This is a genomic window from Pseudorhodoferax sp. Leaf274, assembly GCF_001422445.1.
Lineage (GTDB): Bacteria > Pseudomonadota > Gammaproteobacteria > Burkholderiales > Burkholderiaceae_C > Pseudorhodoferax.
Window position 1 is genome coordinate 1 of sequence record NZ_LMNA01000006.1, and the last position, 56832, is coordinate 56832.

The 56832-nt window shown below is 67.6% G+C and carries 50 protein-coding genes, 2 tRNA genes and 3 rRNA genes (1 of these 55 only partly in view); 12 read left to right on the plus strand and 43 right to left on the minus strand.

All coding sequences use genetic code 11. The annotated features are described in order from the left end of the window. Positions 1-95: 95 nt before the first annotated feature. The 8 genes from ASF44_RS32820 to ASF44_RS10280 form a co-directional block, all read right to left on the minus strand. Entirely contained in the window at positions 96-398 is a 303-nt protein-coding gene (locus tag ASF44_RS32820) for a hypothetical protein (protein WP_056899130.1), read from the minus strand. Between the two features lie 63 nt (positions 399-461). After that, positions 462-812 carry an IS66 family insertion sequence element accessory protein TnpB gene (gene tnpB, locus ASF44_RS10250; protein WP_369820914.1) on the minus strand — a complete coding sequence of 117 codons (351 nt, stop codon included), beginning with the start codon at positions 810-812 and terminating at the stop codon, positions 462-464. Continuing rightward, positions 788-1138, minus strand: coding sequence for a transposase (locus ASF44_RS10255; protein WP_056899132.1), 351 nt, complete (start codon positions 1136-1138; stop codon positions 788-790). The genes tnpB and ASF44_RS10255 overlap by 25 nt, the downstream gene beginning before the upstream one ends. A gap of 251 nt (positions 1139-1389) precedes the next feature. Beyond that, positions 1390-1497 (minus strand): 5S ribosomal RNA (rrf, locus tag ASF44_RS10260). Between the two features lie 125 nt (positions 1498-1622). Then, positions 1623-4496, minus strand: a 23S ribosomal RNA gene (locus ASF44_RS10265). A gap of 326 nt (positions 4497-4822) precedes the next feature. Next, positions 4823-4898, minus strand: a tRNA-Ala gene (locus ASF44_RS10270). A 24-nt stretch (positions 4899-4922) separates the two neighbouring features. Beyond that, positions 4923-4999 (minus strand) — tRNA-Ile (locus ASF44_RS10275). A gap of 97 nt (positions 5000-5096) precedes the next feature. Beyond that, positions 5097-6627, minus strand: a 16S ribosomal RNA gene (locus ASF44_RS10280). Together the 16S, 23S and 5S rRNA genes with 2 tRNA genes alongside form the textbook arrangement of a ribosomal RNA operon. Positions 6628-7059: 432 nt before the next feature. Between ASF44_RS10280 and ASF44_RS10285 the strand changes: the two genes are divergently transcribed. Both ASF44_RS10285 and ASF44_RS10290 read left to right on the plus strand, forming a co-directional pair. Then, positions 7060-8952: an ABC-F family ATP-binding cassette domain-containing protein gene (locus tag ASF44_RS10285; RefSeq protein ID WP_056899133.1), complete on the plus strand. Its 1893-nt coding sequence runs from the start codon at positions 7060-7062 to the stop codon at positions 8950-8952. A 67-nt stretch (positions 8953-9019) separates the two neighbouring features. After that, on the plus strand, positions 9020-10636 hold the full coding sequence (locus tag ASF44_RS10290; RefSeq protein ID WP_056899134.1) for a phospholipase D family protein: 1617 nt from the start codon (positions 9020-9022) through the stop codon (positions 10634-10636). Positions 10637-10638: 2 nt separating this feature from the next. On the opposite strand, the gene ASF44_RS10295 is transcribed toward ASF44_RS10290, so the two are convergent. Genes ASF44_RS10295 through ASF44_RS10325 form a run of 7 tightly spaced genes read right to left on the minus strand, consistent with a single transcriptional unit; the run spans position 10639 to position 16839 of the window. Continuing rightward, a complete protein-coding gene (locus ASF44_RS10295; protein WP_056899135.1) occupies positions 10639-11730 on the minus strand; it encodes a chemotaxis response regulator protein-glutamate methylesterase in 1092 nt (363 codons plus the stop codon). A 3-nt stretch (positions 11731-11733) separates the two neighbouring features. Beyond that, positions 11734-12438 carry a chemoreceptor glutamine deamidase CheD gene (gene cheD, locus ASF44_RS10300; protein ID WP_082524664.1) on the minus strand — a complete coding sequence of 235 codons (705 nt, stop codon included), beginning with the start codon at positions 12436-12438 and terminating at the stop codon, positions 11734-11736. Beyond that, positions 12425-13261, minus strand: coding sequence for a CheR family methyltransferase (locus ASF44_RS10305; protein ID WP_235579183.1), 837 nt, complete (start codon positions 13259-13261; stop codon positions 12425-12427). Before ASF44_RS10305 ends, cheD begins: the two co-directional genes overlap by 14 nt. 29 nt (positions 13262-13290) lie before the next feature. Beyond that, positions 13291-13776, minus strand: coding sequence for a chemotaxis protein CheW (locus ASF44_RS10310; RefSeq protein ID WP_056899137.1), 486 nt, complete (start codon positions 13774-13776; stop codon positions 13291-13293). Between the two features lie 11 nt (positions 13777-13787). After that, positions 13788-15971, minus strand: coding sequence for a chemotaxis protein CheW (locus tag ASF44_RS10315; protein ID WP_056899138.1), 2184 nt, complete (start codon positions 15969-15971; stop codon positions 13788-13790). 18 nt (positions 15972-15989) lie between these two features. Then, on the minus strand, positions 15990-16352 hold the full coding sequence (locus tag ASF44_RS10320; RefSeq protein WP_056899139.1) for a response regulator: 363 nt from the start codon (positions 16350-16352) through the stop codon (positions 15990-15992). A 43-nt stretch (positions 16353-16395) separates the two neighbouring features. Beyond that, positions 16396-16839 carry a hypothetical protein gene (locus ASF44_RS10325; RefSeq protein ID WP_056899293.1) on the minus strand — a complete coding sequence of 148 codons (444 nt, stop codon included), beginning with the start codon at positions 16837-16839 and terminating at the stop codon, positions 16396-16398. Positions 16840-17010: 171 nt separating this feature from the next. Between ASF44_RS10325 and ASF44_RS10330 the strand changes: the two genes are divergently transcribed. From ASF44_RS10330 to ASF44_RS10340, 3 genes are read left to right on the plus strand one after another with little or no spacing between them, the layout of a single operon-like run. Then, positions 17011-18129: an ATP-binding protein gene (locus ASF44_RS10330; protein ID WP_056899140.1), complete on the plus strand. Its 1119-nt coding sequence runs from the start codon at positions 17011-17013 to the stop codon at positions 18127-18129. Then, entirely contained in the window at positions 18126-18755 is a 630-nt protein-coding gene (locus tag ASF44_RS10335; RefSeq protein ID WP_056899141.1) for a response regulator transcription factor, read from the plus strand. The genes ASF44_RS10330 and ASF44_RS10335 overlap by 4 nt, the downstream gene beginning before the upstream one ends. A gap of 12 nt (positions 18756-18767) precedes the next feature. Further along, positions 18768-19730: an aldo/keto reductase gene (locus tag ASF44_RS10340; RefSeq protein WP_056899142.1), complete on the plus strand. Its 963-nt coding sequence runs from the start codon at positions 18768-18770 to the stop codon at positions 19728-19730. On the opposite strand, the gene alkB is transcribed toward ASF44_RS10340, so the two are convergent. The 14 genes from alkB to fliF form a co-directional block, all read right to left on the minus strand. Next, positions 19718-20368, minus strand: a complete 651-nt coding sequence (alkB, locus tag ASF44_RS10345) for a DNA oxidative demethylase AlkB (protein ID WP_056899143.1) — start codon at positions 20366-20368, stop codon at positions 19718-19720. The two genes, ASF44_RS10340 and alkB, sit on opposite strands and share 13 nt — an antisense overlap. Further along, positions 20368-21135: a flagellar biosynthetic protein FliR gene (gene fliR / locus ASF44_RS10350; protein WP_056899144.1), complete on the minus strand. Its 768-nt coding sequence runs from the start codon at positions 21133-21135 to the stop codon at positions 20368-20370. Before fliR ends, alkB begins: the two co-directional genes overlap by 1 nt. Next, positions 21132-21401, minus strand: coding sequence for a flagellar biosynthesis protein FliQ (gene fliQ, locus ASF44_RS10355; protein WP_056899145.1), 270 nt, complete (start codon positions 21399-21401; stop codon positions 21132-21134). The genes fliR and fliQ overlap by 4 nt, the downstream gene beginning before the upstream one ends. After that, positions 21398-22138: a flagellar type III secretion system pore protein FliP gene (fliP, locus tag ASF44_RS10360; protein WP_056899146.1), complete on the minus strand. Its 741-nt coding sequence runs from the start codon at positions 22136-22138 to the stop codon at positions 21398-21400. The genes fliQ and fliP overlap by 4 nt, the downstream gene beginning before the upstream one ends. Beyond that, a complete protein-coding gene (locus tag ASF44_RS10365; protein ID WP_056899147.1) occupies positions 22135-22476 on the minus strand; it encodes a flagellar biosynthetic protein FliO in 342 nt (113 codons plus the stop codon). The genes fliP and ASF44_RS10365 overlap by 4 nt, the downstream gene beginning before the upstream one ends. Positions 22477-22482: 6 nt before the next feature. After that, on the minus strand, positions 22483-22914 hold the full coding sequence (gene fliN / locus ASF44_RS10370) for a flagellar motor switch protein FliN (protein WP_056899148.1): 432 nt from the start codon (positions 22912-22914) through the stop codon (positions 22483-22485). Then, positions 22904-23905, minus strand: a complete 1002-nt coding sequence (gene fliM, locus ASF44_RS10375; RefSeq protein WP_056899149.1) for a flagellar motor switch protein FliM — start codon at positions 23903-23905, stop codon at positions 22904-22906. The genes fliN and fliM overlap by 11 nt, the downstream gene beginning before the upstream one ends. A gap of 9 nt (positions 23906-23914) precedes the next feature. Next, the gene (gene fliL, locus ASF44_RS10380) at positions 23915-24490 is read right to left on the minus strand and encodes a flagellar basal body-associated protein FliL (RefSeq protein WP_056899150.1); all 576 of its coding nucleotides are present in this window, start codon (positions 24488-24490) and stop codon (positions 23915-23917) included. Between the two features lie 109 nt (positions 24491-24599). Next, on the minus strand, positions 24600-25859 hold the full coding sequence (locus ASF44_RS10385; protein ID WP_056899151.1) for a flagellar hook-length control protein FliK: 1260 nt from the start codon (positions 25857-25859) through the stop codon (positions 24600-24602). Further along, positions 25849-26331, minus strand: coding sequence for a flagellar export protein FliJ (gene fliJ, locus ASF44_RS10390; RefSeq protein WP_056899152.1), 483 nt, complete (start codon positions 26329-26331; stop codon positions 25849-25851). The genes ASF44_RS10385 and fliJ overlap by 11 nt, the downstream gene beginning before the upstream one ends. A 5-nt stretch (positions 26332-26336) precedes the next feature. After that, entirely contained in the window at positions 26337-27749 is a 1413-nt protein-coding gene (gene fliI, locus ASF44_RS10395) for a flagellar protein export ATPase FliI (RefSeq protein WP_082524665.1), read from the minus strand. After that, positions 27742-28464, minus strand: coding sequence for a flagellar assembly protein FliH (locus tag ASF44_RS10400; RefSeq protein ID WP_056899154.1), 723 nt, complete (start codon positions 28462-28464; stop codon positions 27742-27744). The genes fliI and ASF44_RS10400 overlap by 8 nt, the downstream gene beginning before the upstream one ends. Further along, positions 28464-29459, minus strand: a complete 996-nt coding sequence (gene fliG, locus ASF44_RS10405) for a flagellar motor switch protein FliG (protein WP_056899155.1) — start codon at positions 29457-29459, stop codon at positions 28464-28466. The genes ASF44_RS10400 and fliG overlap by 1 nt, the downstream gene beginning before the upstream one ends. 15 nt (positions 29460-29474) lie before the next feature. Then, positions 29475-31244, minus strand: a complete 1770-nt coding sequence (gene fliF, locus ASF44_RS10410) for a flagellar basal-body MS-ring/collar protein FliF (RefSeq protein ID WP_056899156.1) — start codon at positions 31242-31244, stop codon at positions 29475-29477. A 175-nt stretch (positions 31245-31419) separates the two neighbouring features. Here fliF and fliE point away from each other — a divergent pair, with 175 nt between their 5' ends. Beyond that, a complete protein-coding gene (gene fliE, locus ASF44_RS10415) occupies positions 31420-31743 on the plus strand; it encodes a flagellar hook-basal body complex protein FliE (protein WP_056899157.1) in 324 nt (107 codons plus the stop codon). A 102-nt stretch (positions 31744-31845) separates the two neighbouring features. Here fliE and ASF44_RS10420 read toward each other — a convergent pair whose 3' ends face one another. The 6 genes from ASF44_RS10420 to ASF44_RS10440 all read right to left on the minus strand — a co-directional run bounded on the left by ASF44_RS10420 (position 31846) and on the right by ASF44_RS10440 (position 37632). Next, a complete protein-coding gene (locus ASF44_RS10420; protein ID WP_156374438.1) occupies positions 31846-32904 on the minus strand; it encodes a hypothetical protein in 1059 nt (352 codons plus the stop codon). After that, complete coding sequence (locus ASF44_RS30930) at positions 32904-33941, minus strand: DNA methyltransferase (RefSeq protein WP_082524666.1); 1038 nt, start codon at positions 33939-33941, stop codon at positions 32904-32906. The genes ASF44_RS10420 and ASF44_RS30930 overlap by 1 nt, the downstream gene beginning before the upstream one ends. 84 nt (positions 33942-34025) lie before the next feature. After that, on the minus strand, positions 34026-34325 hold the full coding sequence (locus ASF44_RS10425; protein ID WP_056899159.1) for a flagellar protein FliT: 300 nt from the start codon (positions 34323-34325) through the stop codon (positions 34026-34028). 10 nt (positions 34326-34335) lie between these two features. After that, positions 34336-34764 (minus strand): flagellar export chaperone FliS, encoded by a 429-nt coding sequence (gene fliS, locus ASF44_RS10430; RefSeq protein ID WP_369820915.1) that lies wholly within the window; start codon positions 34762-34764, stop codon positions 34336-34338. Positions 34765-34835: 71 nt separating this feature from the next. Further along, entirely contained in the window at positions 34836-36281 is a 1446-nt protein-coding gene (gene fliD / locus ASF44_RS10435; protein WP_056899161.1) for a flagellar filament capping protein FliD, read from the minus strand. Between the two features lie 115 nt (positions 36282-36396). Next, entirely contained in the window at positions 36397-37632 is a 1236-nt protein-coding gene (locus tag ASF44_RS10440) for a flagellin (protein ID WP_056899162.1), read from the minus strand. A 357-nt stretch (positions 37633-37989) separates the two neighbouring features. Here ASF44_RS10440 and ASF44_RS10445 point away from each other — a divergent pair, with 357 nt between their 5' ends. Further along, positions 37990-39216 carry a flagellin gene (locus ASF44_RS10445; RefSeq protein WP_056899163.1) on the plus strand — a complete coding sequence of 409 codons (1227 nt, stop codon included), beginning with the start codon at positions 37990-37992 and terminating at the stop codon, positions 39214-39216. 54 nt (positions 39217-39270) lie between these two features. Here the strand turns inward: ASF44_RS10445 and ASF44_RS10450 are convergent, their stop codons facing one another. Genes ASF44_RS10450 through ASF44_RS32530 form a run of 8 tightly spaced genes read right to left on the minus strand, consistent with a single transcriptional unit; the run spans position 39271 to position 52920 of the window. Then, a complete protein-coding gene (locus tag ASF44_RS10450; RefSeq protein ID WP_056899164.1) occupies positions 39271-40020 on the minus strand; it encodes a cephalosporin hydroxylase family protein in 750 nt (249 codons plus the stop codon). A gap of 11 nt (positions 40021-40031) precedes the next feature. Then, the gene (locus ASF44_RS10455) at positions 40032-40691 is read right to left on the minus strand and encodes a NeuD/PglB/VioB family sugar acetyltransferase (protein ID WP_056899165.1); all 660 of its coding nucleotides are present in this window, start codon (positions 40689-40691) and stop codon (positions 40032-40034) included. Then, positions 40684-41793 (minus strand): DegT/DnrJ/EryC1/StrS aminotransferase family protein, encoded by a 1110-nt coding sequence (locus ASF44_RS10460; RefSeq protein WP_056899166.1) that lies wholly within the window; start codon positions 41791-41793, stop codon positions 40684-40686. Before ASF44_RS10460 ends, ASF44_RS10455 begins: the two co-directional genes overlap by 8 nt. Continuing rightward, complete coding sequence (locus ASF44_RS10465) at positions 41790-43016, minus strand: class I SAM-dependent methyltransferase (protein WP_056899167.1); 1227 nt, start codon at positions 43014-43016, stop codon at positions 41790-41792. Before ASF44_RS10465 ends, ASF44_RS10460 begins: the two co-directional genes overlap by 4 nt. Then, positions 43013-43573, minus strand: coding sequence for a dTDP-4-dehydrorhamnose 3,5-epimerase (gene rfbC, locus ASF44_RS10470; protein ID WP_056899168.1), 561 nt, complete (start codon positions 43571-43573; stop codon positions 43013-43015). Before rfbC ends, ASF44_RS10465 begins: the two co-directional genes overlap by 4 nt. Continuing rightward, positions 43560-44633 (minus strand): CDP-glucose 4,6-dehydratase, encoded by a 1074-nt coding sequence (rfbG, locus tag ASF44_RS10475; RefSeq protein WP_056899169.1) that lies wholly within the window; start codon positions 44631-44633, stop codon positions 43560-43562. The genes rfbC and rfbG overlap by 14 nt, the downstream gene beginning before the upstream one ends. After that, positions 44618-45388 carry a glucose-1-phosphate cytidylyltransferase gene (gene rfbF / locus ASF44_RS10480; RefSeq protein WP_056899170.1) on the minus strand — a complete coding sequence of 257 codons (771 nt, stop codon included), beginning with the start codon at positions 45386-45388 and terminating at the stop codon, positions 44618-44620. Before rfbF ends, rfbG begins: the two co-directional genes overlap by 16 nt. Next, entirely contained in the window at positions 45385-52920 is a 7536-nt protein-coding gene (locus tag ASF44_RS32530) for a tetratricopeptide repeat protein (RefSeq protein ID WP_200930589.1), read from the minus strand. Before ASF44_RS32530 ends, rfbF begins: the two co-directional genes overlap by 4 nt. Positions 52921-53193: 273 nt before the next feature. Between ASF44_RS32530 and motA the strand changes: the two genes are divergently transcribed. The 5 genes from motA to ASF44_RS10510 form a co-directional block, all read left to right on the plus strand. Continuing rightward, positions 53194-54051, plus strand: a complete 858-nt coding sequence (gene motA, locus ASF44_RS10490; protein WP_056899172.1) for a flagellar motor stator protein MotA — start codon at positions 53194-53196, stop codon at positions 54049-54051. A 12-nt stretch (positions 54052-54063) separates the two neighbouring features. Then, positions 54064-55047, plus strand: a complete 984-nt coding sequence (motB, locus tag ASF44_RS10495) for a flagellar motor protein MotB (protein WP_056899173.1) — start codon at positions 54064-54066, stop codon at positions 55045-55047. A 61-nt stretch (positions 55048-55108) separates the two neighbouring features. Continuing rightward, a complete protein-coding gene (cheY, locus tag ASF44_RS10500) occupies positions 55109-55492 on the plus strand; it encodes a chemotaxis response regulator CheY (RefSeq protein ID WP_255358195.1) in 384 nt (127 codons plus the stop codon). Between the two features lie 8 nt (positions 55493-55500). Further along, the gene (locus tag ASF44_RS10505; RefSeq protein WP_082524668.1) at positions 55501-56145 is read left to right on the plus strand and encodes a protein phosphatase CheZ; all 645 of its coding nucleotides are present in this window, start codon (positions 55501-55503) and stop codon (positions 56143-56145) included. Between the two features lie 39 nt (positions 56146-56184). Continuing rightward, positions 56185-56832, plus strand: partial view of a hypothetical protein gene (locus ASF44_RS10510; RefSeq protein ID WP_056899174.1) — the start only. 2373 nt of this gene lie beyond the right edge of the window; the window shows 648 of its 3021 coding nt (coding positions 1-648); it begins with the start codon at positions 56185-56187; the stop codon falls past the right edge of the window.

Below are 56832 nucleotides of genomic sequence, written 5' to 3' on the forward strand. Positions count from 1 at the left end.
TCAGCCCGATGCAGTTCGAACAACGCTGGTTGGCGGCGCAGCGCAAATCTGCCGCTTGAAGATCGGGCTACGCACTCCGGTTTTCAGGGGCAACCTCAGGGCTTGTGCTTGTCGCCCGGCTTGTTGGCCGGCCGCTGGAGCTTGCCGATCTCCCGGTCCAGCGCCTCCAAGTCCTCGTCGACGGCTTCCTCCAGTAGGCTCTTTTGCTCAGGGCCGAAGCGTTCCGACGTGGCGGCGAACTTCAGCCGCTTGAGCACGGCCATCTCGTGGGCCATCTTGGCGTTCAGGGCGCTGATGTGCTTGATCTGCGCTTGCTGCCTCTGCGCCAGCGCGCATACGTCAGCGAAGCTCATGCCCGCGAAGGCTGGATCGATGACGTGGTTGTTGCTGCTGTCCATTACGGCGGTGATGCTGCCAGCACCACCTGCAGGGCGCCATCAGCACTGTCCGCAATGGACGGCTCACACCAGCGTGATCACCCCGGCCTCGCCAATGCGCTGCCAAGGCAAACCCAGCACCAGCGCGTCCATCTGCGCCCGTGTCAGGGCCAGCGTGTTGCCCTCCTTGGGCCAGACGAAGCGGCCCACGTTCAGCTGTCTGGCCGCCAGCCACATGCCAATGCCGTCGTGCACCAACGCCTTCATGCGGTTGGCCCGCCGGTTGGCAAACAGGTAGGCGTGGTGGGGCCGCGCCTGGCCAAAGACCTTGACCACACGGCCAAGGGCGGTCTGGGTACCGGCACGCATGTCCATGGGCTCACAGGCGAGCCAGATCGCGTCCACCCGGATCACCGCAGCAGCTCGCGGGTCCACACGGCGAAGTCTGCCGCTGCGCTGGCAGGCCAGGTGACGTTCATCGTGACCGCGCCGCGGCGCAGCTCGACGCGGATGTCTGCTGGTGTCACTGCGGGAACTGCCGGCATGGCAAGCGGCAACGCGATGAACTCGACTGTCGTGGCAGGTACCTGCAACTTGCCCTCACGGGCCAGTTGCCGCCAACGGTGCACGACGTTGGCATTGATGCCATGCGTCATCGCGACCTTGGCCACTGACGCACCGGCCTTGCCGCACTCGGCCACGACCTGGGCCTTCATTGCCGCGCTGTACCGCCGCCGTGTCTCTGTCTTCTCGCTTGTCATCGCGTCCACCTAAGTTACGTGGACGCGATCCGTGCCGCTGCACGCGAGCGATTCAAGATGACTTGGCCGAACGGATACGAAGGTACTACATCCCGGACGAGTCAACCGACAAGATCAACCAGACTTGGTAGTGCCGTCAACCTGGTCAAGGTGGTCCAACTAACGCTCAGGCTGGAGAACTATCCCGCCAGAACAATCGCCCGCCAAAATAAAAACGCCCAACCATGAGGTTGGGCGTTTTGGCTGTAGGAGCCTGACGATGACCTACTTTCACACGGGAACCCGCACTATCATCGGCGCAAAGGCGTTGTCCTGTTCGGGATGGGAAGGAGTGGGACCACCTTGCTATGGTCATCAGGCATAACTTGTTGCTGTGCTGATCGTTGTGATCAACACGGCGAATTCATAGAGTTTCAATCAGCTTGTATTTTGATTGCGTCACTTGGCATAACAACCTTGATGCTGTTCAAGCGATCAAAGTTATAGGGTCAAGCCGCACGAGCAATTAGTACGAGTTAGCTTAACGCATTGCTGCGCTTCCACACCTCGCCTATCAACGTCCTGGTCTAGAACGACTCTTCAGGGGGCTCAAGGCCCCGGCAGATCTCATCTTGGAACGAGTTTCCCGCTTAGATGCTTTCAGCGGTTATCTCTTCCGCACATAGCTACTCGGCAATGCCACTGGCGTGACAACCGATACACCAGAGGTGCGTCCACTCCGGTCCTCTCGTACTAGGAGCAGGCTTCCTCAAATCTGCAGCGCCCACGGAAGATAGGGACCAAACTGTCTCACGACGTTTTAAACCCAGCTCACGTACCTCTTTAAATGGCGAACAGCCATACCCTTGGGACCGGCTACAGCCCCAGGATGAGATGAGCCGACATCGAGGTGCCAAACACCGCCGTCGATATGAACTCTTGGGCGGTATCAGCCTGTTATCCCCAGAGTACCTTTTATCCGTTGAGCGATGGCCCTTCCATACAGAACCACCGGATCACTATGTCCTGCTTTCGCATCTGCTCGACTTGTCAGTCTCGCAGTTAAGCACGCTTATGCCATTGCACTATCGTCACGATGTCCGACCGTAACTAGCGTACCTTCGAACTCCTCCGTTACGCTTTGGGAGGAGACCGCCCCAGTCAAACTGCCTACCATGCACTGTCCCCGATCCAGATAATGGACCTAGGTTAGAACCTCAAACACACCAGGGTGGTATTTCAACGTTGGCTCCACAAGATCTAGCGACCCTGCTTCAAAGCCTCCCACCTATCCTACACAGATCTGTTCAAAGTCCAATACAAAGCTACAGTAAAGGTTCATGGGGTCTTTCCGTCTTTCCGCGGGGAGATTGCATCATCACAAACATTTCAACTTCGCTGAGTCTCGGGAGGAGACAGTGTGGCCATCGTTACGCCATTCGTGCAGGTCGGAACTTACCCGACAAGGAATTTCGCTACCTTAGGACCGTTATAGTTACGGCCGCCGTTTACTGGGACTTCAATCAAGAGCTTGCACCCCATCATTTAATCTTCCAGCACCGGGCAGGCGTCACACCCTATACGTCCACTTTCGTGTTTGCAGAGTGCTGTGTTTTTAATAAACAGTCGCAGCCACCGATTTTTTGCAACCCATTCATGCTCCGTTGTTCACTTCACACTACTAGGGCACACCTTCTTCCGAAGTTACGGTGTCAATTTGCCGAGTTCCTTCTCCCGAGTTCTCTCAAGCGCCTTAGAATACTCATCTCGCGCACCAGTGTCGGTTTGCGGTACGGTCGTGTGCAGCTGAAGCTTAGTGGCTTTTCCTGGAACCTCGTTCAATCACTTCGCGAGCAAGCTCGCTCGATCGGCAGCCTCGGTATATGTCAGGCGGATTTGCCTACCTGACGCCTACATCTGCCTAAACCGGGATATCCAACACCCGGATGACCTATTAAGATCCGTCCCCACATCGCACTACACATCGGTACAGGAATATTGACCTGTTTCCCATCAGCTACGCATCTCTGCCTCACCTTAGGGGCCGACTCACTCTACGCCGATGAACGTTGCGTAGAAAACCTTGCGCTTACGGCGAGGGGGCTTTTCACCCCCTTTAACGCTACTCATGTCAGCATTCGCACTTCTGATACCTCCAGCAGCCTTTACAAGCCACCTTCACAGGCTTACAGAACGCTCTCCTACCACTTGCAATAAATTGCAAATCCGCAGCTTCGGTAACTGGCTTAGCCCCGTTACATCTTCCGCGCAGGACGACTCGATCAGTGAGCTATTACGCTTTCTTTAAATGATGGCTGCTTCTAAGCCAACATCCTGACTGTTTTAGCCTTCCCACTTCGTTTCCCACTTAGCCAATTTTAGGGACCTTAGCTGGCGGTCTGGGTTGTTTCCCTCTTGAGTCCGGACGTTAGCACCCGGTGCTCTGTCTCCCAAGCTGTACTCTGCGGTATTCGGAGTTTGCATAGGTTTGGTAAGTCGCCATGACCCCCTAGCCTAAACAGTGCTCTACCCCCGCAGGTAATACTTGAGGCACTACCTAAATAGTTTTCGGAGAGAACCAGCTATTTCCAAGTTTGTTTAGCCTTTCACCCCTATCCACAGCTCATCCGCTAGTTTTGCAACACTAGTCGGTTCGGACCTCCAGTACCTGTTACGGCACCTTCATCCTGGCCATGGATAGATCACTTGGTTTCGGGTCTACACCCAGCGACTAAGACGCCCTGTTCGGACTCGGTTTCCCTACGCCTTCCCTATTCGGTTAAGCTTGCCACTGAATGTAAGTCGCTGACCCATTATACAAAAGGTACGCAGTCACCCTTTCGGGCTCCTACTTTTTGTAAGCACGCGGTTTCAGGATCTATTTCACTCCCCTCCCGGGGTTCTTTTCGCCTTTCCCTCACGGTACTAGTTCACTATCGGTCAATGATGAGTATTTAGCCTTGGAGGATGGTCCCCCCATATTCAGACAGGATTACACGTGTCCCGCCCTACTTTTCGTTAGCTCAGTACCACACGTCTCTTTTCACGTACAGGGCTATCACCTGCTATGGCCAGCCTTTCCAGACTGTTCCGTTAAGAGTCGCGCTATCACTAACAGGCTCTTCCGATTTCGCTCGCCACTACTTTCGGAATCTCGGTTGATGTCTTTTCCTCGAGCTACTGAGATGTTTCAGTTCACCCGGTTCGCCTCGCATGACTATGTATTCATCATGCGATACCTTTGCAGGTGGGTTTCCCCATTCGGAAATCTCCGGATCAAAGCTAATTTGCCAGCTCCCCGAAGCTTATCGCAGGCTATCACGTCCTTCGTCGCCTATCATTGCCAAGGCATCCACCACGTGCTCTTATTCACTTGACCCTATAACTTTGATGCCTCTCTCGAAGCACAAGCTGTCAAGGAATTGCCAGGTCTTTCACCTGGCGCGTTATGCCGTAATTGAACTTTCGTTCAGATTACTTAAATTTCAAACGTGAAGTTTGATATTCGTTTGACGCAATCAAATTTTTGTCACTGGTGGCACGGTCTGCACTAAACCTTTACGAATGTGCAGTTTCCACCAGCAACGCTGATTCGAACTCTATGAATTTTTTAAAGAACAGCCGATTGATCAAGAGATCTTGACCAACAACAAAGAGGCCTTTTTCAAAGCCACTTTGGTGTTGATATTCTTGGATAAGCGAAGTTGGTGGAGGTGACAGGACTCGAACCCGCTACCTACTGCTTGCAAAGCAGCCGCTCTCCCAGCTGAGCTACACCCCCAAACACGATTGGACATTGGAGGGATGGTGGGTCTGGTTGGTCTCGAACCAACGACCCCCGCCTTATCAAGACGGTGCTCTAACCAACTGAGCTACAGACCCAAGCCGGTCGCTTCAGCAGGCATTACTGCCCAGCAGTTGGCGACAACCTTCCAACAACCGATAAGTGTGAGCGTTTGAGCTTCGTTGCAGTTTCCAGAAAGGAGGTGATCCAGCCGCACCTTCCGATACGGCTACCTTGTTACGACTTCACCCCAGTCACGAACCCTGCCGTGGTAATCGCCCTCCTTGCGGTTAGGCTAACTACTTCTGGCAGAACCCGCTCCCATGGTGTGACGGGCGGTGTGTACAAGACCCGGGAACGTATTCACCGTGACATTCTGATCCACGATTACTAGCGATTCCGACTTCACGCAGTCGAGTTGCAGACTGCGATCCGGACTACGACTGGTTTTATGGGATTAGCTCCCCCTCGCGGGTTGGCAACCCTTTGTACCAGCCATTGTATGACGTGTGTAGCCCCACCTATAAGGGCCATGAGGACTTGACGTCATCCCCACCTTCCTCCGGTTTATCACCGGCAGTCCCATTAGAGTGCCCTTTCGTAGCAACTAATGGCAAGGGTTGCGCTCGTTGCGGGACTTAACCCAACATCTCACGACACGAGCTGACGACAGCCATGCAGCACCTGTGTTATGGCTCTCTTTCGAGCACTCCTTCATCTCTAAAGGATTCCATACATGTCAAAGGTGGGTAAGGTTTTTCGCGTTGCATCGAATTAAACCACATCATCCACCGCTTGTGCGGGTCCCCGTCAATTCCTTTGAGTTTCAACCTTGCGGCCGTACTCCCCAGGCGGTCAACTTCACGCGTTAGCTTCGTTACTGAGTCAGTTAAGACCCAACAACCAGTTGACATCGTTTAGGGCGTGGACTACCAGGGTATCTAATCCTGTTTGCTCCCCACGCTTTCGTGCATGAGCGTCAGTGCAGGCCCAGGGGATTGCCTTCGCCATCGGTGTTCCTCCGCATATCTACGCATTTCACTGCTACACGCGGAATTCCATCCCCCTCTGCCGCACTCCAGCAATGCAGTCACAAATGCAGTTCCCAGGTTAAGCCCGGGGATTTCACATCTGTCTTGCATTACCGCCTGCGCACGCTTTACGCCCAGTAATTCCGATTAACGCTCGCACCCTACGTATTACCGCGGCTGCTGGCACGTAGTTAGCCGGTGCTTATTCTTACGGTACCGTCATGAGCCCCAGGTATTAACCAGAGCCTTTTCGTTCCGTACAAAAGCAGTTTACAACCCGAAGGCCTTCATCCTGCACGCGGCATTGCTGGATCAGGCTTGCGCCCATTGTCCAAAATTCCCCACTGCTGCCTCCCGTAGGAGTCTGGACCGTGTCTCAGTTCCAGTGTGGCTGGTCGTCCTCTCAGACCAGCTACAGATCGTCGGCTTGGTGAGCCTTTACCCCACCAACTACCTAATCTGATATCGGCCGCTCCAATCGCGCGAGGTCTTGCGATCCCCCGCTTTCATCCATAGATCGTATGCGGTATTAGCACAGCTTTCGCTGCGTTATCCCCCACGACTGGGCACGTTCCGATATATTACTCACCCGTTCGCCACTCGCCACCAGGATTGCTCCCGTGCTGCCGTTCGACTTGCATGTGTAAGGCATGCCGCCAGCGTTCAATCTGAGCCAGGATCAAACTCTATAGTTCGATCTTGATTACTTCGCTCAATCTCTTGAGCAACTCATAAAAACGGAATTGAAGTGACTTCACTTCTATTCTCATGAGCGTTTGAGTGCAGTGCACTCGTTCCGAAGAACTTGGCAACTGAGCACCAAACGCCCACGCTTATCGGCTGTATATTTTTAAAGACCTAAACTCGCCAACCATCAGGCCAACTCGTCTTGCCTCAGCGAAGCCTTGCATTATGACACGTTTTTTAAAGGCCGGTCAACTTTTTCGTTTTTTCTTTCAGCCCGCCGAGCTTGAGCTCAACTGGTGAAGACCTGATCACTGCGCTTGGCGCCGTGATCAGCGAAGCCCACGACTATACAACACTCTTTTCAAGTCGGGCAAACTTTTTTCGACGATCTTGCGCTGCAACGCGCCTGCAGGCAGCGATGCCGGGATAATTTTGAGCCTATGGCTTTGATCACTCTGTTGGACGCACATCTCGCGTTCGGTCACGTTGCGTTGCTCGACGGCGCTCAGTTCTCCCTCGAAAGCGCGGAGCGTGTGGGCCTCATCGGGCGCAACGGCGCAGGCAAGTCTTCCCTGCTGAAGATTCTGGCTGGCATCGAGAAGCCGGACGACGGCACCATGCACGTGCAGCAAGGGCTGCGGCTGGCCTTCGTCGCGCAGGAACCCGTGTTGCAGGCAGACGCAACCGTGTTCGAGGCGGCCAGCGCCGGGCTTGCCACGGCGATCGCCGCGCGCGATGCCTATCTCTCCGGTGAGGATGGGATCGATCTGGACGCACTGCAGACGCAGGTGGAGGCGTTCGACGCCTGGAACTGGGAGCAGCGCGTGACAGAGACGCTGCAGCGCCTGCACCTGGACGCCAACGCCCGCGTGGGCAACCTGTCGGGCGGTACCCGCAAGCGTGTTGCGTTGGCACAGGCGCTGGTGGCGCGCCCGGACGTCCTGTTCCTCGACGAGCCGACCAACCACCTCGACCTCGACTCCATCGCCTGGCTGGAAGATCTGCTGATCGATTTCAAGGGCAGCATCGTGACGATCACGCACGACCGCAGCTTCCTGGACCGGGTCGCCACGCGCATCGTCGAACTGGACCGCGGCCAGCTGATGTCCTACCCGGGCAACTTCGCCACCTACCAGCGCGACAAGGCGGAGCAGGCCGCGCAGGAAGCTGTCATCAACGCCAAGGCCGACAAGCTGCTCGCGCAGGAAGAGATCTGGGTGCGCAAGGGCGTCGAGGCGCGGCGCACGCGCAGCCAGAGCCGCATCGGCCGGCTCGAGGCCCTGCGCGCCTCCCGCGCAGCGCGGCGCGACGCCGTGGGCCGGGTGCGCATGGACCTCGCGACGGGCCAGAGCAGCGGCAAGATCGTCGCCGAGCTGACCGAAGTCGGGCTGTCGTTCGGCGAGCGCCCCATCGTGCAGGATTTCACCGCCACCATCCTGCGCGGCGACAAGGTCGGCCTGCTGGGCGCCAACGGTGCCGGCAAGACGACGCTGCTCAAGCTGATCCTGGGCGAGCTCGAACCCGACCGCGGCAGCGTGCGCCGCGGCAGCAACCTGGAGGTGGCCTACTTCGACCAGATGCGCAACGCGATCGACCTGGACGCCACGCTGGAGGACTTCATCAGCCCGGGCAGCGAGTGGATCGAGATCGGCAACCAGCGCAAGCACGTGAAGAGCTACCTGGGTGACTTCCTGTTCTCGCCGGCCCGCGCCAATTCGCCCGTGCGCTCGCTCTCGGGCGGCGAGCGCAACCGCCTGCTGCTGGCCCGGCTGTTCGCGCGGCCGGCCAATGTGCTGGTGTTGGACGAGCCGACCAACGACCTGGACATCGATACGCTGGAACTGCTCGAGGAACTGCTGCAGGACTACCCCGGCACCGTGTTCCTGGTGAGCCACGACCGCGCCTTCGTCGACAACGTGGTCACCAGCATCATCGCCCACGAGCCGACGCCGCAGCAGCCGGCGCGCTGGCGCGAATACGAAGGCTCGGTGCAGGATTGGCTCGACCAGTCGCGCCGGGTGCGGGCCCACGAGGCCGCCAGCGCCGCAGCGCCGGCCCCCGCCGTGGCGGCCCAGCCCAGCGCACCCGCTGCAGCGGCACCGGCCGCACGCCGCAAGCTGAGCTACAAGGAGCAGCGCGAACTGGAAACGCTGCCCGCCCGCATCGCCGCACTGGAAGCCGAGCAGAAGCAGATCGATGCCGAGCTCGACGGCGGCGCCCTGTACGCCACCAACGGCGCGCGCGCCGCCGAACTGGCGCAGCGCCACAGCACGCTGGACGACGAACTGCTGCAGGCCATGGAGCGCTGGGAAGCGCTCGAACAGGCGGGCTGACGCCCACACCGGCGCAGCGGCTGCGCCTACAGACGCCGTACGCACACATGGTTACCGTCGGTGCGCCATGCTGCAGCCCAGCCTCCCCCAGCCCGCCCACCGCCGCTCGCCGGTCCTGCAGCTGCTGATCGCGCTCATTGCCTCGTGGCTGGSGGGCTGCGCCAGCCTTCCCGCCGAGGTGCAGCGCCCCGTCTCCCAGGCCCTGCAGCAGCCCGAAGACACCCGGCTCGGGCGCTGCGTGGCCGAGTACGTCGCCCGGACCGGCCAGCGCCACGCCTCGGGCTTTCGCCTGATCGGCGCGACGGAAGCGGCCTATACCAGCCGGCTCAGCCTGATCGACGCGGCCGACAAGACGCTGGACCTGCAGTACTACGCCATCCTGGCCGACCCCAGCACCGGCCTGCTGGCGCAGCGCCTGCGCGATGCCGCCGCCCGCGGCGTGCGCGTGCGCATCCTGCTGGACGACTTCAACACCACCGGCGCGAACGCGCAGGTGCTGCGGCTGGCCTTCGTGCCCAACATCGAGGTCCGGCTGTACAACCCGCTGCCCGGCTCGCGCCGCTCGCTGGTCGGCCGCGTGCTCGGCTCGCTGGGCAACATCGAGCAGGCCCAGAGGCGCATGCACAACAAGGCCTTCATCGCCGACAACACGCTGGGCATCACGGGTGGGCGCAACCTGGGCGACGCCTACTTCGGCCAGGGGCAGGAGAGCAACTTCATCGACCTCGACGTGCTGGCCGCCGGCCGCGTCGTGCGCGCGATGTCGGCCAGCTTCGACGCCTACTGGAACAACGAACTCGCCTACCCCGTGCAGTCGCTGCTGACGCCCGACGAGCTCGACGCACTCAAGAAGCCCGACGACCCGCTGGACCAGCCCGATGCCGACCCCGGCGCCTCACCGCTGGACCTGTCGCCAGCACGGCTGACCTGGGCCCCCGCGCTGCTACTGGTCGACAAGGCCGACAAGATCGCGTCCGAGCAGGAGGGCCAGGACGACACCGTGGTCGACGGCCTGCTGCGCCTGATGGCCGCCACGCGCGAAGACCTCTTCATCGTCTCGCCCTACTTCGTGCCCGGCGAACCCATGATGCAAGTCTTCGCACAGCTGCGCCGCGCTGGCGTGCGGGTGCGCGTGCTGACCAACTCGCTGGCCTCCAACGATGCGCCGCTGGCCCATGTGGGCTATGCCCGCTACCGCAAGCGGCTGCTGGAGATGGGCGTGGAGCTGTACGAAATGCGCGCCGAACTGGGCGCCACGGGCTCCGCGCTGGGCAGCGGATCGGGTGGCATGGCGCGGGTGGTGCGCCGCGGCTCGGAAAGCAGTTCGCCGCGCCAGCCGGGCGGCAGCGTCGGCGCCTCGCGCGCCAGCCTGCATGCCAAGACGCTGGTGCTCGACCACAGCCTGCTGGTGGTCGGCTCGATGAACCTGGACCTGCGCTCGCAGCTGCAGAACAGTGAGATCGCGCTGCTGATCCGCAGCGGCACGCTGGCACGCCAGGCCGAAGCAATGGCCAAGCCCGTGCTGGAGCAGGACGCCTACCGCATGGCGCTGGACGATGGCGAGCTGGTCTGGAACACGCCGGACGGCCCGCCCATCCGCACCCGCTTCGAGCCCGATGCGGGGCTGGGCATGCAGTGGCTGCTCAAGCTCATCGGCCCGCTCGCGCCCGACGAAATGCTCTGAGCCTAGATGCGGTGGTGCAACCGGTCGGTGGCGCTGCCCAGCTTGGCCAGCAGGGCCGGCGCGATCTGGTTAAGGGGCAGCACCTCGTCCACCGCGCCGTGGGCGATGGCCTCCTTGGGCATGCCGAACACGACGCAGCTGGCTTCGTCCTGCGCGTAGTTGTAGCTGCCCTTGTCGCGCATCTCGCGCATGGCGCGCGCGCCGTCGTTGCCCATTCCGGTCAGCATGATGCCGTAGGCATTGCGCCCCACCAGCGCGGCCGCGGAGAGGAACAGCACCTCCACCGATGGCTTGTGCCGGTTCACGGGTGGCGCATCGTCCACCACCGCCATGTAGTTGGCGCCACTGCGCTCGATGCGGAACTGCCGCCCGCCCGGCGCGATGTAGGCATGGCCCGGCAGGATGCGCTCGCCGTGCTGCGCTTCCTTCACGGTGATGCGGCACAGCCCGTCCAGCCTTGCCGCGAAGCTCGTCGTGAAGCCCGGCGGCATGTGCTGCGTGATGACGATGGCCGGCGCATCGGCCGGCATGGCCACCAGGATCTCGCGGATCGCCTCAGTGCCGCCCGTGGAGGCGCCGATGCAGATCAGCTTCTCGGTCGAGACGCGGCCCAGCAAGCTGCTGCGCGGTGCCGGGGTGGCGGGCGCCGCGGTGCCCGCCGGCGCCGGCACCACGGGCACCGGCTTGCGGAACTTGGCGACCGAGGCCACCCGCACCTTCTCGACGATCTCGCCCGCCAGCTCCTTCAGCCCGGTGGCCAGGCCGATGCGCGGCTTGGCCACGAAGTCGACCGCGCCCAGCTCCAGCGCGCGCAGCGTCACCTCGGCGCCTTGCGCCGTCAGCGTGGACACCATCACCACCGGCATCGGCCGCAGGCGCATCAGCCGGCCCAGGAAGTCGATGCCGTCCATGCGCGGCATCTCGATGTCCAGCGTCACCACGTCGGGGTTGAGCTCGCGGATCATCTCGCGCGCCACCAGCGGATCGTTGGCCGCGCCCACGCAGGTCATGTCGCTCTGCCGGTTGATGATCTCCGACAGCAGGCTGCGCACCAGCGCCGAATCGTCCACCACCAGCACACGGATCTTGGCCATCGGTCAGAACAGGTCCACGGACCCGCCGGCGTTGGACTTGGCCACGGTGGCGGCGTTGCCGTTCTTCTCGTGGATCTCGATCTGTTCCGGATGCGCATGGGCCAGCCGTTTCACCATGGCCTTGCCCGTCGACGGGAAGAAGCAGACCTTGCGCGGGTAGATGTCCAGCACATCCTGCGAGAGCAGCGGAATGCGCTCGGTCTGCAGGTAGTCCACCACGAACTTGGTGTTGCGCTCGCCCACGTTCATGGTCGTGAAGTTGGCCATCACCTGGGCGCCGCCGAAGATCTTGGCCTGCAGCGACTCGCGCCGCGCGCCGCTCTTGAGCAGCTCGTTGATCAGCAGCTCCATCGCGTACGAGCCGTAGCGTCCGAACCCCTCCTCGCCGCCGCCATCGGGCAGCATGAAGTGGTTCATGCCGCCGATGCGCGCGCGCGAATCCCACAGGCAGGCCGAGATGCACGAGCCCAGCACCGTCATCATCACGATGTCGTCGCTCGAGACGAAGTACTCGCCCGGCAGCACCTTCACCGCGTTGTACTGGAAGTGGTGGTCCAAATAGAAGAAGGAGGCCTCGCCCGGCTTGCGCGGCGCGCTCTTGAGCTGCTGCAGCGACACCGCCGGCGCCGCGGCGCCACGGGCCACGGGCTGCGCCGCCTGGGGTGCCACACGGCGACCACCGAGGAAGCCTGGCTCAGCGACGCTCATACGCGGTCTTTCCCTTGAGCGTGAACAGGTCACGCGACTCGCTGAAATTCTCGGCATGGCCCACGAACAGCAGGCCGCCCGGCTTCATCACGCGGTGGATGCGCTCCAGCACGGCGCGCTGCGTCGGCGCGTCGAAATAGATCATCACGTTGCGGCAGAACACCACGTCGAAAGGCTCGCGGAACGGCCAGTCGTTGCGGATCAGGTTCACGGGCAGGAACTCCACCGCCTTGCACAGCTCGGGCCGCACGCGCACCAGGCCCGCATTGCTGCCCTTGCCACGCAGGAAGAAGCGCTGCAGCCGCTCCTGGCTCACGCCCTTGAGCGATTCGAGCCGGTACACGCCGCGCTGCGCCGTGGCCAGCACCTTCGAATCGATATCGCTGGCCCACAAGCCGAAGCCGGTGGACCCGCCCAACGCCTCCATCGCCGTCATGACGATGGAATACGGCTCCTCGCCGGTGGAGGCCGCGCTGCACCAGATGCGCCAGTTGCCCCCGGCCGGCTTGTGCTGGCGCAGGTGCTGGTCCAGCAGCACGAAATGGTGCTGCTCGCGGAAGAAGGCCGTGAGGTTGGTGGTCAGCGCGTTGACGAACTCCTGCCACTCGGCGCCGTCGTCGCGCTCCAGCCAGCTCAGGTACTCGTCGAAGCTGTCGTGCCCGGTGTCGCGCAGCCGGCGCGAGAGCCGGCTGTAGACCATGGCGTGCTTGCCGTCGTGCAGGGAGATGCCGGCGCGCTGGTAGATCAGGCGCTGCACGCGCGTGAAGTCCGCCTGCGTCCAGGCGAACTCACGGCCCACCGAGGGGTCCTGGCCGGTTGCCATGACAGCTGCCATGGTTCGCGTGGCGCGGCTCAGGCCGCCACCAGCCCCATGTCCACGCCGGACATCAGGCGCTCGATGTCCAGCAGGATCAGCATGCGCTCGCTCAGTGCGCCCAGGCCGACGATGCAGTTCGCATCGACCGAGGTCTCGACCTCCGGCGCCGGCCGGATCTGGTCGGCCTGCAGCTGCAGCACGTCGCTGACCGAGTCCACCACGATGCCCACGATGCGGGCGCGCAGGTGCAGGATGATCACCACCGTGAAGCTGTTGTACTCGGCCTGCGCGCAGTTGAACTTCAGGCGCATGTCGACGATGGGCACGATGGTGCCGCGCAGGTTCACCACGCCCTTCAGGAACACCGGCGCGTGGGCGATGCGCGTGGGCTGCTCGTAGCCGCGAATCTCCTGCACCTTGAGGATGTCGATGCCGTATTCCTCCTGCCCAAGCCGGAAGGTCAGGTACTCGCCCGCCACCGATGCGTTGGCACCCTCGGTGCTGTCCAGAACTGCTGCCATGCGTATCCCCGTCAATGCCGCGTGCGGCGCACCAGCGCGCCAATGTCAAGAATGAGGGCGACCTTGCCGTCGCCCAGGATGGTGGCGCCCGACACGTTGGACACCTTGCGGTAGTTCGATTCCAGGTTCTTCACCACCACCTGGTGCTGGCCCAGCAGCTCGGAGACCAGCAGCGCCGCGCGGCTGCCTTCGGACTCCACCACCACCATGATGCCGCTGCCGCCGTTGTCGGCCGATGGCGGCACCTGGAACAGGCGCTCCAGCTCGATCACCGGCATGAACTCGTCGCGCACCTTGACCAGCTGGGCACCCTGCGCCACCGTGCTCACGGCGTCGTCCTGCACCTGGAAGGACTCGACCACCGCCGACAGCGGCAGGATGTAGACCTCGTCGCCCACGCGCACCGACATGCCGTCCATGATGGCCAGCGTCAGCGGCAGCCGCACCGAGACCTTCATGCCGCGGCCGAAGTCCGAATCGATGTCCACCGTGCCGCCCAGGGCCGCGATGTTGCGCTTGACCACGTCCATGCCCACGCCGCGGCCGGACACGTCGGTCACCACCTCGGCGGTGGAGAAGCCGGGCGCGAAGATCAGCTGCCAGACCTCGCTGTCGGGCACGCTGTCGGAGACGTTCAGGCCGCGCTCGCGGGCCTTGGCCAGGATCTTCTCGCGCGACATGCCGCGGCCGTCGTCGCGCACCTCGATCACGATGGAGCCGCCCTGGTGCGAAGCCGCCAGCGTGATCGTGCCGTGCTCGGGCTTGCCGGCGGCCACGCGGTCGGCCGGCATCTCGATGCCGTGGTCGCAGCTGTTGCGCACCAGGTGGGTCAGCGGGTCGGTGATCTTCTCCACCAGGCCCTTGTCCAGTTCGGTCGCCTCGCCCTGCGTGACGAAGTCCACCTTCTTGCCCAGCTTGTTGGCCAGGTCGCGCAGCATGCGCGGGAAGCGGTTGAACACGAAGGACATCGGGATCATGCGGATCGACATGACCGATTCCTGCAGGTCGCGCGTGTTGCGGTCCAGGTCGGCCAGGCCGGCGAACAGCTGCTGGTGCAGCGCCGGGTCGATGGCGCGGCTGTTCTGCGCCAGCATGGCCTGGGTGATCACCAGCTCGCCGACCAGGTTGATGATCTGGTCGACCTTGCTGACAGCCACGCGGATCGACGTCGCCTCGAGCGAAGACTGGCTGGCCGCCCCCGCCGCCCCCGCCGCCGCAGCGGGTGCCGCGCCCGCACCCGCCGCACGGGCCGGCGCTGCGGCCGACGGCGCCGGTGCGGGAGGCTCCTGGAAGAAGCCGAAGCTCTCGCTCTCGGCCACCGGCGCACCCGCCGGGCGCCCCTGCGCCGCCGCCTGGTCCAGCGCGGCGGCCCGGGCTTCCTCGGCCGCCAGCGGGTCTTCGGCCGGCGCCGCGCCTTCCTCGCGGATGTCCACCAGCTCCTTGGCCACGTGGAACACGAACAGGTCGAGCAGGTCGTCGTTGGACGAGCTCGTGGTCACGGCATAGACGCGCCGGTCGGGCTGCGCGCTCTCCAGCGGCGTCATCGTGCCCAGGCCGGGAATGTCACGGAACAGGTCCTGCAGCGCATCGGCCAGTTCGGGCTGCGGCAGCGGACCGATGTGGATCTTCAGGCTGCGCACGCCGGCCGGCAACGGCTGGGCCGGCGCCGCCGCGGCCACCACGGGCGCGGGCGCGGGCGCTGGGGCAGGCGCCACGACGGGTGCGGGTGCGGGTGCCGCAGCCGGTGCAGGCGCCGCCGCCGCGGGCACGTTGCCCGCCGCGAGTTCGCTGATGCGGTGCACCAGGCCCGCCGTGGGCGGCACCTCGCCCTGGCCGCCGTTCTGGTGCCGCGCCAGCAGGCTGCGCGAGGCATCGGCCGATTCCAGCAGCACGTCCACCATCTGCGGCACCGGCGTGATCTCGTGGCGGCGCAGCTTGTCCAGCAGCGATTCCATGTGGTGCGTCAGTTCCGTCACGTCGCGGAAACCGAAGGTCGCCGCGCCGCCCTTGATCGAGTGCGCGCAGCGGAAGATGCCGTTCAGCGCCTCGTCGTCGGCCTGCGACAGGTCCAGCCCGACCAGCATCTGCTCCATCTGGTCCAGGTTCTCGCCAGCCTCCTCGAAGAAGATCTCGTAGAACTGGCTCAGGTCGAAGTCGGCGCCGCCGCCGGCGGCTTCCTGTGTGTGTTCAGCCATGCAATTTCCTAGCGGCGGTCAGCGGATGACCTTCTGGATGACCTCGATCAGGCGCGCCGGATCGAAGGGCTTGACCAACCAGCCGGTGGCGCCGGCCGAGCGGCCAGCCTGCTTCATCTGGTCGCTGGACTCGGTGGTCAGGATCAGGATGGGCACGGTCTTGAATTTGGGGTCGTCGCGCAGCTTGCGCGTCAGACCGAGGCCGTCCAGCCGCGGCATGTTCTGGTCGGCCAGCACCAGGTCGATGGGATGGGCCTGCGCCTTCTCGTAGGCGTCCTGGCCGTCCACGGCCTCCACCACGTTGTAGCCGGCCCCGGTCAGGGTGAACGACACCATCTTGCGCATCGAAGGCGAGTCGTCTACGGCGAGGATCGAATGCATTGGAAGAACTCCGGGCGAGGTAGGCAGTGCGGGCAACGAGGGGTCAGAACAGCTCGATCGAGCCAGCGTCCATCTCGCTCTGGGTGACGGGGTTGGGGCGGCCGTTGGTCTGCTCGCCGAACGGCGCGGCAGGCTCTTCCTCGGGCCCGCGGCCCATGGATTCGGCGGCCAGCTTGAAGGCGCAGCCCTGCAGCACCTTGGTGGTGTGGGCGATCAGCTGCGAGGCCATGTCCTGGAACTGCAGCTCCGTCACGGCGTCGCGCAGCGTCCCGCGCACCTGGCCCAGGGCCTCGTGGTGCTGCGGTTCGGCCAGTGCGCTGTGCACCTTGTCGAAGCGCTGCATCAGGTTGTCCATGGTGTGGGCCAGCAGGCTGTCCAGCCGCTGCAGGTCGTGCATCACGACCATCAGCGAATCCTGCAGGTCGGCCACGACCATCACCGGCAGCTGCACTGCCGGTGTCTTGGGCTGGTCTGACTCTGCCGACATGTGGGTCTCCATAGCACGGGAGAAGCTGCATTACTGAGCGAATGTATGCCTGATATTAGTGCGGTTTGGGTACAGGCCCATCAAATGTGTAGGATGGGGCGACGAAGTGCAGCGCCAGGGAGACAGGCGTTGCGCGCCGTACAGCTCCCATACCCCCGCCACCCCCCCTCCATGGCCGACAACGCCACACCCGCTCCGATCCGCATCCTGCACCTGGAAGACTCCGAGATCGACCACCAGCTCGTGGCCCTGACGCTGCGCAAGCACGGCCTGGCCTTCGACATGGAGCGCGTGGAGACGCTGGAGGACTTCGCGCTGCGCCTGGACCAGGCCCCGTTCGACCTGGTCCTGGCCGACTACCACCTGGCCGGTTTCACGGCGCTGGACGCCTGGGCGCTGCTGCGCGCGCGGGCCGGGCGCCCGCCGTTCGTGCTGCTGTCCGGCGCCATCGGCGAGGCCGCGGCGGTGGAGGCGATCCGCATCGGGCTGTCCGACTACGTGCTCAAGGACCACATCGGCAAGCTGCCGCACGTGATCACGCGCGCCATCGAGGTCTGGCAGGCGCGCCAGGACCAGGCCCGCGCCGACGCCGACCTGGCCGCCTCCGAGCGCCGCCTGGCCGCACTGACCGAGCACCTGCAGACCTCCATCGAGCAGGAGCGCGCGGCGATCGCGCGCGAGGTGCACGACGACATCGGCGGCTCGCTGGCCGCCATCCGGCTCGACCTGGCCTGGATCGCCCGCCACTGCCAGGGCGACGCCGCCATGCAGGCCCACGCCGTGGCCGCCAGCGAGATGCTGCAGCATGCGCTGGAGGCCAGCCAGCGCATCATGATGAACCTGCGCCCGCCCATCCTGGACCAGGGCCTGGTGGCCGCCATCGGCTGGCTGGCCGAGGCCTTCGAACGCCGCACCGGCGTGGCCACCACGCTGGTGGCGCCGCCCGGCGGCATCGACATCGACAAGACGCTGGCGCTGGCCGCCTACCGCACGGCGCAGGAGGCGCTGACCAACGCCTCCAAGTACGCCGAGTGCAGCCGCGTGGCGATCGACCTGTCGGACGGCGAAGGCGTGCTGACGCTGGAGATCAGCGACAACGGGCGCGGCATCGCACCCGAGGCGCTGGCCAAGCCCCGGTCGTTCGGGCTGCGCGGCCTGGCCGAGCGGGCCAAGACGGTGGGCGGCTGGCTCGACATCTCCAGCCGGCCCGGCGCGGGCACCACCATCATCCTGTCCATCCCGCTGCACGCCGAGGCCGCCGCGCGGCTGGCGCAAGGAGAGTCCGCATGATCCGCGTCGTGCTCTGCGACGACCACGCCGTGGTGCGGCGCGGCATCCGCGACACGCTGGCCGAGGCCGTCGACATCCAGGTCGTGGGCGAAGCCGGCGGCTATGCCGAGGTGCGCGAGCTGCTGCGCAAGACGCCCTGCGACGTGCTGGTGCTGGACCTCAACATGCCCGGCCGCGGCGGCATGGAGGTGCTGTCCAGCCTGAACGAGGCCGGCGCCACCGTGAAGGTGCTGGTGGTCTCCATGTACCCGGAAGACCAGTACGCGCTGCGCTGCCTGCGCGCCGGTGCCAAGGGCTACCTCAGCAAGGCCGGCGACCCCGAGGAGCTGGTGCGCGGCGTGCGCACCGTGGCCCAGGGCCGCAACTACGTGACGCCCGAGGTCGCGCAGATGCTGGTCGACAGCCTGGCCAAGCCGGCGCAGGAATCGCTGCATGCCGCGCTGTCCGAGCGCGAGCTGCAGACCGTCGTCAAGATCGCCAGCGGCAAGCGCCTGTCGGACATCGCGGAAGAACTCATGCTGAGCCCCAAGACCGTGAGCGTGTACCGCACGCGCGCGCTCGAGAAGCTCAACCTCGGCAACAACGCCGAACTCACCGTCTACGCCATCCGCAACGGATTGGTCTGAAGGAGAACCTCCATGCAGCTGCGTCCCCTGGGTGCCACCGGCATCGCCATCGCCCCCGTCGTCTTCGGTGGCAACGTGTTCGGCTGGACCATCGACGAAGCCACCAGCTTCTCGGTGCTCGACGCCTTCGTGGACGCCGGCTTCAACGCCATCGACACCGCCGACGTGTACTCGCGCTGGGCCACCGGCAACCAGGGCGGCGAGTCCGAGGCCATCATCGGCAAATGGCTCAAGGCCCGCCCGAGCCGGCGCGACCAGGTGGTGCTGTTCACCAAGGTCGGCTCGGACATGGGCCTGGGCCGGCGCAGCCTGGCCGCCAGCTGGATCGAGCGGGCCGTGGAAGACTCGCTGCGCCGCCTGGGCGTGGAGCGCATCGACCTGTACTTCTCGCACTGGCCCGACCCGGACACCCCGCACGAGCAGACGCTGGGCGCCTACGCCCGGCTGCAGGCCGCCGGCAAGGTGCGCGCCATCGGCGCCTCCAACTACAGCGCCCAGCAGCTCGGCGATGCCCTGGCCGTGGCACGCAGCCAGGGCCTGCCGGCCTACCAGGTGCTGCAGCCCGAATACAACCTGGCCGACCGCCCCTCCTACGAAGGCCCGCTGCGTGACCTGTGCCTGCGCGAAGGCCTGGGCGTGGTCACCTACTACAGCCTGGCCTCGGGCTTCCTGTCGGGCAAGTACCGCAGCCAGGCCGACCTGGCCGGCAGCGCACGCGGCAAGGGCGTGGCCAAGTACCTCAACGCGCGCGGCACCGCCATCCTGGATGCGCTGGACACCGTGGCCGCCGCCCACGGCGCCACGCCGGCCGAGGTCGCGCTGGCCTGGCTGATCGCGCGCGAGGGTGTCACCGCGCCGATCGCCAGCGCCACCAGCGTGCGGCAGGTCGAGAGCTTCGCCAGGGCCGCGGGGCTGGAGCTGGGCGCCGGCCAGATCGCCGTGCTCGACGCGGCCAGCGCGCCTCAGCCGGCCTGACGCAGCGTCAGGTTGATGCGCTGCGCACCCAGCACCGGGTGCGGCAGCTCCTTGAGCGGCAGCACGCCATGGAAGCGCAAGCGGTCCACGCCGCCCCAGACCACCACGTCGCCGTGCTGCAGCGGCACGCGCGCGGGCTTGTCGGTGCGCGCCAGGCCGCCGAACAGGAACACGGCCGGCATGCCGAGGGACACCGAGACGATGGGCGCGGCATGGTCGCGCTCGTCCTTGTCCTGGTGCAGCGACAGGCGCGTGCCGGGCCGGTAGTGGTTGACCAGGCAGGCGTCGGGCGCGAAGCCCGCGAACCCCGCGGCGGCCGCAGCGCCCAGGCCCAGCTCGGCGAAGGCCGCGGGCATGGCCGGCCAGGGCGCACCGCTCACCGGGTCGGTCGCGCTGTAGCGGTAGCCGCGCCGGTCCGACACCCAGCCCAGCGCGCCGCAGTTGGTGTTGGCCACCGACATGGCCAAACCGCCCGGCGTGACCATGTGCCGCGGCGGCGCGGCCCGCTCGACCTCGGCCAGCGCGGCCAGCAGCCGGTCTACCCAGGGCAGCGCGAAGCCGCGCAGCACCCGGGCCTGCGGCCCGAGCACGACCACGCCCTGCTGCGCCGGTTCGTCGAACAGAGCGCCCTGGGCCACTAGCGCGGCCCGAACAGCGCGATGGTGCGCTCCATCAACGCCATGAGCGGCTGGTCCATCAGCGGCAGGGTGGCCGCGATGCCGATCAGGCCCATCACCAGCGTCACGGGAAAGCCCACGGCGAACACGTTCATCTGTGGGGCCACGCGCGAGACAATGCCCAGCGTGAGGTTGACGAACAGCAGCAGGCCGATCATGGGCAGCGCGATCCACAGCGCGCTGGCGAACACCTCGCGGCCCATGCCGTGCATCTGCAGCCGCGCCAGCGAGTCGAGGAAGTTGCCATCTGCCGGAAAGGCCTCGAAGCTGCGGATCACGGCCATCAGCACCATCAGGTGGCCGTTGACCACGATGAACAACAGCATCGACATGGTGCCGAGAAAGCGCGACACGGCGCTCACCTGCGCATTGCTGGCCGGGTCGAAGAAGGCCGCGAAGTTCAGCCCCATCTGCAGGCCCACGAGTTCGCCGGCCAGCTCCACGGCCGTGAACACCAGCCGCACGGCGAAGCCGATGGACAGGCCGATGCCGACCTGCTGCAACACCGCGCCCAGCGCCTGCGGGCTGTCGATGCCGATGATGGGCTGGCCCGCCAGCGTGGGCTGCGCCGCCACCGCGATCAGGAAGGCCAGGCCGACGCGCGCGCGCATGGGCACGGCGCGCATGGAGAAGATCGGCATGGCCGTGAACAGTGCCAGCACGCGCAGGAAAGGCCACAGGATCGGCGAGATCCAGGCCACCAGCTGCGCTTCGCTGAACGTGATCACTGGGGCAGCTGCGGGATGAGTTCGATCATGCGCCGCACGTAGTCCACCAGCGTGGTCAGCATCCACGGCCCGGCCAGCGCCAGCACCAGCAGCGCCGCGATGAGCTTGGGCACGAAGGACAGCGTGGCCTCGTGGATCTGCGTGATGGCCTGGAAGATGCTGATCACCAGCCCCACCACCAGCACGATGCCCAGCACCGGCGCGGCCACGATGAGCAGCAGCGTCAGCGCCTCCTGGCCCAGCGTGAGGACGAACTGCGGGCTCATCTTGCGAACGAGGAAGCGAGCGAGCCGATCAGCAGGTTCCAGCCGTCCGCCAGCACGAACACCATGAGCTTGAACGGCAGCGCCACCAGCACCGGCGACAGCATCATCATGCCCAGCGACATCAGCACGCTGGCCACCACGATGTCGATGACCAGGAACGGGATGAAGATCATGAAGCCGATCTGGAAGGCCGACTTCAACTCGCTGGTGACGAAGGCCGGCACCAGCACGCGCAGCGGCGCGGTCTCTGCCGTGACCGAGGCGTCCAGCTGGGCCAGCCGGGCGAACAGCGAGAAGTCGGACTGGCGCGTCTGCTTGAGCATGAACTCGCGCATCGGCGCCTCGCCGCGCGCCAGCGCCTGCTCGAAGTTGAGCGTGTTGCTGGTGTAGGGCACATAGGCCTCCTGGTACACCTTGTCCAGCGTCGGGCCCATGACGAACATGGTGAGGAACAGCGACAGCCCGACCACCACCTGGTTGGGCGGCGCCGACTGCGTGCCCAGCGCCTGGCGCAGCAGCGACAGCACGATCACGATGCGCGTGAAGCCCGTCATCATGAGCAGCACCGCGGGCAGGAACGAGAGCGCCGTGAAGAACAGCAGCGTCTGGATCGGCACCGAGTAGCTGCTGCCGCCAGGCCCGCTGCCGATGATGAGCGGCAGCTGCCCGTTGTTCTGGGCCAGCGCCGGCCCGGCCAGCAGGGCCAGGCCCGCCAGCACGGCCAGGCGCGGGCTCATCGCGCGACCTCGGCGGCCACTGGCGCCGGCGTGGCCTCGGCCTTGACCAGCGCGCCGGCAAAGTCCGCCGTGCCGGCCGGCATGCTGTGCAGCAGGTTGACGGACTGCGCCGTCACGCCCAGCACCAGCCAGGTGCGCGCGCCGGGCGGGCCCACCTCCACCGTCACCACGCGCTGCTGCGGCCCCACGGCCAGCGCGCCGACCAGGCGCGAGGCCGGGCCGGCCGCCGCCATGCCGCCCTGCACGCGCCGCTGCAGCCACTTGACGGCCCAGGGCAGCGTGCACAGCGCGGCCACGAACAGGGCCACGACCAGCAGGGTCTGCGAGGAAATCGACATCGGCGCTCAACCCCCGCGGCTGACGCGGCGCAGGCGCTCCGAGGGCGTCACCACATCGGTCAGGCGGATGCCGAACTTGTCGTTCACCACCACCACCTCGCCCTGCGCGATCAGGTAGCCGTTGACCAGCACGTCCATGGGCTCGCCGGCCAGCGCGTCGAGCTCGACCACCGAACCCTGCGCCAGCTGCAGGATGTACTTGATCGGCACCTTGGTGCGGCCCAGCTCCACCGACAGGGTGACCGGGATGTCCAGCACCATGTTGATGTCCTGCATGGTGCCGTCCTTGTTGAAGGCCTGGCGCGGCGGCGCCTCGGCCCCGGACAGCGGGCCGCCCTGCTCGGGATCGGGCGCGGCGGACTTCTGCTCCTCCAGCGCCTCGGCCCAGGCTGCCATCGGATCTTCTTCTGCGTTGTCTTTGGGATCTTCAGTGGCCATGGCGGTCCTCAGGATGGGTGTCGTTGCCGCGCAGGCATTCCTCGATGCGGATCGCGTACTTGGCGTTGTGCGTGCCGTACTGGCACGCGAAGATGGGCACGCCGCCGATGGTGGCGGTGATGCTCTGCTGGCGCTCCAGCTCGATGAAGTCGCCCGGCTTCATGGCCAGCAGCTGCTCGACGGTGGCGTCGGCGCGCGCCAGCTCGGCCACCAGCGTGACCTCGGCCGACTGGATCTCGCGCGAGAGCACCGAGACCCAGCGCCGGTCCACCTCGACCGAATCGCCCTGGGTGGACGAATACAGCACGTCGCGGATCGGCTCCAGCGTGGAATAAGGGATGCAGACGTGGATCACGCCGGCGATGTCGCCGATCTCCAGCTGGAACGCGGTCGACACCACGATCTCGCTGGGCGTGGCGATGTTGGCGAACTGCGGCTGCATCTCCGACCGCTGGTAGTCCAGCTCCAGCGGGTAGATGCCGTGCCAGGCCTTCTTGTACTCGCCGGAGATGACCTCCAGCAGCCGGTTGATCACGCGCTGCTCGGTGGCGGAGAACTCGCGGCCCTCGATGCGGGTGTGGTACTTGCCGGCGCCGCCGTACAGCGTGTCGATCACGCCAAACACCAGCGAGGGCTCGCACACCACCAGGCCGCTGCCGCGCAGCGGGCGCACCGCCATGATGTTGAAGTTGGTGGGCACCGCCAGCTCGCGCAGGAAGGCGCTGTAGCGCTGCACGGTCACGGTGCCGACCGAGATCTCGGGGCTGCGGCGGATCAGGTTGAACAGGCCGACGCGGAAGTTGCGTGCGAAGCGCTCGTTCACGATCTCCATGGTCGGCATGCGGCCACGGACGATGCGCTCCTGGCTGGAGATGTCGTAGTTGCGGATCTCGCCGGTCTCGACGACTTCCTCGACGGCCTTCTGGCTCTCGCCCGTCACGCCCTCCAGCAGGGCGTCGACCTCTTCCTGCGAAAGGAACGACTCACTCATGGCCTGGCCTCACTGGATGATGAAGCTGGAAAAGAGCACGCGGTAGATCGGGTTGAACGCGGCCGGGCGCGGACGCTTGCGCGGCTTGCCTTCCTGGGCCGGCGGCTCGTCATCCTCGACCTCGTAGCCCAACGGCGCCGAGGCTTCGCGCAGGATGTCCTTGGCGAGCTTTTCCTTGCCGTCGCGCGTGAGCAGTTCTTCCGAGGTGCGCTGCGACACCAGCAGCAGCACCGCGCTGCGGATGCCGGGCAGGTGGGCCTTGACCTGGTCGGAGGTCTTCTGGTCCATCACCTCCAGCGTCACGCCGACCTGCGCGAACTTCTCGCCGCCCGCGTCGGCCAGGTTCACCACCATGTTCTCCAGCGGCAGGTAGACGGGCGGGTGCGCGTCCTTGGGCTTCTTGGCATGGGCGGCGGCGGGCGCGGCGGTGGCGCCCTCCTCTTCCTCGTCGGCATGGCCGCGGCCCAGCAGCATCCAGGCGGCGCCGGCGCCACCCAGCAGCAACACGGCCAGGACGCCCAGGATCAGGACCTTCTTGCCCTTGGGCTTGGGCGCGGCGTCAGCAGCAGCGGCAGGAGCGGACACGGCGGTTTCCTTTTTCGGAGATCAGATCAGTCTTCGCCGGATTATTGACCCGTATCGACAGACCAATCTTCCGATTAGGCTGGAAAAACAGCCATATATGCCGCCACGCTCAGACGTAGAGATCGAGCGCACCGGTGCCGCGGCGCGGCGCCGCCTCGGCCACCGCGGCCACCGGCGCCGCCGGGGCCTGGCGCGGCGGCGGGTTGCGGCCGGCCGGGCCTTCGCCCGCCTGGCCGCGCCGGCCGCCGGTGTCGTGGGCCCCGACGGACACGCCGGACAGGACCAGCCCCTGGGCGCCGAGCAGGTCGCGTAGCTGCTCGACGGAACCGGCCAGCATGTCGCGTGTGGCGGCGTGCTCGGCCCGGAACTGCACCTGGGCCTCGTTGCCGTCCAGCGCGATGCGCACCTGCACCGGCTCGGTGGTGCCCACCGTCAGCTCGGCACTGCGCACGCCCTGGCTGGCCCAGTGGCGCAGCTGGTCGGCCAGCTGCCGGTCGAAGGCCGTGTCGGGCTGCAGCGCGGCCGACGCGTCCAGGCCGCCCAGCGCCGCGTCGTACTGCACGGTCGGCGTGAACTCGGCCCCGCTCCAGCCGCCCTGGGCCGAGCCGTGGTGGCCGGTGCCGCCGCCGGCCGCGTCCTGCCCGCCGCCGCGCGCCCGGTCGGCCGCCGCCACGGCCAGTTCCTGCGGCGCGGCCACCGTCATCGACTCGGTGCGCGCCGCGGCGGCCGACAGGGCGGCCACGCTGCGTTCGGCCCGGGATTCGCGCGCCTCGCGCAGATCGCCCGCCTGCAGCGCCTGCGCCATGGATGTGTTGGTGGCCGTGGCTGCGGACTTCAGGGCCGACTCGGGTGCAGCCGATTCGCGCGCGGCCAGGTGCTTTTGCAACTGCTCGAACACGCTCGCGTACTCGGGCGCGAGCCGCGGGTCGGCGCTTGCGCCGGCCGGTCCAGCCGAACCGGCTGCGGCGCCCGCGGCATCTGCTCCCACCGCACCAGCCGCACCGGCCGCTTCGCCCGGCACCGCGGCGGCCGAAGTCGCCGCCTCGGGCGCCACATGGGCCGCCTTGCGCAGCGCCGCCTCGGCCGCCGGCAGTGGAACGGGCAGCACCAGCGCGCCGGCCGCTGCAGGATCGAACGGCACCGCGTCGGCGTCGGCTTCGGCGCGGCCCCGCTTGCCGGCGGACTTGGCTTCGCCCTGCAGCGGCGCCAGCGCGTCGCCCTCCAGCGCGCCGAGCCCGTCCTCCACGGCGGCCATCAGGGCCAGGAAGTCGCCGCTGGCGGCGGCCTGGCCGGCGGTCTTGCCGCCGCCGTGGCGCTGGCTGGCGGCGTGGGTGTTGTGGCTTGCGGCCGTGCCTCGTTCAACGCTCATGGTGCTCTTCCTCTTCGGCCTGGATGCGCAGCGTCATGGCGTGGCGCACGGCGGCCGTCTCGTCGGTCTGCCGCTGCTCGCGGCGGTTCTGTACCAGGGCCATCGCCTCTTCCTTGCGGCGCACCGCCTGGCGCAGCGTGGCCACGCGCAGCTCGGCCTGCAGCAGCGCCTGGCGCGCCACGTCCTCGCGGCGCAGTTGCTCGGCCACGGCGCGGCGCTGCATGGCGATGGCCTCGTCCAGCCGCGCCATGAAGCGGTGGTGGTGCAGCATGAGTTCGGGCAGCGCACTGATGCGCGCCTGCGATTCCCAACGCTGCTCGGTCTCGTGCGCGTAGCCGCTCAGCTGCTCCAGCTGCTGCTCGGCCGCGACGCGGCGCTGCTGGGCCTGGCCCAGCGCCTGGCTGGCCGCATCGCGCCGGCGCTCGGCCAGTTCGATGGCCAGGGCCAGGGTCTTGAGCAATTGCCTGGACATGGCTCTCAGATCCCGTCCGGGTCCAGCGCCGCCGCCATCTGGCGGATGCTCTGCGACAGCGGCGAGCGGGCGAACATGTCCTGCTGCAGGAAGTCGGCCATGCCGGGCGCCAGCCGCACGGCCTCGTCGAGCTGCGGATCGGCGCCGGGCGCGTAGGCGCCGATCTGCACCAGGTCGCGGCCCTTCTGGTAGCGCGAATACACGGCGCGGAAATGCCGCGCCAGCGTGAAGTGCTCCTGGCTCACCACGTTGTGCATCACGCGCGAGGCCGACTGCTCGATGTCGATGGCAGGGTAGTGGCCGGATTCGGCGAGTTGGCGCGACAGCACGATGTGCCCGTCCAGGATGGCGCGCGCCGCATCGGCGATGGGGTCCTGCTGGTCGTCGCCCTCGGACAGCACTGTGTAAAAGGCGGTGATCGAGCCATGGCCGTCCTTGCCGTTGCCGCTGCGTTCCACCAGGCCCGGCAGCTTGGCGAAGCACGAGGGCGGGTAGCCCTTGGTGGCCGGCGGCTCGCCGATGGCCAGCGCGATCTCGCGCTGCGCCATGGCGTAGCGCGTCAGCGAATCCATGAGCAGCAGCACGTGCTTGCCCTGGTCGCGGAAGTACTCGGCCACGGCGGTGGCATAGGCGGCGCCCTGCATGCGCAGCAGCGGCGGCGCGTCCGACGGCGCGGCCACGACGACCGAGCGTGCGCGTCCGTCCTCGCCCAGGATGTCCTCGACGAACTCCTTGACTTCGCGGCCGCGTTCGCCGATCAGGCCGACGACGATCACGTCGGCCGCGGTGTAGCGCGCCATCATGCCCAGCAGCACGCTCTTGCCCACGCCGGAGCCGGCGAACAGGCCCAGGCGCTGGCCGCGGCCGACCGTGAGCATGGCGTTGATGGCGCGCACGCCGGTGTCCAGCACCGTGCGCACGGGGTCGCGGTCCATGGCGTTGATGGGCTGGCGGTCCATCGGCAGGGCCCGCACGTCCTGCACCGGCCCCTGGTGGTCCATGGGTTGGCCCTGGGCGTCGACCACGCGGCCCAGCAGCCCGTCGCCCAGCGGCAGGCGCAGCACGCCTTCGGCCGGCGGCGCGGCGCCGCCCGGCGCATCGCCCAGGCGCGGCACGGGCACGTAGGGCGGGGCCGGCGTCACGCTGGCGCCACGCGACAGGCCATGCACGTCGCCGGCCGGCATCAGGAAGGCGCGCTCGCCGGCGAAGCCGACCACCTCGGCCAGCACCGGCGCCTGGCCCGGCATCTGGATGTGCACCTGCGAGCCGACCGGCACGCGCACGCCCGTGGCCTCCAGCACCAGGCCGGCCAGCCGCGTGAGCGTGCCCCGCACTTCCAGCGTGGCGCCGGCGCGCACGCGCGCCAGCGCGGTATCGAGCAGGCCGTCCCAGGCGGCAGGCGCGTTCATCTCATGCATCGCCGGGCTCCTGCTGCCAGGGCGCGTCCAGCCCCAGCTGCGCCAGCGCCCGGCGCCAGCGCGCCGGCAGCCGCCCGTCGACGACGGTGCCGGCGGCCTCGACCAGGCAACCGCCGCGCTCCACCTGCGCATCGGCCACCCAGCGCAGCTGCAGCGCGGCGTGTTCCTCGCGCAGCACCGTCTCCACGACCGCGAGGTCCTCGGGGTTCAGCGTCACCGAGGCCGCCTTGTGCTCGGCGCCCAGCATCGCCAGCGCCTCGCGCACCACGGGCAGCACGGCATCGGGCTGCACGGCCAGCTCGCGGCGCACCACCTGGCGCGCCAGCTCGGCGGCCAGGTCCAGCACCTGGCGCGCCTGGCGCTGCTCGCAGTCCGCCAGCCGCTGCTGCAGCTGCTGCACCACGGCCGCCAGCTGCGCCGCGTTCTCGCGGCCCTGGCCGCCGACATAGGCGTCCAGCTGCTCGTGCCCCACGCGCGCCGCGTCGGCATGGCCGCTGGCATAGCCGGCCGCATGGCCGGCGTCGTAGGCCCGTTGCAGGCGCGCTTCCTCGGGCTCCGGTTCGGGCTGGGGTTGCGGCTCGGGCTCGGCGCGCGCCACGTCCAGCAGCGGTTCGGGCTCGGGCTCGCCCAGGCGGCCGAACTTCCAGGCCGAGACCGCGCCGATCTCCTCGCCTGGGATGAAGCGGCTGTACATGCGGTGGTGGGCGACGGACATCAGATCAACGCGTCGTCGCCGCCGCCGGCCAGCACGATCTGGCCCTCGTCGGCCAGGCGGCGCACGGTCTTGAGGATTTCCTTCTGCTGCGCCTCGACCTCGGACAGGCGCATCGGGCCGCGCGACTCCAGGTCCTCGCGCATCGACTCGGCGGCGCGGCTGGACATGTTGCCCAGGATCTTTTCCTTGAGCTCGGGCGCGGCGCCCTTGAGCGCGGCGATCAGCGCATCGGACTGCACTTCCTTGAGCATGACCTGCATGGACTTGTTGTCCAGGTTGATGAGGTCGTCGAACACGAACATCTTGTCCATGATCTTCTGCGCCAGGTCCGGGTCGTGGCCGCGGATGGACTCGATCACCGTGCCTTCCACATTGGTGCCCAGGAAGTTAATGATCTCCGCTGCGGCCTTGACGCCGCCCAGCGAGGACTTGCGGATCTTGTCGCCGCCGGCCAGCACCTTGAACAGCACCTCGTTCAGGTCCTTCAGCGCGGTGGGCTGGATGCCCTCCAGCGTGGCCACGCGCAGCAGCACCTCGTTGCGCTGGCGCTCGCTCAGGTGCTTGAGCACGCCGGCCGCCTGCTCGTGGTCCAGGTGCACCATGATGGCCGCCACGATCTGCGGGTGCTCGTTGCGCAGCAGTTCGGCCACCGACAGCGGATCCATCCACTTCAGGCTCTCGATGCCGGAGATGTCGCCGCCCTGCAGGATGCGGTCAATCAGCAGCGAGGCCTTGTCGTCGCCCAGCGCGCGGCGCAGCACGTTCTTCACGTAGTCGCCGGTGTCGGACACCAAGAGGCTCTGGCGGCTGGCGGTCTCGGTGAACTTGCTGACCACCGACTCCACGCGTTCGCGTGGCACCGTGCGCGTGCGGGCGATGGTCTCGCCCAGGCGCTGCACCTCCTTGGGCGAGAGGTGCTTGAACACCTCGGCCGCCTCCTCCTCGCCCAGCGACATCAGAAAGATGGCGGCGTCGGTCAGACCTTCTTCATCCATGTTCTCGTACTCCGGTCAGGAAGAGCCGCTGGCTTCGCCGTTGATCCAGTCCTTCACGATGTTGGCCACCGCGATGGGGTTTTCCAGCGCCAGCTTGCGCGCCGCTTCCAGCCGCACCTGGTGGTCGGTGGGCTGCAGGTCCACCGCGTCGCCGCCCAGGGCCGGGCCGCCCAGCGCCGGGCGCTCGGCGTCGTCGGCCACCAGCGCGTCGAGCTGGCCACCGCCATCGGGACCGGCGCCCGGCCCGGCCGTGCCGTCGGCCAGCGCCGGCTCGGGCTTGGGCGGCTGCATGGCCTTGAAGCCCGGGCGCACCAGCCCGAACAGCACGATCAGCGCCAGCAGCAGCATGCCGATGGGCCAGGCGAAGCTGCGCAGGTTCTCCGCCGTGGCGACCTGCTGCCAGATCGGCCGCGTGTCGGTCGGCTCGACCGTCTGCACGAAGGCGGCGTTCATGATGTTGACCGAATCACCGCGGTCCTGGCTGAAACCAATGGTTTCACGCACCAGCGCCGTCATCTGGCTGATCTGCTCGGCCGACAGGGCGCGCGTCGTCGGTGCGCCCTTCTCGTCGGTGGCGGTCTGGTGGTTGACCACGACGGCGGCCGACAGGCGCTTGATGTTGCCCGAGCCACCGCGCACCACGCGCACGGTCTTGTCGACCTCGTAGTTGGTGATGGACTCGCGCTTGCTGTTGCTGGGGCCGCCCTGGGTACCGCCGGACGCCTGCAGGGGCGGCACCTGGCCGTTGATCGGGGCCGCGGCCTGCTGCGGCGGCTGGTTGGACACCGCGCCCGGCACGCCCGAGGGCTGGCCCGGCTGCGGGCCGGTGGTGGTTTCCACCACCTGCTGGCTGCGCACGGCGCTGGCGTCGGCCGCCAGGTTGGGGCGGTGCTGCTCGCTGGTCTGCTCGGTCTGCGAGAAATCCACCTCGGCCGTGACCTGGGCCTTCACGTTGTTGCGGCCGACCACGGGCTCCAGGATGTCCATGATGCGGCGCGTGTACTGCTGCTCGATCAGCGAGACGTACTGCAGCTGCTGCGCATCCACGCCGCTGCCCGATTCCGGCGCGCCCGACAGCAGCTTGCCGGTGTCGTCCAGCACGCTGACGGCCGTGGGATTCATCTCCGGCACGCTGGAGGCCACCAGGTGCACGATGCCGGCCAGCTGCGCGCGGTCCAGCGTGCGGCCGGCACGCAGCGTGACCAGCACCGAGGCCGAGGGCTTTTGCTGCTCGCGGAAGAAGCCGTTCTGGTTCGGCAGCGCCAGGTGCACGCGCGCCGTCTCCACCGAGGCGATGGACTGGATCGAACGCGTGAGCTCGCCCTCCAGGCCGCGCTGGAAGGTCAGCCGCTCCTGGAACTGCGTCATGCCGAAGCGGTTGCTCTCCATGAGCTCGAAGCCCGTGACCGACCCCTTGGGCAGGCCCAGCGAGGCCAGGCGCAGCCGCACGTCGTGCACGCGGTCGCCCGGCACCAGGATGGAGCCGCCGCTCTCCGAGTACTTGTAGGGCACGTTCATCTGCGTCAGCTGGGCCACGATGGCGCCGCCGTCCTTGTCCGTCAGGCCGTTGTACAGCGTGCGGTACTCGGTGCGGTTGCCCATCATGAAGCCGATGACGATGACCAGCAGCAGCAGGCCGATGCCCAGCCCCAGCCGGATGCGCTGGGCGCGGTCGAGCCGCGCCAGCCGCTCGGCCAGGGGCGAAGTGGCAACAGCGCCCCCGGCAGCCGGCTCGGCGGGAGCGGCGACCAGTGGACCGGCAGGAACTTCGGCTACGGCGGACATCGTCTTGGGGCACGCCGCACGGGGCGGACGTACGCATTGGGGTGATGCGGCGGATTATTCTGAGATCCGGCCGGATTCTTCGCCGGATAAGCGCGCGGATTGGCCGGCATTTCAGCCCATGGCGGCCGCCGGCGGCCACTAGCATTGCCGCCATCGCCCCTGCCAGGACTGCGCCATGGACCTTCGCCTCACCCCCTCGATCGGCTCTGCCCTCGCCCGCCCTGCGCCGGCCACGGGCCCGGCCGCGCGCGGCGTCGCGGCCGAACCCAAGGAGCAGGCCGGCTTTTCCACCGCGCTCAAGAGTGCGCTGGTGTCCGTGAGCGGCGCCCAGGGCGAATCGGGCCGGCTCTCGCGCGAAGTGCAGCTGGAGAACCCGCAGGTCAGCCTGGAAGAGACCATGGTGGCCATCCAGAAGGCGCAGATCGGCTTCCAGGCCACGCTGCACGTGCGCAACCGCATGGTGCAGGCCTATACCGACATCATGAACATGCAGGTTTGAAACGGTTCAATTGCCCAAGTGCAGCGTATAGCGCGCCGCCGCCGTCGCCGAGCCCCTATCGCAGTCTCACGAAGGCCGATGCGGCCGCAAACTCTGAAGCACTCATTCACGGCGGCGCCTGGATGCGGTCGGTCGCATCCGCGGCTTCTCGGGAACGACACGATCCAGTTCCTGCTGCCGCTGCATTTTCAGTTCTGCCAAAAATGCTTCGTGAGTTTCGATCAAGGCATCCAACCCTTGCAGCTTGCTCAGCTCTGCCGCCTTGAACGCCCGCGCGACTCCTGCAATTAGTACATCGTGCTCCTCCTTGGCATCGCTGAAGTGACTGAAGAACTTCACCCAGGCCTGCACAGGAATGCCAGACGCCAACTGCTTTCGCGTGGTTGCAATGAACTCATCCATCAAACCGTAGCGAGAGACACGACCAAAGTTGTTGCCGGTATCGTGCGCGGCCTTGTCCGAACATTGGTCGACCTTCGAGGAGGGGTATGGCGCGCGGTGGCGCGCCGCCAGAATACGTGGCTCCCCACCCTCAGCCGTTCGCATCTGATGCCAGTAGAAATTGCGCAGCAACGCAGCGTACTTAGCCTCGCAAATGAATGGGGGCAGCAATTTTGGGCTTCCGGCCACCACATCGCTGAGCACCCAAGGAAAAACAACCAGGAGATCCTGCAGCGCGCACGCATCGGGCGTCACCTGGTAACGGAAGGTTGGTTCGCCTTCTTTCGCGATGGCAAACCACCCTTTCAACTCGATGCCCATCAAGGGCGACGGCAGTCCAGGATCGTCACTCACAAGGCGCACGTCAGGAAATGCCTGCGCCTGCCGCTCGAACCGGTACAGTGAATACGCTCCGACCGGATCCCAAACATCACGCAGCTTGTTGAGTCCGCGCACGACGGCATCCTCGATCGATGCACCCAGCGCGCCGTTGAGGGTGAAAATGTCTGTGGCCCGAAAGTCTTTCAGTTCGATGCTCGTCGCGAACTCCTCGGGCAACGCATAGACCGCCTTGCGTACATCGTTGCGCAGCTTATGGTGCTCCCATTGCATCAACAGCGCTTCAGCAGGCTCTGGCCGCTCGATGATGGCCGGCGCGTAGTGCAAGTCGGCCGTTGTCCCCGCAGCCTCTTGTGGCTCGGCAGCCGGCACGCCCGCCATCATGCGATTCTGAGTTGCGGAGGATCGAGCGCCTCCCGCAACCGCTCAACCGCAGCGTGATAGAACCCTGCATGAATCTCCGCTGCGAAGGCTCTCCTCCCCAGCTGACTGGCCGCCAGACTTGCACTGCATAAACCACCAAACGGCTCCCAAACAACATCGCCCTCATTCGTGCAAGACAAGATCTGTTTCTCCATGAGCGCCAATGGCTTCTGATTTGCATGCAGATAACCCACGCCATCAGCAGTCTTCACACGCTCGCGCCCATGAACAGGTTGCTCCCGCCACACGTTCGTCTGGCCGTGTGTGTGTGTCCATTTGGACCGCATCCGGATCCACGCCTCGCCGTCGAACGGGTTGACACCATCAAGTGAGAAATAGGGCCGCTCTGCCGGTGCGCCATGCTCCCGACAATAGTTCGCCATGCCCCTCATCGCCTCAACGGGAGGGAAATACCAGCGATGGCATTGCGTCAGATACTTCCGTGTCGCAGCATTCCTGACCCCACATGCGAGGTTGGCCAGGTGCATCGGCAGACCGCTTCGCTGCCACTCCGAACGCACCCAAGCCTTGAGCGGAAGCAGATTTCCACAGGCATCTACCAACAGGTTTTTGCGCGTATATCGCACCGCCACCTCGGTGACGACGGGCAACCCGCGAATCGTCCTCGAATTTACGTTGCCCGCAATATGCGCAATCCCTTTGTCCCAGACGACTGTCTCTTCGTATTGCCAGCCATGGAGGTCAAGAACGGAATGAACAGTCGCCCAACTAAGCTCGGAACCCCAAAACCACAGAGTGCAGTCGGGTGCGGCTCGTCGCGCCCAAGCCGCCACATGGGGCCCATACCACGCAGGCAGAGGATCAACCGTCGGGGGCTCACCGGGAAACTTGGCCAGTCCGTAGGGACCATCCGCAATGATGCACGTAGGCTGCGGCCAGCGCTCGTACAACTGCATCGCGTCGCTGTGATGCAGGAACGCGTTGTCGACCCGCGCCGCTGCAGCATCTTGAATGGGGACCGTTTGTTTGCTCATCGCACACCTCTTTGCGCGGCATGGTACCCGACAAAAGCTGAATTTTTATACAGTCTTTTGTCTCTTCATAAGAGCGCTCCAGGCTCAGTGCAACAGCTGCGGCCGGCTGTCCATCATGTATTCGAACTGCGTCAGCCAGGGCTCGGTGAGGCAGCGGATCTCGGCGTCGTTGCGCAGGATGCGCTGCATGATGCGCGCCTTCTCTTTGCGCTGCGCGGCCGTCAGCTGCTCGGTCTGCGACTGGTGGCGCAGCTGCTCGATCAGCACCGCGCAGGCGCCCTCGTGGCGCACCACCTCGTCCCAGTCTTCCTGCTGGGCGGCCCGCAGCATCTTGACGCTGCTGTCCTCGATGGCCTTGTAATAGTCGATCAGCATGTGCGACATGGCTGCTGGCTCAGGAAGCGGCCGCCTGGCCGGAAGGGGTGGCAATGCTTTTCCAGGCGCCGTAGACCGGCACGATCAGGTCAATCACTTCTTGGATCATCGGCGCGTCGTTGTGGATGTTGGCTCTTGTGAGTCGGCTGATGCTGTAGTTGTAGACACCGCGCAGGTTGGTCGCCAGCTCGCCGCCCGCTGCATCGTTGAGGGCGGCCTTCAGGCCTTCCTCGAGGATGCGCACGGACTTGCCGATTTCCTTGCCCTTGGTCTCGATGTCGCCACGCATTGTCGCGGCGTGGGCCTGGCGCAATGCGGCAAGCAAGCCCTCATAAAGCAGGCAAATCAGCTGATGGGGGCTGGCGCCCTCGACGCTGGTCTGGGTGCCGACACGCTTGTAGGCGGCGGCGGAGCGGGAACTGACCGAGGTGAACATCGAAGAGCCCATGAAACTGTCGTTGATGTTTTGGTTATCGGCAGGGTGGCCCCGGACTCAAGAGCTGCGTGCTTGAAAAGTGGCTAGTCGTTCTTCTTGTTCCACTGCGAGACCTGCTGGTCCATGTAGTTGGCCAGCGCCTGCAGCGTGCCCATCTTCACGTCCAGCGCGGTGTAGGTCTTGCGCAGCCGCGTCTCGGTCAGCGTGGCGCGGTTCTCCACCTTGTCCTGCTCGCTGAGGTTGCTCTTGGACTCGCGCTCCAGCGCATCGGTCTTGTTGTTGAGAAGCCCGTCGAACGACAGCAGCGTTCCCGTGTAGCTCTTCATGCTTGCGGCCACGCCCGTGCTCGTGCCGTCCTGGTTGCGCTGGATGAACAGCTTCTTGACGTTGTCCAGGTCGTCCAGCGCCTTGCTCAGCTTGGCGCCGTCGACCTTCAGGTTGGTGTCGCCCACGGCGCCGTTGCTGCCCAGGTTGATGCCAATGGAAGACAGCGTGGTGAACGCACCGCCCGAGACGCTGGCCGTCAACACCGATCGCAGGCTGTTGCGCAACCCCACCGCGGTGGAGTCGCCCTGCAGGTCGCCGGCCGTCTTGGTCTCCTTGTCGTACTTCGTCGCATCGCCCAGCAAGGTGTTGATGGCGTTGTACGCATCGACGAAATCCTGGATGTTCTTGGTCATCGCCTCCTTGTCGACGGTGCTGGTGATCAGCGCGTCGGCACCGGTGGCCGTGACCTCGTTCAGCGAGATCGTCAGGCCCGGCACGGCATTGACCAACTGGTTCTTCGCCGACGTGACGGTGATGCCGTTGATCGTGGCCACGGCATCCTGGGCCGGCTGGTAGGTGTTGGCCGCCATGCCCACGGTGGGCTGGGCCAGGTCGAACGCCAGGCGCGACACGCCCGCGTTGTCGGCGTTGCTGCCGTCGTCGTCGGTGGCGGTGATGCGAAAGCCCGACACCGCGCCGGTCTCCTTGGAGCGCAGCATCAGCCGGTCGCCCGAGGCGTCGGTCAACACCGTGGCCACCACCCCGGAGCCGGAGTCGTTGATCTTGGCGGCCACCTGGGCCAGCGTGTCGGTCGCGCCCACGGTGACGTTGACCGCTGCCGCGGTGCCGGCGGTGAACACCCCGGCGTTCCAGCTGCCCAGCTGCAGCGTGAGCTGGCCCGATCCGATGGTGCCGCCGGCCGAGATGGCGGTGGACACGGTCGACTGCGACTGCGCGAGCTTCTGCACGCCCACCGAAAAGCTGGTGGCGGCCGCGATGCCGGAGACGCTGACCGACACCGCCGATTCCTTGGACGACTTGACGGCCAGCATGTTCCAGCCGCTGTCCAGCGCCAGCTTGGAGGCCGCGTCCTGCAGGGTGGAGACCAGCGACTTGATCTCGCCGTAGGAAGAGACCTTGGTGTCGATCTTCGTGGCCTTCTCCTTCAACCCTTCCAGCGGCTTTTTCTCCAGTGCCACCAGCTTGGTGATGATGTCCTCGACCTCGAGGCCACTGCCGATACCGATGGATGTGATGGCCATGCGAATCTCCTAGCGCGGCAAGCGCACAAACGCGAAACGGCGGACAGGGTAGCACCCCTGCCCGCCATCCGAAGCGCCGAAAAGCGCCCCTTTCCGGGGCGCTCGCCGGTGCGGTTTACTGCAGCAGGGCCAGCACACCCTGCGGCAGCTGGTTGGCCTGCGCCACCATGGCGGTACCGGCCTGTTGCAGGATCTGCGTACGCGACAGGTTGGCGGTTTCCTGCGCGAAGTCGGCGTCCACGATGCGGCCACGGGAAGCCGACAGGTTCTCCACCTGGATCTCGATGGAGCCCACAGAGTTCTCGAAGCGGCTCTGCAGAGCACCCAGGTCGGCGCGGGCGTTGTTGACCTGGTCGAGGGCGCTGTCGATCTTCTTGAGGGCGACCCAGGCGTTGGCCTGCGTGTCGATGCTCAGCGTGTCGATGCCCAGCGAGTCGGTCGTCGTGTCGGTGGCGGTCAGGGAGGCCTGGGTATCGCCGATCGTGCCGATGGCGCCGCCAGCCACGCCGAAGTTGCCGGCCGTGAAGCCTGCCGACAGGGTCAGCGTCGTGGCATTGCCATCGGTGTCGGTCTTCGAAGACATCAGGTCGATGGAGTACAGGCCATCGCCGCCGCGCGTCAGGAAAGCGGTGACACCGGTGTCGGCGGACTTGCGGTTGATCGCCTCCACCATCTGGCCCAGACGCTCGGTGCCGGAGCTGGCCGCGCCAATCGCACCCAGGTTCCAGGTCGTTGCGCCGTCGTTGATGTTCAGGGTCGACGCATCGGTGATCGCGCCCGTGTCGGTGATGCTGGTGGCGTCGATGCCCGTGCTCTGGCTGTAGGCATAGACCACATCGGCCAGGCCGGTGGCGCGGCTGTCGGTCAGCGCGCCGACGGTGATGTTGTCGCCCGAGTTGGCGCCCACCTGGAACACCGCGCCCGAGAAGCTGCCGTCCAGGATCTTGGTGCCGTTGAAGCTGGTCTGCTTGGCGACGCGGTCGATCTCGTCCACCAGCTGCGAGACTTCGGCTTGCAGCGCCTTGCGGTCGTCCTTGCTGTTGGTGGCATTGGACGACTGCACCGCCAGTTCGCGCATGCGCTGCAGCATGTCGCCGACCTTGCCCAGCGCGCCTTCCGCCGTCTGCGACAGCGAGATGCCGTCGTTGGAGTTGCGGGCCGCCACCGTGTTGCCCTTGATCTGGCTGTTCATGCGCTCGGAGATCGCCAAGCCGGCCGCGTCGTCCTTGGCGCTGTTCACACGCAGGCCAGAGGACAGGCGCTGCATGGACGTGGCCAGCGAGCTCTGCGAGCCGCTCAGGTTGCGCTGGGCATTCAGCGAAATCGAATTCGTGTTGATGGTCGAGGCCATGAAAAAACTCCAGTTAAAGCGGCAAAACGCCGATCACAACGCCAGCACCGCGCTGGCCGCCCTGACCGGTGGCGGCGAGAAAGTCATTGATTTACAAGACTTTTTCTCTGCCACTTTGCCGGCCAACAGGTCCTCGGGGACCCATTGCACAGGTTTTCGGACCGCCTGGAGAAAACTTGAGGGCCTGTTACTGCTTGAGGCCAGAAATAGCGCAACTTTCGAACGCTTTTCAAGCGTATGCGCGGCCCGTGGATCTCCAGAATTCCCAGCACGCCCAGGAACGTGGGCGCCGACGGGTCGCCACCTTGGCGATACCGAAACGGTCCCACCACTTCGGACAAGCAGGAGTAACCGTCCATGGCCTCGACGATCAATACCAATTCCATCTCGCTCAACGCCCAGCGCAACCTGAGCGCCTCCCAGGGGTCGCTGGCCACGTCGATGCAGCGCCTGTCCTCGGGCCTGCGCGTGAACAGCGCCAAGGACGACGCGGCCGGCCTGGCCATCGCCGAGCGCATGAACACCCAGGTGCGCGGCCAGACCGTGGCGGCGCGCAACTCCAACGACGGCATCTCGCTGGGCCAGACGGCGGAAGGCGCGCTGGGCAAGGTCGGCGACATGCTGCAACGCATGCGCGAACTGGCGGTGCAGGCCTCCAACGCCACGAACAGCGCAGCCGACCGCGCCGCGCTGCAGGCCGAAGTGGCACAGCTGCGCGACGAAGTCGACCGCGTCGCCAAGCAGACCAGCTTCAACGGCACCAAGATCCTGGACGGCAGCTTCTCGGGCGCGGTGTTCCAGGTCGGGTCCAACTCGGGCGACAACATCACCGTGGGCGCGCTGGTCGACACACGGTCCGCGCGGCTGTCCGACATCGCCTATGCCTACGACCAGGCCACCGGCATCCAGGGCACGGACGTCAGCGACATCGCGGCCGTCACCGATCCCTCGGCCCTGAACATCAGCGACGGCAACACGACCTGGGGCCTGGGCGCCGTGGCTTCGGCCAGCTCGGGCACCGAGCGGCTGGGCCAGATGGTGGAGGCCATCAACCGCAAGACGGCCGACACCGGCGTGACCGCCTACCTGACGCGCAACCCCAACGGCAACTTCACGGTCGACCTGCTGTCGTCCAGGACCGACACCGACGGCAATGCCGTCACGTTGACCCTGGCCGGCTTCAACAACTCCAACTTCGGCTATACGCCGACCACCGTCGGCGCCGCAGGTTCCGTGGTCAACGCCACCGACACCACCACCGACGCGCTCGGCATCGACACGCTGTCGGTGGCCACGCAGGCCGGCGCCTGGGTCGCGCTCAAGAAGATCGACAGCGCCATCGACCAGGTGAACAACGCGCGCGCCGACCTGGGTGCCCTGCAAAGCCGCTTCGAGAACTCGGTGGCCAACATCGAGATCCAGATCGAGAACCTGGCGGCCGCGCGCGGGCGCATCGTGGACGCCGACTTCGCCGCAGAAACGGCCAACCTGTCGCGCACGCAGATCCTGCAGCAGGCCGGCACCGCCATGGTGGCCCAGGCCAACCAGTTGCCGCAGCAGGTTCTGCAGCTGCTGCAGCAGTGATCGCGGCGCGGCGCCCTCCGGAGAAGGGCCGCTGGCTCGCGCTTCGCAGGAGCGTCAGGCGATCCGCCGGAGAAACCCATCCGGCGCCACCGTGATCAACAGCTTGTGGTCGATCGTGTGGTCGATCTCGAAATCCGCCGTGGTCTGCAGGTACGCGTGCAGCGCCGTCTTCGGGCTGTTGCCCGGGCCCCAGGGGCGGTCGGGGAACATGGACTTGGGCATGTCTTCGATCACCGTGTCGAACACCACGCAATAGCTGCCCACGCTCACCAGCGGCGCATAGGCCTGCAGCTCGGCCAGCACGTGGTCGTGCGTGTGCATGCTGTCCAGGCAGACGAGCACGCGTTGCTTGCCTTGCGCCCGGGCGCGGACCTGCGCGACCACCTCGGGCGCGATGCTGGAGCCCTGGATCATCCGGATGCGCCGGGCCATCGGGTGCGCCTCGATGGCGGCGCGGTTGTGGGCGCGGATGTCGATGTCCAGCCCCAGCACCTCGGCATCGGCCGGGCCGCCGCAGGCCGCGTTGAGCTCCAGCATGGCCGCCGAGAAGATCAGCGAGCCGCCGTGCGCGATGCCGGTCTCCACGATCAGGTCGGGCTGCACGCGCCAGATCAGTTCCTGCATGGCCACGATGTCCTGCGGATACTGGATGATGGGCCGCCCCATCCATTCGAAGTGGTAGGAATACTTGCCCGCGTTGGCGCGGTCCATCCAGGCCCGGGTGGCCTGCGCCAGTTCGGCGTCGGCGCCCTGGGCCGCGATCTCGGCGCGGCCTTCCTGCTGGAATTGTTCGTAGGGGGTCATGGGAATGCTCCTCAGGGTTGTGGCGCGCGGCGCAGCGGCCGTGCGGGATTGCCGACGACGGTGGTGTCCGGTGGCACGTCGCGCGTGACGACCGCCCCGGCACCGACGATGCTGTTCTCTCCGATGGTCAGCCGCGGCAGCACCACCGCACCGGCACCCACCATCACGTGCGCATGCAGCGTGACCAGGCCGCACAGGGTGGCGCCCGGCGCAAGGTGAACGCCATCGCCGATCCGGCATTCGTGGTCCACCGAGGCCTTGTGGTTCAGGATGCAGGCCGCGCCGACCACCGCATCGGCAGCCACCACGGCCTGGGCCAGCACCTGCGTGCCGGCCCCGAGCGTCGCCGTCGCGCAAACCGAGGCGTCGGGGTGCTGCAACGGCGGCAGTTCAAGCCCGCGCCCGCGGAACAGTTGCTGCAGCGCGAGCCGGTCGCGCCCGCGGCTGCCACCGATGGCGACCAGTCCGCGCACCTGCGCGATGTCCTGCGCCTGGTCGGCCCAGCGGTGAAAGCCGGCTTCGCCCTGGTACACGGGCACGCCCGGCAGCACGGACGCCACGGCGTCGCGGTCGAACAGCGCCTCCACGCAGCCGCCAAGGCGCCCGATCAGCGCTGCCAGCACCTTGGCGTGGCCGGCCGAGCCCCAGATCACGTAGCGCGGTTCAGCCATGGCGCATGCCACGCAGCACCGCGGCCACGCGCTGCTGCTCCTCGTCCGTCATGTCGTGGTAGCTGGGCAGGTTGATGGCCCGCGCCGCGATGCCAGCGGCCAAGGGCTGGCCCGCATGGCCGCCCAGCACCGGCAGGCTGGACAGGGGATGGAAGAACACGCGCGCGTCGATGTTCTCGGCCGCGAAAGCGGCCTGCAGCGCCTCGCGCGTGACCCCGGTCGCTGGCGCGAACACCGCGGTCGGCATCCAGGCGCCGTTCTCGCAGCCCGCCGGCTCGGGGTTCAGCGCGATGCCGTCGCAGCCCGCCAGCAAGGCGCGGTACCGGTGGAAGATCGCGCGCTTGCGCGCCACCAGCTCGCCGATCCGCTCCATCTGGCCGCAGCCGATGGCCGCCTGCACGTTGGACATCTTGTACTTGTAGCCCACCATGTCAGGCCAGAACTGGCGCGCCTGCCCGCGCGCACGGCCATGGTTGGACAAGGTGTTCACGGTGTCGAACAGGGCGTCGTCGTTGGTCACGAACATGCCGCCCTCGCCCGTGGTCAAGGTCTTCGTGCCATGGAAGGAGAACGCACCGAAGGCACCCATGCTGCCGGCGCGCCTGCCATGCCATACCGAGCCCAGCGCCTCCGCCGCATCCTCGATCACCGGCAGGCCATGGGCGGTGCCGATGGCGCGCAGCGCATCCATCTCGCACAGGTTGCCGTACAGGTGCACGGCCAGGATGGCCTTGGTGCGGGGCGTGATCGCACGCTCGACCAGCGCCGGGTCCAGGCACCAGCTGTCGGCCAGGATGTCCACGAACACCGGCGTGGCGCCCAGGTGCACGATGGGTGCGGCCGAAGCGATCCAGTTGGTGTCGGCCAGGATCACCTCGTCGCCCGGCCCGATCCCGAGCGCGGCCATGCCCATGTGCAACGCGCCCGTGGCGCTGCTCGTGGCGATGGCATGCCTCACGCCCAGGTGCTCGCGGAACTGCGCCTCGAAGCGGTGGATGTAGTCGTAGCAACGCTCGCCCCAACCGTTGCGCGTGGCATCGGTCGCGTAGCCGACCTCCAGCTCGGTGACGGAGGGCTTGGTGTAGAGAATGCGTGCCTTCATGCGATCTCCAGGCGGGGAACGGCCGTCACGAAGCGCGCACCCCATGTGCGCGCGTAGTCCAGCTGCGCGACCAGCTCGCTCCTGAGGTTCCAGGGCAGCAGGACGATGTAGTCGGGCCGGTCCTGCGCCAACTGCGCCTCGTCGACGATGGGAATGCGGCTGCCCGGCATCCACTTGCCCTGCTTGGCCGGGTTGCGGTCGACCACGTAGGCCACCTGGTGCGGCCGCACGCCCGCGAAGTTGAACAAGGTGTTGCCCTTGGCCGCCGCGCCATAGGCGGCCACGCGCTTGCCGGCCGCGAACTGCTCGGACAGGAAGGCCTGCAGTTCGTTCGCGATGCGCGACGGCTCGCGGCCGAAGCGCGTGTAGAAGTCCGGGCCCAGCATGCCGGCCGCGGCCTCCTCCTCCAGCAGCCGCGTGACGGCCGCGCTGCGCGGCTGCAGGCCGGTGTCGGCGCGCTGGGCGAACACGCGCAGGCTGCCGCCGTGCGTGGGCAGTTGCTCCACGTCGAACACCGCCAGGCCGTTGGCCGCGAAGATGCGCTGCACCGCCGTCAGCGAGAGGTAGGAGTAGTGCTCGTGGTAGGCCGTGTCGAACTGGCACTGCTGCACCATGCGCAGCAGGTGCGGGAACTCGAAGGTGGCCACGCCCCGGGGTTGGAGCAGCAGCGCGAAGCCGGCCACGAAATCGTTGATGTCGGGCACGTGGGCCAGCACGTTGTTGGCGGCCATGAGGTCTGCCTGGCGGCCGGCCGCCGCCAGTTCGCGCGCCAATGCCACGCCGAAGAAGCGCTCGTCGATCTCGATCCCCTTGGCGCGCGCGGCGGCCGCCGTGCTGGCGGTGGGCTCGATGCCATAGCACGGGATGCCGGCACGCTGCACGTACTGCAGCAGGTAGCCGTCGTTGGCGGCCACCTCGACCACGCGACTCGCCGGACCCAGGCCGAAGCGCTCGTGCATCGCGGCCACGTAGGCCTCGGCATGGGCGAGCCAGGACGAGGAGAACGAGCTGAAGTAGGCGTAGTCCTCGGTGAAGAGCGCCTCCCGGCCGGCATGGTCCTCGGTCTGCACGAGCCAGCACGATCCGCAGGCCAGCACGCGCAGCGGGAACCAGGTCTCCGGCGCGTTGAGCGCCGCGGCATCCAGGTAGGCGTTGCTGGGCGGGGCGCTGCCCAGGTCCAGGAAAGGCAGGCGCACCTCGGCGGCGCAATGGCGGCATTTCACGGCAGGAGCCCTCGGAAGTCGTTGTCGAATGCAGGCTGCGCGGCATCGCGCGGCGACAGGCCGCGCACCGGCAGCGGCCAGGCGATGGCCAGGCGCGGGTCTTCGCAGTGCAGGCCGCCCTCGGCCTGCGGCGCGTAGGCGGCCGAGTGCAGGTAGAGCATGGCAACGTCGCGGCTCAACGCCTGGAACCCGTGCGCAAAGCCTGCGGGGATGAGCAGCGCGCGCCCGTTGGCGGCCGACAGCCGCTCGGCATGCCAGCGGCCGAAGGTGGGCGAGCCTGCGCGCAGGTCCACGGCCACGTCCCAGACCTCGCCGGCCAGGCAGCTCACGAGCTTGGCCTCGGCATGCGGGGCGCGCTGGAAGTGCAGTCCGCGCACGGTGCCGCGCTCGGCCGTGAAGGTGTGGTTGACCTGGGCGATGGGGCCGGGCCAGCCGGCCTCGGCCAGTTCCTCGGCGCAATACAGGCGTGCCAGGTAGCCACGCGCATCGCCGAGCAGGCGCCGGTCGATGCGGCGCAGGCCGGCCAGCGGCGTGGCGTGGGCTTCAAGGCGCCGCATGTTCGTAGGCGTCGATGTCGGCCAGGCACAGTGCGCGCGCATCGGCGCCTTCAGCCTGGGCCCGGTACCAGGCCATGCTGCGCTGCACGGCGGTGGCCAGCGGCCAGCGCGGGCGCACGCCCAGGCTCTGGCGCGCGCGGCTCACGTCCAGCGCAAGCAGGCCGGCCTCGTGCGGGCCTGCACGGCCATCGCCGTAGGCGACCTCGCCACGGCCGTAGGCAGCGCGCGCAAGCTCGACCACGGCCCGCACGGTGGCGGCCTCGTCGGCGGCCGGGCCGAAGTTGTAGGCGCCGGCCAGCGCCGGCTGCGCCCACAGGCGCTCGGCCAGCAGCAGGTAGGCGGCCAGTGGCTCCAGCACGTGCTGCCAGGGGCGCACGGCCGCGGGGCGGCGGATCTGCAGCGGCTCGCCGGCCGCGAATGCGCGCACCGCGTCGGGCAGCAGGCGGTCTTCGGCCCAGTCGCCGCCGCCGATCACGTTGCCGGCGCGCGCGCTGGCCACGGCCACGCCCTGGGCGGCCAAGAAGGCATCGCGCCAGCTGGCCACGGCCAGCTCGGCCGCGGCCTTGCTGGCGCTGTAGGGGTCGTGGCCGCCCAGCGCATCGTCCTCGCGGTAGGGCCAAGCCCATTCGCGGTTGCGGTAGACCTTGTCGGTGGTCACGGCCACGGCCACGCGCACGCTGTCCTGCCCGCGCAGCGCGTCCAGCACATGGGCCGTGCCCATGGTGTTGGCGGCCCAGGTGTCCAGGGGCGCGCGGTAGCCCGGCCGCACCAGGGCCTGGGCGGCCAGGTGCAGCACGATCTCGGGGCGCGCGGCCGCGACCACGGCGCGCACGGCCTGCGCATCGCGGATGTCGGCCACATGGTGCGCCAGGCCTTCGTCCGCGCGTGCCAGGCCGAACAGGTGCGGCGCGGTCGCCGGCGCCAGCGCCAGGCCCGTGACCTGGGCGCCCAGCCGCCGCAGCCACAGCGCCAGCCAGCTGCCCTTGAAGCCGGTGTGGCCCGTCAGCAGCACGCGCCGGCCGGCCCAGAACGCGGGGCTCGGATTCACCAGGTCTTCCATGGCGCCTTTCCGCTCAGCCAGAGGTCTTCGAGCAGGTTCTTCTCGCGCAGCGTGTCCATGGGCTGCCAGAAGCCCTGGTGCTCGTAGGCCTGGAGTTCGCCATCCCTGGCCAGGCCCGACAGGGGCTCGCTCTCCCAGGCCGTGCCGTCTTCGGCGATGCGCGCGATGACCCGGGGCGACAGCACGAAGAAGCCGCCGTTGATGAGGCCGCCATCGCCGCGCGGCTTCTCGGTGAAGCCCTGCACGGCGCTGCCCTGCATGCTGAGCGCGCCGTAGCGCCCGGGGGGCTGCACGGCCGTGACCGTCGCCAGCTTGCCATGCGCCCGGTGGAAGGCGATGGTGGCGGCGATGTCCACGTCGGACACGCCGTCGCCGTAGGTGAAGCAGAAGGCGTCCTCGCCGCGCACGTAGTCGGCCACGCGGCGCAGGCGCCCGCCGGTCATGGTGTCCTCGCCGGTGTCCACCAGCGTCACGCGCCAGGGCTCGGCATGCTTGTGGTGCACCTCCATGCGGTTGCTGGCCATGTCGAAGGTCACGTCGGACATGTGCAGGAAGTAGTTGGCGAAGTACTCCTTGATCACGTAGCCCTTGTAGCCGCAGCAGATCACGAACTCGTTCACGCCGTGGGCCGAGTACATCTTGAGGATGTGCCACAGGATGGGCTTGCCGCCGATCTCGATCATGGGCTTGGGCTTGAGGTGGGTTTCCTCGGAAATGCGGGTCCCGAGGCCACCGGCCAGGATCACGGCTTTCATGTCTTCTCCTGTTCCCAGCGTTGGAACATCTGGCGGTAGGCGTCCTCGACGCTGCGCGCGAAGGCCGGCTCGTCCATGAGCCTGCTCTGCTGCATCTCGGCACGCAGGCTGGCGCGCAGCGCGGCCAGGCGCGGCAGGTCGGCGGCCAGCGCCGCGGCCTTGTCGATGTATTCCTGTTCGGTGTCGGCGATCCACTCCGGGTGGCCGATGCCGGCCAGGATGGAACTGCCCAGGCGCCCGGCGCTGGGCCGGCTGGCCAGCGTGACGAAGGGCAGGCCCATGTACAGGCTCTCGAACAAGGTGGTGCCGCTGTTGTGCGGGAAGCAGTCCAGCATGATGTCGACCTCGCGCAGCAGGTCCCAGGGCGGCGTGTGGTGGCCGATCAGCAGGCGTTCGCGGGCGATGCCGTGCGCGGCGAAGCGGGCGGCCAGCGTCGCCTGCGTCTCCGCATCCTGGTAGCTGCGGCTGTCGATGACCAGCGTGGCCGTGGGCACGCGCTGCAGCAGCCGCGACCACACGCGCACCGTGTGGTCGTTGATGCGCACGGCGCGCGTCAGCGTGCAAAAGCGCACGCCGCCATGGCGCAGCGCCGGCAGCGGCCCGGGATCGCCCATGCGCGCCGCGCCGGCCGGGCGGAAGACGAAGGCCGTGGGCAGCCGCCACGGGGCCTCGGACAGCAGGTGCTCGCTGCCGGGCGGGGTGTGCTGCACGTCGGTCAGGAACCAGTCGATGGCCGACAGGCCGGTGGTCGTGCCATAGCCCATCCAGGAGACCGAGACCGGCGCGGGCTTGAGGGCGAAGACCCCCAGGCGGTTGCCGCCGGTGTGCCCGGCCAGGTCGACCAGCACATCGATGCCGTCGGCGCGGATGCGCTCGGCCAGTGCCTGGTCCGACATGCCGCGCGTGGGCACCCAATGGTCGACCAGGCGCTTGTAACGCAGCGTCGCCGGGTCCTCGTGCTGCAGTTCGGCATAGGCATGGACCTGCACCGCCCCGTGGTCGTGCTGCGCCAGCAGCGGCTCCAGGAAATTGGTGACGGAGTGCTGGCGGAAATCCGGCGAGACATAGCCGACCTTGAGCGCACGCATGCCACCGCGCCGCCGGCGCAGCGCTGCGTTGCCGTGCGCGCGCCACGCGGCCTTCTGCGGCGCGTGAAAGCGCTGGTCGTAGGCCTGGTACTCGGCGAACACCTGCTCGCCCGTCTTGTCCGGGTGGTAGTTCAGCACGAACAACAGGTTGCCGTGGGCGTTGCGGTCGTTCGGCTGCAGTTGCAGGCCGCGGCGCATGCTGTCCTCGGCCTCGGCCTGGCGGCCCTGGTTCTGCAGCACGATGCCCAGGCTGCCGTGGGCCTGCGCGAGCTGCGGGTCCAGCGCGATGGCATGGCGGTAGCCCGCTTCGGCCTCGACCAGCCGCTGCGCCGCGTTGTGGACCTCGGCCAGGTGGTTCCAGGCGACGGCGGCATCGGGCGCCAGCGCCAACACGCGCCGGCACAGCGCCTCGGCCTCGTCCAGGCGGTGCAGGCTGCGCTGCACCGCCACGCCGGCGTACAGCAGCTGCAGGTTGTCGGGCTCGATCTCGAGCCCGCGGCGCACGCAGTCCAGGGCCTCGCCGTTGCGCTGCTGCTGGCGCAGCACCTGCGCCAGGTTCAGGTAGCCGGCGACGAAGTCCGGCCGCTCGCGCAGGGCCTGTCGCCACCAGGTTTCCGACTCGATCGCGCGGCCCTGCTCCTGCAGCAGGCGGTCCAGGTTCAGCAGCGCGCTCTGGAAATCGGGCTGCAGCGCCAGGGCCTGGCGGAACGCCGCCTCGGCTTCGGCGGTCTTGTGGGCGGCTTTCAGGCAGACGCCCAGGTTGTAGTGGGCGGTGGCCTGGTCCGGCTGCAGCGCCACGGCCTCGCGGTAGCAACGCTCGGCTTCGTCCAGGGCGCCACGCTCCTGCAGCACCAGGCCCAGGTTGCTCTGGGCTTCGGCGAACTCCGGCACCCAGGCCAGCGCGCGGCGGTAGCACGATTCCGCCGCCTCGGACTGCCCATCGGCGCGCAGGCGGTTGCCCTCGTCGTAGACCTCCTGCGCGCGTCGCACCAGCGCATGCAGGGGATGCGGGTCGGTGGCGCACCAGGCCGTGAACATGGCGCGGTAGGCCTGCTCGACCTCGTGTGCGAAACCGGCCTCGTCGCGCAGGGGGCTGGCCTGCATGCGCGCACGCAGCCCGTGGCGCAAGCGCTCCAGCGCATCCATGTCCGAGGCCAGGGCCACGACCTTGTCGACGTACGCCGCCTCGTCCGTGGCGATCCATTCCGGATGGCCCACGCCGTGGAGCACGGAGCTGCCCATGCGCCCGACGCCCGGCCGGCCGGCCAGGGTGACGAACGGAACACCCATCCACAGCGATTCGAACAGGGTGGTGCCAGAGTTGCCCGGAAAGCAGTCCAGGGTGATGTCGGCACCGCGCAGCAGATCCCACGGCGGGCTGTGGTAGCCGATCTGCAGGCGCGCCGGGTCGACGCCCTGCTCGGCGAAACGCTGCGCCAGCGCGGCCTGGGCCGACGGATCGACGAAGCTGCTGCTGTCGATGACCAGCCTGGCGGTCGGCAGGCGCTGCAGGATGGCGGCCCAGGCCCGCAGCGTGCGGTGGTTGATGCGCACGCTGCGCGTCAGCGTGCACAGCGTCACATGGCCGCGCGCGCGCGCAGGCAGGGGGCCGCAGTCGCCCATTCCCTCCGCGGGGCGGAACGCCCAGGCGAGCGGCAGGCGCCACGGCGTCTCGGCGAACAGGGCTTCGCAGCCCTGCGGCAGGTTGGCCGCGTCTGCCAGGTAGTGGTCGATGGCGCTCAGGCCGGTGGTGGTGCCATAGCCCATCCAGCTCACGGAGACCGGCGCCGGCTTGTGCGCGAACACGCCCAGGCGGTTGCGCACGGTGTGTCCGGCCAGGTCGACCAGCACGTCGATGCCGTCGGCGCGGATGCGCCGCGCCAGATCGGCGTCGCCGACGCCGCGGGTCGGCACCCAGTGGTCGACCAGCGCCTGGTAGCGCTGCGTCACCTCGTCCTCGCGCGCCAGTTCGGCATAGGCGTAGACCTCGACCACGGCCTTGTCGTGCGCGGCCAGCAGCGGCTCCAGGAAGCGCTGGCAGGCATGGCGGCGGAAGTCCGGCGAGACATAGCCGACCTTGAGCCGGCGTTCGGCCGTGCGCGCATTCGCATGGGCCTGCCAGGTGCCGCGCAGCGGCAGGCCGAAGCGGCGGTCGTACTCGCGGTAGTGCGCGGCGACCTCGGCATCGCTCAGATCCGGGTGGTAGTTGAGCGTGAACAGCATGTTGCTGTAGATGTCCTCGTATCCCGGATCGATCGCCAATGCGCGCTGGAAGTGCTGGATCGATGCGTCGATGCGCCCGAGCTTCTGGTACGTCACGGCGAGGTTGTTGTGCGCCTCGCGGTAGTCGGGCCGCAGTGCCAGCGCACGCAACAGCACCGTCTCCGCCTCGACCAGCAGACCCTGGTCCTGCAGCGTCACGCCGAGGTTGCATTGCGCCTCGGCGTCCTGGGGCAGCAGCGCAGCGGCACGCCGCTTGGCCGCCAGCGCTTCCACCGGGCGCCCCAGCGGCTGCAGCATCACGCCAAGCGCCTTGAATGCGAAGCCATGGTCGGGGCAGCGCTCGGTCAGCGCCTGCGCCAGCGCCGCGCCCTCCGCGAAGCGGCGGCTGCGGAACAGCTCGGTCAGCGCCTGCATTTCCGCGTGCGTCGGGGCGGCGCCGCTGCGCACGGGCGTGGCGGCGGGCGTGGCATCGGCCCAGCGCGCGAACATGGCGCGGTAGGCCGCCTCCACGCTCGCGGCGAAGCCGGCCTCGTCCATCAGCGCGCTGGCCTGCATGCGCGGGCGCAGTTCGCGGCGCAGCCGTGCCAGCGCCCCCAGGTCCGAGGCCAGCGCGACAGCCTTGTCGACGTAGGCCGCCTCGGTCTCCGCGATCCACTCCGGGTGGCCCACGGCCTGCAGCACCGCGCTGCCCAGACGCCCCACGCTGGGCCGCCCGGCCAGCGTCACGAAAGGAACGCCGAGGTACAGGCTCTCGAACAGCGTGGTGCCGCTGTTGTGCGGAAAGCAGTCGAGCATCACGTCGATGCCGCGCAGCACGTCCCAGGGCGGGCTGTGGAAGCCCATCTGCAGCTGCTGCGGCGCCACGCCGAGCGCCACGAAGCGCGCCTGCAGCCGGGCACACGTCTCGGCATCGGCGAAGTTGCGGCTGTCCAGCACCAGGCGCGCACCGGGCAGGCGCACCAGGATGGCGGCCCAGGCCCGCAGCGTGCGCGTGTTGATGCGGATGCTGCGCGACAGGCTGCCGAAGGTCACATGGCCCTGGCGCTCGGCCGGCAGCGGCCCGGGCTCGCCCATGCCCTCGGCAGGACGGAACACCCAGGCCACGGGCAGCCGCCAGGGCGCCTCGGCGCAAACGGCCTCGCTACCGGGCGGCGAGTGCTGCGCATCGCTGAGGTGGTAGTCGATCGACGACAGGCCGGTGGTGCTGCCGTAGCCCATCCAGGTCAGCGACACCGGTGCCGGCTTGCGCGCGAACACCGCCAGCCGGTTGCCGCGCGTGTGGCCCGCCAGGTCGACCAGGATGTCGATGCCGTCGGCGCGGATGCGCTCGGCCAGCTCGGCGTCGCCCAGGCCATGCGTCGGCACCCAGTGGTCCACCAGCTGCCGGTAGCGTGCGGTGACGGCGTCTTCCTCCGTCAGTTCCGCATAGGCCGTGATCTCGAAGCCACGCCGGTCGTGGGCGGCCAGCAGCGGCTCGAGGAAGCGGGCGCTGGCATGCGCCCGCAGGTCCGGCGAGACGTAGCCGACCTTGAGCCTGCGGCCAGCGCCGCGCGCATTCGCATGCGGACGCCACTGGGCCCGCAGGGGCTGGCCGATGCGGCGGTCGTACTCCTGGTAGAGCGCAAAGATCTGCTCGGCCGACAGGTCGGGCGCGTAGTTCGCCAGGAACAGCAGGTTGTCGAACAGGTGCGGCGTGGCCAAGCCCTGGGCCAGCGCCTGCTGGAAGCTGGCCAGCGCTTCCTCCACCTCGCCGAAGTGCTGCAGCACGTCGCCCAGGTTGTGCAGGGCCAGCGCATAGCCGGGGCGCACCTGCAAGGCGGTGCGCAGGCTGGCCTCGGCCTCGCGCAGGCGGCCCTGCTCCTGCTGCAGCATGCCCAGGTTGTTGAGCGCCTCGGCATGGTCCGGCCGCAGTGCCAGGGCCTGGCGCCACTGCTCTTCGGCAGCCGCCTGGCGCCCCTGCGCATGCAGCGCATTGCCCTGGTTGTAGAGCAGTTCGGCCTGCAGGGCAGCCAGTTCGCTGCCGATCGATTCCGGCTGCGCCTGGCGCGCGCTCCAGCGCGCAAACATGGCGCGGTAGGCGTCTTCCACGGCCCGCACGAAGCGGGGCTCGTCCATCAGCGCGCTGGCGCGCATCTCCTCGCGCAGGCCGGCGCGCAGGGCGGCCAGCCGCGGCAGGTCCTGGGCCAGCGCCACGGCCTGCCCGATGTAGCCATCCTCCGTCTGGGCCACCCATTCGGGCCGCCCCAGGCCATGCAGCACGGCACTGCCGACGCGGCCCACGCTGGGCCGCGCCGCCAGCGACACGATGGGCACCCCCATGTACAGGCTCTCGAACAGCGTGGTGCCGCTGTTGTGCGGAAAGCAGTCCAGGCCGATGTCGATGCCGCGCAGCACGTCCCAGGGCGGGCTGTGGCAGCCGATCTCCAGCCGGTCGCGCGCGATGCCGTGCACCGCGAAGCGCGCGGCCAGCGCCTCGGCCAGCACCGGATCGAGGTAGGAGCGGCTGTCCACCACCAGGCGCGCGCCTGGCACGCGCTGCAGGATCGCCGCCCAGACCCGCACCGTGTGCTGGTTGATGCGCACGCCGCGCGTGAGGGTGCCGAAGGTCACATGCCCCTTGCGCAGCGCCGGCAGGGGACCGGGCTCGCCCATGCCCTCGCCGGGGCGGTAGACGGCGAACGGCGCGTCGGCCAGCCGCCAGGGGGCTTCCGAGAACAGGTGGTCGCTGCCGGGTGGCACGTGGGCGGCGTCGGTCAGGTAGTGGTCGATCGCCGTCAGCCCGGTGGTGTAGCCGAAGCCCATCCACGACAGCGACACCGGCGCCGGCTTCAGCGCGAACACGCTCAGGCGGTTGCCGCGGGTGTGGCCGGCCAGGTCGACCAGGATGTCGATGCCGTCGGCACGGATGCGCTCGGCCAGCGCCGCGTCGGACAGGCCCCGGGTGGGCACCCAATGGTCGACGACGCCCTGGTAGCGCGCGGTGACCGCATCCTCCTCGTCGCGCATCTCGGCGTAGGCGAACACTTCGATGGCGGCGCGGTCGTGGCCCTGCAGCAGCGGCTCCATGAAGAAGCTGCAGGCGTGGTGGCGGAAGTCCGGTGAGACATAGCCCACGCGCAGGCGGCGCCCAGCCAGCGCCGGGTTGGTGTGCGGTCGCCACTGCCGGCGCGCGGGAAGGCCGAAGACCCGATCGAACTCGGCATAGGCGGCGCGAATCTCCTCGGCCGTCTTGTCCGGGTGGTAGTTCAGCACGAACAACAGGTTGTCGAAGGCGATCTGGTAATCGGGCCTGGCGGCGACCGCGCGCTGCAGCACACCGACGGACTCGTCGATCAGGCCCTGGCTGGTGTAGATGCCGGACAGGTTGTTCAACGCCTCGGCAAAGTCGGGCTGCAGCGCGACCGCCTGGCGGAAGCAGTCGTGCGCCCGGGCCACCTCGCCCAGCGCGTTGAGCGCCAGGCCCAGGTTGTTGTGCGCCTCGGCATGGCGCGGCGCCAGGGCCACGGCGCGCTGCAGCACCGCCGCAGCGGCAGCGCTGTCGCCCAGCTCGAAGTGCGCACGGCCCAGGTTGCACAGGGCCTCGGCGTCCCGGGGCAGGAGTTCGGTGGCGCGGACCTTGGCGGCCAGTGCCTCCTGCTTGCGCCCCAGCTGCTGCAGCATGGCGCCCAGCGCCTTCCACAGGAATCCTTCCTGCGGATGCAGTTCCAGCAAGGCGCGCGCCTGCCGCTCGCCCTGCGCATGGTCTCCGGCCCGGAACAGCGCGACGAGCGCCTGCTTGTCGGCTTCCTGCAACACGGCGGGGGCCGCAGGCCGCGGCCCGGCGGCCGGCTTTTCCGCAGCGCGGGCCGCCCGCGCACGTTCGGCCAGGCCATTGGCCATGGCCACCGACAGGCCATTGGCCTGCGCCACCGGCAGCACCTGCTCGGCCAGCGCCGATTGGCCGGCCCGCACGAGGGCGTCGATGTAGCTGAACCAGAACTGGGGCCGCGCCGGGTCGAGGTTCAGCGCGGCCTCGAAGCACGGCAAGGCTTCCTGCGGCTGCCCCAGCCCGATGGCATGCAGCACGCCCAGGTTGTGCAAGGCGTCGGCATGGGCAGGATCGCGCGCCAGCACCTCCCGGTACGCCTGCTCTGCCGCTGCGAAATCGAAGCTGCGGTGGCGTTCGATGGCCTGCCGGAACAAGTCCTGCAGCGCCTCGGCGGCATCGGGGGTTTCGGTCATCGGCGTGCGGTCGTTCGACAAGAGACTGCCGAGAATAGCCAGCGATTCGATCCGACAGAGCGGGAAATACGCGCGAATCATGGCCCATTTGCAGACGAACCTGCGGCAGCCGCGCCCCAGCCCAGCCGATGTACGTCGCCTTTGCGCCGCTTATTGGCGCTTCAGAAGCTTCGTATCGCCGGGTTCATCCGATACATTCCTAAGCAAATAGCTTGGGCTTCGGCCTGTACACGGCCATCCCAGGCCTTCGCACCGCCACCTTCCGCACCGCACATGATCGTCATCATCGGCTACGTCGTCGCCATGGGCTGCATCTTTGGCGTGTACGTCTTCCACGGCGGGAACATCGGCGTGATTCTGACGGCGCTGCCGTTCGAGCTGATCACCATCTTCGGCGGCGCGCTGGGCGCCTTCGCGGTGAACAACCAGCCCAAGGTGCTCAAGGCCACGCTCAAGGCCCTGCCGACGGCCTTCAAGGGTTCCAAGTTCACCAAGGACCGCTACCTGGAGCTCATGGCGCTGCTTTACGACATCCTGCAGAAGGCCCGCAAGGAGGGCCTGATGGCGATCGAGAAGGACGTGGAGGAGCCCGAGGCGTCGGAGATCTTCAAGAAATACCCCGTGGTGGGCAGCGACCACCACGTGGTGGAGTTCATGACCGACTACCTGCGCATGATGGTCTCGGGCAACCTGAACGCGCACGAGATCGAATCGCTGATGGACAGCGAGATCGAGACCCACCACCAGGAGGCGCACGCCCCCGTGGCCGCCATCGCCCGGCTGGCCGGCGCGCTGCCGGCCTTCGGCATCGTGGCCGCCGTGCTGGGCGTGGTGAACACCATGGGCTCGGTCGGCCAGCCGCCCGCGGTGCTGGGCGGCATGATCGCCTCGGCCCTGGTCGGCACCTTCCTCGGGATCCTGCTGGCCTACGGCGTGGTCGAGCCGCTGGGCGGCCTGCTGGAACAAAAGAGCGAGGACGCGGCCAAGGAGCTGCAGTGCATCAAGACCACGCTGCTGGCCAGCATGCAGGGCTACAACCCGTCCACCGCCATCGAGTTCGGCCGCAAGGTGCTGTTCTCGACCGAGCGCCCCAGCTTTGCCGAGCTGGAGGCGCACGTGAAGAAGAAGTAACGGGGTTGGGCCATGGCTGGCGACGCGAAGAAGCTCCAACCGATCATCGTCAAGAAGATCAAGAAGTCCGGCCATGCGGCGCATGGCGGGGCCTGGAAGATCGCGTACGCCGACTTCGTGACGGCCATGATGGCCTTCTTCCTGCTGATGTGGCTGCTGGGCTCGACCAGCGAGGGCGACCGCAAGGGCCTGTCGGACTACTTCAACGCGCCGCTCAAGGTCGCGCTGCAGGGCGGCACCGGTGCCGGCGCCAGCAACTCCATCCTGCCCGGCGGCGGCAAGGACCTGACCGAGCGCGTGGGCCAGGCCGCGCGCGGCCAGGCCGACGATGCGGTGAAACGCAAGATGGCCGCGCAGCAGGCCGCCCAGCAGGTGAAGGCCGACGCCGCGCGCCAGGACGCGCGCCGCATCGCCGACCTGCGCGCCCGCATCGAGGCGCTGATCACCAACACCCCCAAGCTCAACGAATACCGCTCGCAGATCCGGCTGGAGACCACGCCCGACGGGCTGCAGATCCAGATCGTGGATGACCAGAACCGGCCCATGTTCGACAGCGGCAGCGCGCTGGTCAAACCCTACATGCGCGACATCCTGCGCGAGATCGGCACGGCGCTGAACGATGTGGAGAACCGCCTCAGCCTGGCCGGCCACACCGACGCCACGCCCTACGGCAACGGCGAGCGTGGCTACAGCAACTGGGAGCTGTCGGCCGACCGCGCCAACGCATCGCGCCGCGAGCTGGTGGCCGCCGGCATGCCGGATGCCAAGCTGGGCCGGGTGGTCGGCCTGGCCGCCAGCAGCCCGCTGGAGCCGGCCACCCCGAATGCGCCCGTCAACCGCCGCATCACGCTGACCGTGCTCACGCGCGAGGCCGAGGAGCGGCTGATGGGCACCCCGCCCGCCGGTGATGCCACAATAGCTTCGCCTGCGCTATCGCAGAACGCCCCGCTGTCTGAAACCGGGCTCCGCCCGATGACCAAGGGCACCCCACCATGAAGACTCCGAGAGCTCGACCCATGCGCTTTCTTCCCGTCAACACCCATCACGAGGGGCAACTGTGGCCGAACTTCGTTTCCTGATCGTCGATGACTTCTCCACCATGCGCCGCATCGTGCGCAACCTGCTCAAGGAGAGCGGCTACACCGAGGCCGAGGAGGCCGAGGACGGCGTCGCCGCGCTGAACAAGCTGCGCAATGGCCGCTTCGATTTCGTGGTGAGCGACATCAACATGCCCAACATGAACGGCTTCGAGCTGCTCTCGCAGATCAAGGCGGACGAGAAGCTCAAGCACCTGCCGGTGCTGATGGTCACGGCCGAGGCGCGCAAGGAAGACATCGTCGCCGCCGCCCAGGGTGGCGCCGCCGGCTACATCGTCAAGCCGTTCACCAAGGCCACGCTCGAGGAGAAGGTGGCCCACATCCTGAAGAAGCTCGGTCTGTAAGGGCAGCCATGCAGACCAGCGAATCGATTCCGCAGCCTGCTTCGCCCGCCCCCGCAGCGTCCGACGACACCACGACCGACGTCCACCAGAAACTCGGCCTGCTGACGCGCCAGCTGCACGACAGCCTGTCCGAGCTGGGTTACGCCGAAAAGCTGCGCGGCAGCGTCGACGAACTGCCCGATGCGCAGAACCGGCTGACCTACATCGCGCGGCTCACCGGCGAGGCGGCCGAGAAGGTGCTGAGCCGCGTGGAGCAGGCCAAGACCCAGCACGACTTCATCGCCGCCGAGACGCGGCGCGTGGGCGAACTGCTGGTCAAGGACCCGGTGGCGGCCGTGGCGCGCGGGGTGGTCTACAACTTCCTGGGCGATGTCGACAAGGCCTCGCGGGAGATCGACCAGCACCTGACCGAGATCATGATGGCGCAGGACTTCCACGACCTCACGGGCCAGGTCATCGCCCGCGTGGTGAACCTGGCCGCCACCATCGAGGAGCAACTGGTGGCGCTGCTGATCCAGACCGCGCCGGCGACCGCCAAGCCCGTCGCGGCCCATGCACCGCTGCAGGGCCCGGTGGTCGACGGCGAAGGCCGCGACGACGTGGTCACCGACCAGTCGCAGGTCGACGACCTGCTGGCCAGCCTGGGGTTCTGATCCCGGCGCTCTGCAGGTCGGCCGTACCTGGAGCGCCCCGTGACCACCCTGGCGGAACGGATCCTCCCCTTCCTGCAGCAGGCGCTGCAGCAGATCCCGCAGGACAGCGCCGACGCCGAGCGGCTGGACCGCGCGCTCCAGCGACTGACCAGCCGGCCCCGCCAGGATTTCTTCCAGGCCCTCGGCCGGCCGCCGGCGCCGACCTGCGGCATCTGGGCCGCCTACCTGTTGTCGCTGCTCGCGCAATGGGACGACGCCCGCGCCGCGGACCACGCCGTCACGCTGGGCGCGCGGCGCGAGCTGCACCCCAGCACCGGTGACGACGCCTGCAACCGCCTGCTCGACGCCGCCTGCGGCGTCCTGTCGCTGCTGGGCTGGATGGCGTGGGACGGCACGACCGCGCACGCCGCGCACGCCGCGGATGCAGCGGATGCCGCCGACCTGCCCGTGCAGCTGGCCGCCGCGGCCGACGCGCTGGCGGAGATGGAGCAGCCCGACCAGGCCTACGACTTCCTGGCGCTTGCGCTGTACGCGGCCGGTCCGGCCCTGCCTGCGCTGCGCGAACGCGTGGCCGGCCAGGGCATGGCGCTGGCGCTGGCGGCGAAGCGCCCCCACCAGGTGGCGGTCTGCGCCATGGCGCTGGCCAAGGCCGTGCAGGAGATCGCCGACGCCGACGCCGGCCAGCGC

Excerpts from the sequence above, each read along its gene's own strand:
- ASF44_RS32820 (WP_056899130.1), bottom strand. The coding sequence starts at position 398 with ATGGACAGCAGCAACAACCACGTCATCGATCCAGCCTTCGCGGGCATG.
- ASF44_RS10255 (WP_056899132.1), bottom strand. The coding sequence starts at position 1,138 with ATGACAAGCGAGAAGACAGAGACACGGCGGCGGTACAGCGCGGCAATG.
- ASF44_RS10285 (WP_056899133.1), top strand. The coding sequence starts at position 7,060 with ATGGCTTTGATCACTCTGTTGGACGCACATCTCGCGTTCGGTCACGTT.
- ASF44_RS10295 (WP_056899135.1), bottom strand. The coding sequence starts at position 11,730 with ATGGCCAAGATCCGTGTGCTGGTGGTGGACGATTCGGCGCTGGTGCGC.
- cheD (WP_082524664.1), bottom strand. The coding sequence starts at position 12,438 with ATGAGCGTCGCTGAGCCAGGCTTCCTCGGTGGTCGCCGTGTGGCACCC.
- ASF44_RS10305 (WP_235579183.1), bottom strand. The coding sequence starts at position 13,261 with ATGGCAACCGGCCAGGACCCCTCGGTGGGCCGTGAGTTCGCCTGGACG.
- ASF44_RS10310 (WP_056899137.1), bottom strand. The coding sequence starts at position 13,776 with ATGGCAGCAGTTCTGGACAGCACCGAGGGTGCCAACGCATCGGTGGCG.
- ASF44_RS10315 (WP_056899138.1), bottom strand. The coding sequence starts at position 15,971 with ATGGCTGAACACACACAGGAAGCCGCCGGCGGCGGCGCCGACTTCGAC.
- ASF44_RS10320 (WP_056899139.1), bottom strand. The coding sequence starts at position 16,352 with ATGCATTCGATCCTCGCCGTAGACGACTCGCCTTCGATGCGCAAGATG.
- ASF44_RS10325 (WP_056899293.1), bottom strand. The coding sequence starts at position 16,839 with ATGTCGGCAGAGTCAGACCAGCCCAAGACACCGGCAGTGCAGCTGCCG.
- ASF44_RS10330 (WP_056899140.1), top strand. The coding sequence starts at position 17,011 with ATGGCCGACAACGCCACACCCGCTCCGATCCGCATCCTGCACCTGGAA.
- ASF44_RS10335 (WP_056899141.1), top strand. The coding sequence starts at position 18,126 with ATGATCCGCGTCGTGCTCTGCGACGACCACGCCGTGGTGCGGCGCGGC.
- ASF44_RS10340 (WP_056899142.1), top strand. The coding sequence starts at position 18,768 with ATGCAGCTGCGTCCCCTGGGTGCCACCGGCATCGCCATCGCCCCCGTC.
- fliQ (WP_056899145.1), bottom strand. The coding sequence starts at position 21,401 with ATGAGCCCGCAGTTCGTCCTCACGCTGGGCCAGGAGGCGCTGACGCTG.
- fliP (WP_056899146.1), bottom strand. The coding sequence starts at position 22,138 with ATGAGCCCGCGCCTGGCCGTGCTGGCGGGCCTGGCCCTGCTGGCCGGG.
- ASF44_RS10365 (WP_056899147.1), bottom strand. The coding sequence starts at position 22,476 with ATGTCGATTTCCTCGCAGACCCTGCTGGTCGTGGCCCTGTTCGTGGCC.
- fliN (WP_056899148.1), bottom strand. The coding sequence starts at position 22,914 with ATGGCCACTGAAGATCCCAAAGACAACGCAGAAGAAGATCCGATGGCA.
- fliM (WP_056899149.1), bottom strand. The coding sequence starts at position 23,905 with ATGAGTGAGTCGTTCCTTTCGCAGGAAGAGGTCGACGCCCTGCTGGAG.
- ASF44_RS10385 (WP_056899151.1), bottom strand. The coding sequence starts at position 25,859 with ATGAGCGTTGAACGAGGCACGGCCGCAAGCCACAACACCCACGCCGCC.
- fliJ (WP_056899152.1), bottom strand. The coding sequence starts at position 26,331 with ATGTCCAGGCAATTGCTCAAGACCCTGGCCCTGGCCATCGAACTGGCC.
- fliI (WP_082524665.1), bottom strand. The coding sequence starts at position 27,749 with ATGCATGAGATGAACGCGCCTGCCGCCTGGGACGGCCTGCTCGATACC.
- ASF44_RS10400 (WP_056899154.1), bottom strand. The coding sequence starts at position 28,464 with ATGTCCGTCGCCCACCACCGCATGTACAGCCGCTTCATCCCAGGCGAG.
- fliG (WP_056899155.1), bottom strand. The coding sequence starts at position 29,459 with ATGGATGAAGAAGGTCTGACCGACGCCGCCATCTTTCTGATGTCGCTG.
- fliF (WP_056899156.1), bottom strand. The coding sequence starts at position 31,244 with ATGTCCGCCGTAGCCGAAGTTCCTGCCGGTCCACTGGTCGCCGCTCCC.
- fliE (WP_056899157.1), top strand. The coding sequence starts at position 31,420 with ATGGACCTTCGCCTCACCCCCTCGATCGGCTCTGCCCTCGCCCGCCCT.
- ASF44_RS10420 (WP_156374438.1), bottom strand. The coding sequence starts at position 32,904 with ATGGCGGGCGTGCCGGCTGCCGAGCCACAAGAGGCTGCGGGGACAACG.
- ASF44_RS30930 (WP_082524666.1), bottom strand. The coding sequence starts at position 33,941 with ATGAGCAAACAAACGGTCCCCATTCAAGATGCTGCAGCGGCGCGGGTC.
- ASF44_RS10425 (WP_056899159.1), bottom strand. The coding sequence starts at position 34,325 with ATGTCGCACATGCTGATCGACTATTACAAGGCCATCGAGGACAGCAGC.
- fliS (WP_369820915.1), bottom strand. The coding sequence starts at position 34,764 with ATGGGCTCTTCGATGTTCACCTCGGTCAGTTCCCGCTCCGCCGCCGCC.
- fliD (WP_056899161.1), bottom strand. The coding sequence starts at position 36,281 with ATGGCCATCACATCCATCGGTATCGGCAGTGGCCTCGAGGTCGAGGAC.
- ASF44_RS10440 (WP_056899162.1), bottom strand. The coding sequence starts at position 37,632 with ATGGCCTCGACCATCAACACGAATTCGATTTCGCTGAATGCCCAGCGC.
- ASF44_RS10445 (WP_056899163.1), top strand. The coding sequence starts at position 37,990 with ATGGCCTCGACGATCAATACCAATTCCATCTCGCTCAACGCCCAGCGC.
- ASF44_RS10450 (WP_056899164.1), bottom strand. The coding sequence starts at position 40,020 with ATGACCCCCTACGAACAATTCCAGCAGGAAGGCCGCGCCGAGATCGCG.
- ASF44_RS10455 (WP_056899165.1), bottom strand. The coding sequence starts at position 40,691 with ATGGCTGAACCGCGCTACGTGATCTGGGGCTCGGCCGGCCACGCCAAG.
- ASF44_RS10460 (WP_056899166.1), bottom strand. The coding sequence starts at position 41,793 with ATGAAGGCACGCATTCTCTACACCAAGCCCTCCGTCACCGAGCTGGAG.
- rfbC (WP_056899168.1), bottom strand. The coding sequence starts at position 43,573 with ATGCGGCGCCTTGAAGCCCACGCCACGCCGCTGGCCGGCCTGCGCCGC.
- rfbG (WP_056899169.1), bottom strand. The coding sequence starts at position 44,633 with ATGGAAGACCTGGTGAATCCGAGCCCCGCGTTCTGGGCCGGCCGGCGC.
- rfbF (WP_056899170.1), bottom strand. The coding sequence starts at position 45,388 with ATGAAAGCCGTGATCCTGGCCGGTGGCCTCGGGACCCGCATTTCCGAG.
- ASF44_RS32530 (WP_200930589.1), bottom strand. The coding sequence starts at position 52,920 with ATGACCGAAACCCCCGATGCCGCCGAGGCGCTGCAGGACTTGTTCCGG.
- motA (WP_056899172.1), top strand. The coding sequence starts at position 53,194 with ATGATCGTCATCATCGGCTACGTCGTCGCCATGGGCTGCATCTTTGGC.
- motB (WP_056899173.1), top strand. The coding sequence starts at position 54,064 with ATGGCTGGCGACGCGAAGAAGCTCCAACCGATCATCGTCAAGAAGATC.
- ASF44_RS10505 (WP_082524668.1), top strand. The coding sequence starts at position 55,501 with ATGCAGACCAGCGAATCGATTCCGCAGCCTGCTTCGCCCGCCCCCGCA.